The following is a 57,087-nucleotide window of genomic DNA, read 5'->3' as shown; positions in this document are numbered from 1 at the left end:
GATCCACGCCGCCCGCTTGCGGCGGCGCATGGTGATGGCCAGGAAGAGGGTGAAGGCTCCGGAGGCGAAGCCCGCGGTCAGCAGATACGGCGTGAAGTAGTCATCGATGTTGTGGCGCCGCAGATCCTGGCCGAGAGAGACCCAGACGGCGCTCAGGAGGTTGATGAACGTCACGGCGCGCAGATACCAGACGGCGAACGCCGCGCTGCGCCGTGAGCGGTGGGTGCTGCGGCTCGTGCCGGGGCTCGTCTCTACGCTGGACAAACGGACCTCTCCCATGAAACGCGATGATATGGGGCATCACGCGCCAAGATGGGCGAGGCCGCGGTCGCCTGGTTACTGGCGGCCGCGCCGTCGCGTCAGTCCGAATCGCTCTCCACCGGCTCTGTGCGCTCCGGCAGTTCGGCCGCGAGCGCGGCAGCCGCCTGCACGAGGGGGAGCGCGAGCAATGCCCCGGTTCCTTCGCCCACAGTGACGCCCTGATCGAGCAGCGGGTTGAGCGCCATCCGGTCCAGTGCCTTCGCCTGCGCCGGTTCGCCGCTCACCTGGCCCGCGAGCCACCAGTCCGGCGCGCGGAACGCGGCACGCTGCCCGACCAGCGCACACGCCGCCGATACGACTCCGTCGAGGATCACCGGCATCCGGCGTACCGCGCTCTGCAGCAGGAAGCCGGTCGTCGCTGCCAGATCCGCGCCGCCCACCGCCGCCAGCAGCTCCAGCTGATCACCCAGCACCGGCCGGGCGCGGCGCAGCGCGTCGCGGATCGCCGCGCACTTGCGCATCCACGCCAGATCGTCGATGCCCGCGCCGCCGCGGCCGGTCACCACCGAGGCGTCGGTGCCGCACAGCGCGGCGATCAGTGTGGAAGCGGGCGTGGTGCCGCCGACGCTCAGATCGCCGAGTACGACCAGATCCGTGCCGGAGTCGGCCTCCTCGTCGGCGATCGCCATGCCCAGGCGTACGGCCGCCTCGGTCTCCTCGATCGTCATCGCGTCCTCGATGTCGATCCGTCCGCTGCCGCGCCGCACCCGGTGGCGTACGACCTCCTCGGGCAGCAGCTCCGGGTCGCAGTCCAGACCGGCGTCCACGATCCGCACCGGCACACCCGCCCGGCGGGCCAGCACGGCGACCGGGCTCCCGCCCTCCAGCGTGGCGCGCACGAGCCGGTGCGCGGAGCCGGACTCCCGGGCGGAGACGCCCAGTTGGGCCACTCCGTGATCACCGGCGAAGAGCACCACTCGCGGCTGCACGATGGGCCTGACCGGCACCGAGGCCTGCGCGGTGGAGAGCCACTCGCCCAGCTCGTCGAGCCGCCCGAGGGAACCGGGCGTCACGATCAGCCGCTCCCGGCGTTCCTCGGCGTCACGCCGGATGCCGCTGTCGGGGCGCTCGATCAGATCGGAGAAGTCATCGAGATTCAGCCTGCTCATTCGCCGAACAGTACCGGCAGCCATGCCGTGTCCGTGCGGCGCCCGTCAGCTGCGCAGCACGATGGCCTGGCCCGCGACGACCAGCAGGAGGTGCTCGCACTCGTCGGCGAAAGCGGCGTTGAGACGGCCCAGTTCGTCGCGGAAGCGGCGGCCCGACGCGGTGGCGGGCACGACGCCGCTGCCGACCTCGTTGGTCACCGCGACGACGGTGCGGGAGGTGGCCCGTACGGCAGCGACCAGCTCGGCGACCCGCTCGCGCAGCGCGTCCTCGCCGCCCGTGTCCCAGGTCGCGTCGTCCCAGGCGCCCACCTTGTCCATCGCGTCGGTCAGCCACAGCGACAGACAGTCGATCAGCAGCGGCGGCCCGTCCTCGGCGAGCAGGGGTACGAGATCGCAGGTCTCTGCCGTACGCCAGGAGCCGGGACGGCGCTCGCGGTGCAGGGACACCCGGGATGCCCACTCGGTGTCCCCCTCCCGGCCGCCGCCCGTCGCGACGTACAGCACCTCGGGGAAGGTCTCCAGCCTGCGCTCGGCCTCCAGCGACTTGCCCGAGCGGGCGCCGCCGGTGACAAGGGTGCGGCGGGGGAGATCCGGTACGGCGTGGTACTCGCCCACGATCAGCGTCGTCCCGTCGGGCACGGCCCGCGCACCCGCGGCCGCGAGCCGGCGAGCCAGCTCCGGGACGCCGCCGGGAACGTCGTGGTCCAGGTGCACGGCGACGACATCGGTGGTCGGGCCGATCGCCCCGGACGCGCGCAGCCGGGCGATCGCGTCGGGCCGCCCCACGACATCGCCGACGACCATCTCGTACGCGGCCAGGCCCTCCGCGAGACCCGCGGGTGCGCCGCCCGGGGGCAGATACAGCAACCGCTCGCCGTCCGGCGACGTCACCTCGTACCCCGTGCCCGGGTTGTCCATCGACACGGCCCGCACCCGGTGCCCGCTGATCAGCGTCAACTCCCGCCCGTCCGGCACCCGCCCGGCCGCGGGCAGCCCGGCGGGCAGATCGACCGCGGGCCCGTCGTGCGGATGCGTCAGCAGCACCTGCCGTACGCCGACGAGGGAATGCCCCGCCCGCGCGGCGGCCAGGGCGGCGGCGGGCGTGAGATCGAGCAGCAGGGCCCCGTCCACGAGCAGCGCGGTGGCGGCCCGCGCGGACGCCCCGCGCGCGGTGGCGCAGACGGCGCACGGACAGTCGGGCCGGGGGAGTCCGGCGGGCGCGCCGGTGCCGAGCAGTGTGAGTTCCACGCCTCTGATCCTCCCGCGTCACCGCGGGGCGTGCGCGCCCGGCTACGCTGCGGGCAGCAGTGATCAGCTGATGGCCCCTGGGAGTGGGAGGCGGACATGGCATGGACGTGGCGTTTCGAGAAGTCCGACGGAACGGAGGTCCAGCCGGCGGTGCAGCCGGAGGAGTTCACGACGCAGGGTGACGCGGAGTCCTGGATCGGCGAGGTCTGGAAGGACTTGCTGGAGGGCGGGGCGGACCAGGTGGTGCTGTCGGAGGACGGCACGAAGATCTACGGCCCGATGAGCCTGCACGCGGACCAGGGGTAACAGGGCTCAGGTTCGTCAGCCGGAGGGGCTGAGCTTCAGCCCCTCCGGCGCTTGAGGAGCGGGGGTCCGGGGGCAGGGCCCCGGGTTGCGGGAAGGGGCGGGGTGGGGAACAGGCCCGCCGCAGGCGCCCCCCGCCCCGCCCAGATCAGCGCGCCGTCGCCAGGAACTGCGTCGCCGCCAGCTCCCCGTACAGCGGATCCGACGCCACCAGCTCCCCGTGCGTCCCCACCGCTCGCACCTTCCCCGCGTCCATCACCACGATCCGGTCCGCCAGCGTCACCGTCGACAGCCGGTGGGCCACCACCAGCACGGTCACCTCGCGCGACACCTCGGCGACCACATCCCGCAGCGCCATCTCGTTGACCGCGTCCAGCTGCGAGGTCGCCTCGTCCAGAAGCAGCAGCCGCGGCCGCCGCAGCAGCGCCCGCGCGATCGCCACCCGCTGCCGCTCGCCGCCCGAGAGCTTGGAACCGCGGTGCCCGACCACCGTCTCGAGACCGTCCGGCAGCCGGTCAACCAGAGCATCGAGCCTGGCCCGTACGAGAACGTCCCGGATCTGCTCCTCGCTCGCGCCCGGCGCCGCGAAGACCAGGTTCTCGCGCAGCGTTCCCGACAGAACCGGAGCGTCCTGCTCGACATAGCCGATCGAGGCCCGCAGATCGGCCAGCGGCCAGTCCCGTATGTCCTTGCCGTCCACGAGGATCCGGCCGCCGCCCGCCTCGTAGAAGCGCTCGATCAGCCCGAAGACCGTCGTCTTGCCCGCGCCCGACGGGCCGACGAACGCCGTCATCCCCGCGCCGGGCACCTCGAAGGAGACGCCCTGATGGACATAGGGAAGATCGTCCCGGTAGCGGAAGGTGACGTCCTTGAAGACGACCGACGCGGGCCCCGTGCCGGGGACGCCCTGAGGCGGTGTCAGCGTCTCCGTCTCCAGCCGCTCCGCCTCCACGATCCGCGCGATCGCCGCCGAGCCCACCTGGTACTGCGAGGCCGCCTCCACCAGCTTCGACACCGGGTCGATCAGATAGAAGAGAAACAGCAGGAAGGCCACCAGCGTCGAGACGGAGATCGCGCCCGAGGCGACCCGCGCCCCGCCGATCCCCAATACCGCAAGGAACGACACCTGCACCGCCAGGCCCACCGACGACCAGGCCGCCGACTGCCACTTCGCGGACCGTACGCCGTGCCGCCACGCCTCCCGCGCGGCCTTGGCCACGACCTCCGTCTCGCGCTCCTCGGCGCCCGAGGCCTTGACCGTACGGAAGGCTCCGAAGGCTCGCTCCAGCACGGTGGATATCTCGCCGACCGCCTCCTGCGAGCGCTTCGTCGCCTGCGCGATCTTCGGCATCAGCAGGCCGACACAGCCGCCGATCAGCACGATCACGCCGAGCGTCACGCCGAGCAGGACCACGTCCATCAGGCCCATCATCACGATCGTGGCGAGGAAGGCGAGCCCGCCGGTCGCCGCCGAGACGATCGACTGGGTGGTCACCGCGCGCAGCAGCGTGGTGTCGGAGGTGACGCGGGACATCAGATCGCCGGGCTGGGTGCGCTCCACCTCGGGCAGCTTCAGCCGCAGCAGCCGCCCGATCAGCGAGCGGCGTGCGGCCAGGACCACGGACTCGGCGGTGCGCTCCAGGATGTACGTGCCCACCGCCTCGATGGCCGTGCCGAGCACCACCAGGGCGGTGAGCAGCAGCAGGACGCCGGTGATCGACTCGTCCTGGCCGAGCTTGTCGACCAGGGACTTGGCGGCGAGCGGCTGGGCGAGGGCGGTCACCGTGCCCACCAGGGCCAGGGACGCGCCGAGCGCCACGACCCAGCGGTGCGGCCGGAAATGTGTGTACAGCGCCCGCCAGGTTTCCCGGGCCGGGAGTCTGACGGGCGGCTTCTCTGTGGCTTCTGCGGTGGTCACTTGAGTGAGGACGCGAAAAGCCCCAACATGCCTGTGCCGAAGCCGAATTCAGCCACGAATTCGGCCGGATGCGGCCTAGGTCGTGTCCGCAGCCGCGTCCTCAGCCCCGTACTCCGCACAGATGCAGGAGCGCCGCCACCCGGCGGTAGGGCTCCGTGCGCCCCGCCCGGTCCTCCGCGGCCAGCAGCCGTTCCAGCTCCGTCGCGGCGGGCAGCTGGGCGTCGTTCGGCACGTTGTCGGTGAAGACCCGGACGCCGTACCAGGCGTGCAGCGGCGCCGCGATCCCCGCCAGGGTCGCCGTCAGCGCCTCCAGGCGGTCCGCCCGCACCGACAGCCCGAGCCGGTTGGTGTACGTGTCCGAGTCGAAGGCGGTCAGTGCCCCCGGCCAGTCCCCGGCGAGGCCGGGCCGCATGGCGAGCGCGTCGCCGTTGCGTACCAGCAGGGAGAGCAGGCCCCCCGGCGCGAGCATTCTGGCCAGCCCCGCGAGCATCGCGTCCGGCTCCTGGACATACATCAGCACCCCGTGGCAGAGCACCACGTCGAAGCTGCCGGGCAGGAAGTGCACCCCGGTCTCGCGGCCGTCGCCCTCGATCAGCCGGACCCGCTCGCGGATCCCCGCCGGCTCGCCGGCCAGCGACTCATGGGCCGCCTTGAGCATCTCGGCGTCGGACTCCAGGCCCGTCACGGTGTGACCGGCCCGCGCCAGGCGCAGGGCCTGGGTGCCCTGGCCCATGCCGACGTCGAGGATCCGCAGCCGCTGTCCGACCGGATAGCGCGCGGCTATCTGCTCGTCGAGCTGCCGGGCGACGAGCTCCTGGCGGACCATGTTGCGCAGTCCGCCCAGCCCGGCCAGCCATTCGGCCGAAGCGCCCCCGAATCCGGAGACCTCCGGGCTCAGGGCCGCTCTCCGCGCTTGACCTGCGGCTTCGGCAGGCGCAGTCGGCGCATCTGGAGCGTACGCATCAGGCCGTAGGCGACCGCCCCGCGCTTGGGCTCGTTCGGGAAGCGCTCGTTCAGCTGCTTCTTCATACGGAACGCCAGGCCGATGGAGTCGACGATGATCAGCACGATCACGCCGAGCCACAGCAGCAGTGCGATGTTCTGCAGCGAGCCGACCCGGACCATGCTCAGGACCAGGATCACCACCGCGAGCGGCAGGAAGAACTCGGCGATGCAGAAGCGGGAGTCGACGAAGTCCCGCACGAACCGGCGCACCGGTCCCTTGTCACGGGCCGGCAGATACCGTTCGTCGCCGCTGGCGAGGGCCTCGCGCTGCCGGGCCAGGTCGGCGCGGCGGGCCTCCCGCTGGCGCTTCGAGGCCTCCTTGCGGTCGGCCGGCGCGCTGGAGGCACGGCGACGCTGGGTCTGGGCCTCACTGCGCTTGGGCGTGGGGCGGCCCTTCGGGGCCTCGGGGTCGCGGGGCTGCTTGGAGAGGTCTACCTGCACCTTGGCGGTGGGGGACTTCTCTTCCTTGGAACGGCTACCAAACACAAAGCCCAAGGGTACGGGGTGGAAGGCATGGACCCAACGCCGGTGGGGAACGATCCGGCAACACCGAGCGTCAGTACAGAACAGAAGCCGGTCACAAGCCGGACAGAGCGGACGTCACCCGTGGTTTCCCTGACGGTCACCTACTCCTTGGGCCTGATCGGCCCCGTGAGCAGTCGTCCTTGGGGAGGAGCGCATCCGCTCCCGAACAGTGCGGTAATGGATGCAGGGCCCGTACTGTGGGTTCTGTTGGAGTGCTGAAGCTGAGTCCGTCAGAAGGGGGCGCGCGAAGCCCATGAGCGGTGTCATGAAGCGTATGGGGATGATCTTCCGCGCGAAGGCAAACAAGGCCCTTGACCGGGCCGAGGATCCGCGCGAGACCCTCGATTACTCGTACCAGAAGCAGCTGGAACTGCTGCAGAAGGTGCGCCGCGGAGTCGCCGATGTGGCGACCTCCCGCAAGCGGCTGGAATTGCAGCTGAACCAGCTGCAGGGACAGTCGACCAAGCTGGAGGACCAGGGCCGCAAGGCGCTGGCGCTCGGCCGTGAGGACCTGGCGCGTGAGGCGCTGTCCCGCCGTGCCTCGCTCCAGCAGCAGGTCACCGACCTCGAGACGCAGCACCAGACGCTGCAGGGCGAGGAGGAGAAGCTCACCCTCGCGGCCCAGCGGCTGCAGGCCAAGGTCGACGCCTTCCGTACGAAGAAGGAGACCATCAAGGCCACCTACACAGCGGCCCAGGCACAGACCCGGATCGGCGAGGCCTTCTCCGGTATCTCCGAGGAGATGGGCGACGTCGGCCTGGCGATCCAGCGGGCCGAGGACAAGACCGCGCAGCTGCAGGCCAGGGCCGGCGCGATCGACGAGCTGCTGGCCTCCGGCGCCCTGGACGACCAGTCCGGGATGGCGAAGGACGACATCGCCGCCGAGCTGGACCGCATCTCCGGTGGTACTGATGTAGAGCTGGAGCTGCAGCGGATGAAGGCCGAGCTGGCGGGCGGCCCGAGCTCCTCGCAGCAGGCGATCGAAGGCGGCAACGGCACGCAGGACGCCGCTTCGCAGCAGAACCGCCCGAAGTTCGACAAGCAGTAGGGACTCGTCATGATCGTACGGATCATGGGGGAGGGTCAGCTGGAGGTGGCCGAGAGCCATCTCACCGAACTGAACAAGCTCGACGACGAGCTGCTGGCCGAGATGGAGAGCGGCGACAGCCCCGGCTTCCGCCGCACTCTGCACGCGCTCCTGGGGAAGGTCCGGGAGCTCGGCGAGCCGCTGCCGGACGACTCCCTGGAGCCGTCCGAGCTGATCCTTCCCGCTCCGGACGCGACGCTCGAAGACGTACGGGAACTGCTCGGCGACGACGGCCTCATTCCGGGCTGACGATCCCCGGCCGACGGCCCCCGGCCGGCCTCCGCACTCCAACAGACAGCGTGCCCCGCCCCGTTGATCCGGAGCGGGGCATTCTGCTGTTCTCTGCTGTGCTCGCGGGTGTACGCGGCTGCCGCGGCACGCCGTACCGTTGCTCGATGTGACCTCACTCGCCACCGGGTTCGCCCGCACCCAGCACTGGCTCCGCGCGCATCCGCTGGCGCTGGACGGCGCGCTGGCCGCGGTCGTGCTGATCTGCATGGTCGCCGGGTCCTTCGCCGACCCGAACGGGCGGCACGGCCCGGAGTTCGGCAGCCGCACCCCCGAGCTGCGCAGTGTGGTGCTGATGGTCCTGGTGGCCGGGGCGCTCGTCTTCCGCCGCCGCAACCCGATGCCCGTCCTGGTCTTCACCTCGGTGGTGTCCGTCTTCGAGCTGGTCGTGGGGGAGCCGCCGGCCCCGGTCGCGATGAGCGCGGTGATCGCGCTCTATACGGTCGCCTCGCGCACCGACCGGCCCACCACCTGGCGGGTCGGCCTGCTGACCATGACCGTGCTGACCGGCGCGGCGATGTTCTTCGGCTCGACCCCCTGGTACACGCAGGAGAACCTCGGCATCTTCGCCTGGACCGGGATGGCGGCCGCCGCGGGCGATGCCGTGCGCAGCCGCCGCGCCTTCGTCGACGCGATAAGGGAACGGGCCGAGCGCGCCGAGCGCACCCGCGAGGAGGAGGCCCGGCGGCGGGTCGCCGAGGAGCGGCTGCGCATCGCCCGCGATCTGCACGATGTGGTCGCGCACCACATCGCCCTGGTCAATGTGCAGGCCGGAGTCGCGTCGCATGTCATGGACAAACGCCCCGACCAGGCCAAGGAGGCCCTCGCCCATGTGCGGGAGGCCAGCCGCTCCGCGCTCAACGAACTGCGTGCCACGGTCGGACTGCTGCGGCAGTCCGGCGATCCCGAGGCCCCCACCGAACCGGCCCCCGGCCTGGAGGTCCTCGACGAGCTGGTCCTCACCTTCCGGCAGGCCGGACTGCCGGTCGAGGTGGCCCGCGCCGACGACGGCGTGCGGCTTCCGGCCGCCGTCGACCTCGCGGCGTACCGGATCATCCAGGAGGCGCTGACCAATGTGCAGAAGCACGCGGGCTCGGACGCCAAGGCCGAGGTCAGCGTGATCCGGGTCGGCCCGACGCTGGAGGTCACGGTCCTCGACAACGGCGTGGACCCCGACGGGCAGACGGACGGCGGCGGTCACGGTCTGCTCGGGATGCGCGAGCGGGTCACGGCACTCGGCGGGGCGCTGACCGCGGGCCCCCGTTACGGCGGCGGCTTCCGTGTGCAGGCGATACTTCCTCTCAAGACCCGTACGGGGGAGGACAGATGACGATCAGGGTGCTGCTCGCCGACGACCAGACACTGCTGCGCAGCGCGTTCCGGGTCCTGGTGGACTCCGAACCCGACATGGAGGTCGTCGCCGAGGCCGCGGACGGCGCCGAGGCTCTCGCCCTGGCCCGCTCCGCCAAGGCCGATGTGGTCCTGATGGACATCCGGATGCCCGGTACGGACGGGCTCGCCGCGACCCGCATGATCAGCGCGGACCCGGAGCTGGCTCACGTACGCGTCGTCATGCTCACCACCTTCGAGGTCGACGAGTACGTCGTGCAGTCGCTGCGGGCGGGGGCCTCGGGCTTCCTCGGCAAGGGCGCGGAACCGGAGGAACTGCTCAACGCCATCCGGATCGCCGCCGCGGGCGAGGCGCTGCTCTCGCCGGTCGCCACCAAGGGCCTGATCGCCAAGTTCCTCGCGCAGGGCGGCACGTCGGACGACGGGCAGGAGACCCAGGCGTACTCCGAGCGCCTTGCCGGGCTCACCGGCCGCGAGCGCGAGGTCCTGGTCCTGGTCGGCGGGGGCCACTCCAACGACGAGATCGCCGAGCGTCTCGCGGTCAGCCCGCTGACGGTCAAGACCCATGTGAACCGGGCGATGGCGAAACTGGGCGCCCGCGACCGCGCCCAATTGGTGGTTGTCGCTTACGAATCGGGCCTGGTACGTCCAAGGGTGGAGTGAGCCGGCGGTCCGCCTACTCCAGCTGCGGTATGCGCGGCATAAGGAACGGGACCTGGGAGCGACGGTCGGGCCTCTTCGAATGCCTGATCGTATAAGCGGGCAGCTGTGCCCCCCTTCGAGTCCTTCCTGCCGCGCAAGCCACAGAAGAGAGACCCCATGTCCTGGCTGTCCAGATTCAGCCTGTCGCAACGGGCCCTTGTCGGTCTGATGTCGATCGTCGCGATCGTCTTCGGAGCGATCGCCATCCCGCAGCTCAAGCAGCAGCTGCTGCCGTCCATCGAGCTCCCGATGGTGTCGGTGCTCGCCCCCTACCAGGGCGCGTCCCCCGATGTGGTCGAGAAGCAGGTCGTCGAACCGCTCGAATCGACCCTGAAGGCCGTCGACGGCATCAAGGGGATCACCTCCACGGCGAGCGAGGGCAACGCCGTGATCATGGCCAGCTTCGAGTACGGGGACGGCACCAAGCAGCTCGTCGCCGATGTCCAGCAGGCCGTGAACCGGGCCCGCACCCAGCTGCCCGAGGACGTCGACCCGCAGGTCGTCGCCGGTTCGACGGACGACATCCCGACCGTCGTCCTCGCCGTCACCTCGTCCAGGGACCAGCAGGCGCTGGCCGACCAGCTGGACCGCACCGTCGTCCCGGCCATCGAGGACATCGACGGCGTCGGACAGGTCTCGGTCGACGGCGTCCAGGACCTCCAGGTCTCCGTCACCCCCGACGAGAAGAAGCTCGCCGACGCGGGCCTGAACACCCTGGCCCTCGGCGAGGCACTCAAGGCGGGCGGCGCCACCATGCCCGCCGGTTCCTTCTCCGAGGACGGCAAGAGCCGCACCGTCCAGGTCGGCGGAGGCTTCACCACGCTGCAGCAGATCGAGGACCTGCGGGTGACCCCGGTCAAGGGCAGGCCGGTGCGCCTCGGTGACATCGCCACGGTCAAGCAGGAGGAGTCCGAGCGGGTCTCCATCACGCGTACGAACGGCAAGCAGAGCCTCGCCGTTCTCGCCACCATGGACAACGACGGCAGCGCCGTCGCCATCTCGGACGCCGTCAAGGACAAGCTGCCCAAGCTCCGCAAGGATCTGGGCTCCGGCGCCGAGCTGACGGTCGTCTCCGACCAGGGCCCGGCCGTCTCCAAGTCGATCTCCGGTCTGACCACCGAGGGCGCGCTCGGCCTGCTCTTCGCGGTCATTGTGATCCTGGTCTTCCTGGCCTCGCTCCGCTCCACCCTGGTCACCGCGGTCTCCATACCGCTCTCGGTCGTACTCGCGCTGATCGTGCTGTGGACCCGCGACCTGTCGCTCAACATGCTCACGCTGGGCGCGCTGACCATCGCGATCGGCCGGGTCGTCGACGACTCGATCGTGGTCCTGGAGAACATCAAGCGGCACCTCGGCTACGGCGAGGAGCGGCAGAGCGCGATCATCACCGCGGTCAAGGAGGTGGCCGGTGCGGTCACCGCGTCCACGCTGACGACCGTCGCGGTGTTCCTGCCGATCGGCCTGGTGGGCGGCATGGTCGGCGAGCTGTTCGGCTCGTTCTCGCTGACCATCACGGCGGCGCTGCTCGCCTCGCTGCTGGTCTCGCTGACCGTCGTGCCGGTGCTCTCGTACTGGTTCCTGCGCGCGCCGAAGGCCGTACGCGGCATCGACCCGGAGGAGGCCCGGCGCAAGGCGGAGGAGAAGGAGGCGCGCAGCCCGCTCCAGCGGCTGTACGTCCCGGTGCTGCGCTTCGCGACCCGCCGCCGCCTCACGAGCGTCGCCCTGGCGCTGCTCGTCCTCGTCGGCACCTTCGGCATGGCACCCCTGCTCAAGACCAACTTCTTCGACCAGGGCGAGCAGGAGGTCATGTCCGTCAAGCAGGAACTGGCCCCCGGCACCAGCCTGGAGGCGGCCGACGCCTCCGCCAGGAAGGTCGAGAAGGTCCTCGACGGCATCGACGAGGTCAAGGACTACCAGGTCACCGTCGGCTCCTCCGGCTTCATGGCGGCCTTCGGCGGCGGTACGGGCGCCAACCAGGCCTCGTACCAGCTCACGCTGAAGGACGCGGGGTCGTACGAGAAGACCCGCGACCGTATCGACGAGGAGCTCGGCAAGCTCAAGGGCATCGGCGAGACGACGATCGCGGCGGGCGACGGCTTCGGCAACCAGGACCTGAGCGTCGTGGTCAAGGCGTCCGACGCGGACACCCTGAAGAAGGCCTCGGAGGCGGTACGGGCCGAGGTCGCGAAGCTCGACGACGTCACCGACGTACAGAGCGACCTGGCGCAGAGCATCCCGCGGATCTCCGTCCGGGCGAACGCGAAGGCCGCGGACGCGGGCTTCAACGAGACCACGCTGGGTCTGGCCGTCGGCCAGGCGGTGCGCGGCACCCCCTCGGGCAAGGCGATCCTCGACGACACCGAGCGCGATGTCGTCATCACCTCCGCCAAGCCGGCCACGACGCTGGCCGAGCTGCGCGACCTCTCGCTCGGCGCGGTGAAGCTCGGTGAGATCGCCGATGTGAAGCTGGTCCCCGGCCCGGTCTCGATGACCCGGATCGACGGCTCGCGGGCCGCGACGATCACGGCGAAGCCGACCGGCGACAACACGGGCGCGGTCTCCGCCTCGCTCCAGAGCAAGCTGAAGTCCCTGGACCTCCCGGAGGGCGCGACCGCTTCGATCGGCGGCGTCTCCTCCGACCAGGACGACGCCTTCGCCTCGCTGGGCCTGGCGATGCTGGCGGCGATCGCCATCGTCTTCATGCTGCTGGTGGCGACGTTCCGGAGCCTGGTCCAGCCGCTGATCCTGCTGGTGTCCATCCCGTTCGCGGCGACCGGCGCGCTCGGTCTGCTGATCGTGACGGGTACGCCGATGGGCGTCCCGGCGATGATCGGCATGCTGATGCTCATCGGCATCGTGGTCACCAACGCGATCGTGCTGATCGACCTGATCAACCAGTACCGGGCCCAGGGCCTGGGCGTGGTGGAAGCGGTCGTCGAGGGCGGCCGCCACCGGCTCCGCCCGATCCTGATGACGGCACTGGCGACGATCTGCGCGCTGCTCCCGATGGCGCTGGGCGTCACCGGCGAGGGCGGCTTCATCGCCAAGCCGCTGGCGGTGGTGGTGATCGGCGGTCTGATCACCTCGACGCTGCTGACGCTGCTGCTGGTGCCGACGCTGTACGCGATGGTGGAGCTGCGCAAGGAACGCCGCGCGAAGAAGAAGGCGGCGAAGCGGGCAGCCGGGTCGGGCGCGGCGAGTGAGCCGCACTCCGAGAACGCGGAGGAACCGGCTCCGGCAGGCGTGTAACCAGGCGCGAAGCACCGCACCCGGCGGCGATCCCTTGTGGGGGACGCGGCCGGGTGCGGTGCTTTTCGGGTCATTTAGGGGTAAAGAGAGTCGCATGACGAGGTACGTACTGATCCCCGGCGCGGACGGCCGCGCGTGGTACTGGCACCTGGTCGTGCCCGAGCTGCGCGCACGTGGCCATGACGTGGTGACCGTGGACCTGCCCCAGGACGAGTCTGCGGGTCTCGCCGAGTACACCGACGCTGTCGTCCGGGCGATCGGCGCGCCCACGGGCGGCGAACTCGTCCTCGTCGCGCAGTCGCTGGCCGGATTCATCGCCCCGCTCGTCTGCGAGCGCATCCCCGTCGACGGGCTGATCCTGGTCAGCCCCATGGTGCCGGCCCCCGGCGAGAGCGCGGGGGACTGGTGGGCGAACACCGGTCAGGCCAAGGCCCGTGCGGCCTTCGCGGTGCAGGAGGGCCGGGACCCGGACGCGGCCTTCGACATGCTGACCGACTTCTTCCACGACGTTCCGCAGGAGGTGACCCTGGAGGCCATGACCCAGGGCGAGGCCGGACCGACGGTGGCCGTGTTCACCCAGCCCTGGCCTTTGAGCACCTGGCCGGACGTCCCCACCCGCTGCATCCAGGGGCGCGAGGACCGCTTCTTCCCGCTCGACTTCCAGCGCCGCATCGCGCGCGAACGACTGGGCATCACCGTCGAGGAGATGCCCGGCGGACACCTCCTCGCGCTGAGCCGCCCGGCGGAACTGGCCGACCTGATCTGCCGCTAGATCTCCGGTGGCGAAAAGGGGGGCGCCCCGGCCACGATCGGCCGGGGCGCCCCTCGCAGGCACAGCGCAAGCGTTACGGCAGCGCCAGCATCCGCTCCAGCGCGAGCTTCGCGAAGCTTTCCGTCTCCTTGTCGACCTGGATCCGGTTGACCAGGTTGCCCTCGGCCAGCGACTCCAGCGCCCACACCAGGTGCGGCAGGTCGATGCGGTTCATCGTCGAGCAGAAGCAGACCGTCTTGTCGAGGAAGACGATCTCCTTGTCGGGGTGCGCGTTCGCGACCCGGCGGACCAGGTTGAGCTCGGTGCCGATCGCCCACTTGGAACCGGCCGGGGCCGCCTCCAGCGTCTTGATGATGTACTCCGTCGAGCCGACGTAGTCCGCGGCGGCCACGACCTCGTGCTTGCACTCGGGGTGGACGAGCACGTTCACGCCCGGGATCCGCTCGCGCACGTCGTCGACCGAGTCCAGCGAGAAGCGGCCGTGCACCGAGCAGTGCCCGCGCCACAGGATCATCTTGGCGTCCCGCAGCTGCTCGACGCTCAGCCCGCCGTTCGGCTTGTGCGGGTTGTACAGGACACAGTCGTCGAGCGACATGCCCATCTCGCGCACCGCGGTGTTGCGCCCCAGGTGCTGGTCGGGGAGGAAGAGCACCTTCTCGCCCTGCTCGAAGGCCCAGTCCAGCGCACGCTTCGCGTTCGACGACGTACAGATCGTGCCACCGTGCTTGCCGGTGAAGGCCTTGATGTCCGCCGAGGAGTTCATGTACGAGACGGGCACGACCTGCTCGGCTATACCGGCCTCGGACAGCACGTCCCAGCACTCGGCGACCTGCTCGGCCGTCGCCATGTCGGCCATCGAGCAGCCGGCGGCCAGGTCGGGCAGCACGACCTTCTGGTCCTCGGAGGTCAGAATGTCTGCGGACTCGGCCATGAAGTGCACACCGCAGAACACGATGTACTCGGCCTCCGGCCGGGCCGCGGCGTCCTTGGCCAGCTTGAAGGAGTCGCCGGTGACATCGGCGAACTGGATGACCTCGTCGCGCTGGTAGTGGTGGCCGAGGACGAAGACCTTGTCGCCGAGCTTCTCCTTGGCCGCACGGGCGCGCTCCACCAGGTCCGGGTCGGACGGGGACGGCAGGTCGCCGGGGCACTCCACGCCGCGCTCGCTCCTGGGGTCGGCCTCGCGGCCGAGCAGCAGCAGGGCGAGCGGCGTCGGCTGGACGTCGAGCTCAGGGCGGGCTTGGGCGGTGGTCACGTCACGCACCCTTTCTCTTCTGCAGAGGCACTTCTCGTCTATTTGACGCTATCTATCATAACTGCTTCACGTCACTTTGACGATGTCCATAGCGTCGATGTGACGCACCCCCCTGCTCCCTCCCGTACACCCCCGGTACACCCGTCCGTCCACAGGCCGCTGCCCCTCGCTGGGCCGGTGTGCGAGCATGAAGGGGAAAGACCAGGGCTCGCCCGGAATGAATCCCGGGCCCCGCCGGTTGCAACCGTCGGCAAGCAGTCTCCGTACAACCCGGGAGAGAAGCAGATGTCCGTATCGGACGAGACCACCACCGTGAGCGACGGCATCCTCCTGTCCGACGCCGCCGCAGCCAAGGTGAAGGGCCTGCTGGAGCAGGAAGGCCGGGACGACCTGGCCCTGCGCGTGGCCGTTCAGCCCGGCGGCTGCTCGGGCCTGCGCTACCAGCTGTTCTTCGACGAGCGCTCGCTCGACGGCGATGTCGTCAAGGACTTCGGCGGCGTCAAGGTCGTCACCGACCGGATGAGTGCCCCGTACCTGGGTGGCGCGTCCATCGACTTCGTGGACACGATCGAGAAGCAGGGCTTCACGATCGACAACCCGAACGCCAGCGGGTCCTGCGCCTGCGGCGACTCCTTCAGCTAGGGCTTCGCACCTCGCACGTACGAAAGGCGGCGTCCCCGATGCCCGGGGCCGCCGCCTTCGTATGCTCGTTTTCGTGTGCCCGCGTGCTACTTCGCCGGGACGGACGGCCTCACCGGGACGGCCTCACCTGTCGCCGCGTCCACGACCTTCCGGTCACCCAGCGGCTTGTCCAGCGTCACCTTCGCGGTGATCTCCTTGGCGATGGCGATGCAGACCCGGCCGGGGTCGGGATTCGTCTCCACGATCCGGACCGACACCGAGGTGCCGCTCTCGCTCGCCTTGGCCGCGTAGTCGCTGCACACACCGCCCCAGAAGGTCAGGGCCAGAGTCCGCCCGCTCACGGTGTAGGACTCGATGCGCCGGTCGGACGGCGCCGGGGGAGTCTGCGGCGGCTCGGTCGGCCTGATGTCCTGCTGCGGCGGAGTGGTCTCCTTCAGATACTTCGGGTCCACCGCGAGCTGCGTGACCGTGAACGGCTGGGCCCCGCCCTTCGGCTTCACCTCGAACAGCCACGACGGTACGAGCGCCTGCTGCCCGTCCACGTACTGCGCGGCCAGACCGAACACGGCCTTGGTGACCGTCAGTTGCTCCGGACCCTTCACCCTGGTCTTCGGCGTGCACGGGGTCTCGGGCTTCTGCTCGCCCTCCAGAGGCACCGGCGTGGCGCAGCCGCCGATCCCGATCGTGCCGCTTCCCCGGGAGTCCTTGTTCAGCTGCTTCAGCGCCTCCTGGGCCGAGATCACCGGGTACTCGTCGCTCTTCTGGGGCGTCTTCAACTGCCCGCTGCCGCCCACCACATGACCATCCGCGCCTACCTGGATCCCGGTCGTCCAGCCGTATGTCGGCAGCCCGTCGACCAGCGGGTCGGCGTTCACCACGCGCACCGCGCCCATCAGTTGGCGTGCGTCCAGATCGGCGTCGCTCTGACCGAGCGCCTTCAGTACGGGCGACGCGGCCTTTTTCGCGGCCTGCTCACTCACCGGGCTCGCGCCCGTCGGTGAGGTCTCGCCGCGCGCTGGGCACTCCTTGCCCTTCAGACAGTTGTCGCCGCCCGGTGTCGCCACGAACCGGGCGAAGGTCCAGGTGCCCGGCGCCTGCTTGCTGACCTGGAGCAGGGGGCCGGCGCCGTCCTTGTCCGCCCCGATCTTCCAGGCCGGGCCGACCAGCCGGGGTGTGCCCGGAAGTCCGAGCGCCTTCGCCAGCCGGGTCACCTCGGCCGCGGTCACGGCGCCCTTCGTACGGTGGACAGCGGCCTCGGCCGGTCCGGCCGGCAGCTTGCCCTCGGCCTTGTAGACCACGCCGCCGCCCGAGGGGTCGGGCTCACCGGGCGCGATGCCGCCCCGGTCCCCGCCCTCCGTACGGCTGTCGACAGCGAGCGGGGGCGGATTGCCGCCGCGGCCCGGCGCGCCGCTCTTGGCGTCGGCGCTGTCGTGGCCGCCCCCGAAGCCCGCTGTCGCGAAGTACGTACCCCCGCCCGCGACCAGCACCGCCGCCGCCACCGAGGCGACGGCGAACGGGGAACGCCGGCGGCGGGGGCTGTCGTGCGTCTCTTCCGTACTGCTCACCGCATCGCTCCTTGTCTCCGTGACCCCGTCGCACGGGGTCACGGATGGGACGGAGCGGGGGAGCGCACGGTTCCCTTGCGCGCGCTCAGTTGTGCGCCCTGGGTTGTACGCCCTTGACTCAGTCGCCGTATTCGGACATGGCGTCGAGCAACCTGGCCGAAGACGCCGGTACCACGACACCATGAATGTGCGACGGAGGCACGGGAGCGGGAACGGCGGCCGCGGGAACCACCCAGTGGGGTGCCATTCGCGCGCAATCTCCGCGCAGCTGGGCCAGACTGATCTCGGACTCTCGCGGCTCGCGCGGGGCGATGGGCTTCGTCATATCCGCACCGTATGCATCGGGGGTCCATGACAAAAGGCCTACTATCGGGTAGTTTCCGCACTTCAGTGCGGGCGCCCAAACCCGGTAGCGTTAACTGTCAACGCCACCCCGCCACAGGAGCGTCTTCGCCGTGCGAATCGCAGTCACCGGCTCCATCGCCACTGACCACCTCATGACTTTCCCCGGCCGCTTCGCCGACCAGCTGGTCGCGGACCAGCTGCACACGGTCTCCCTCTCCTTCCTGGTCGACAACCTCGATGTCCGCAGGGGCGGTGTCGGCGCCAACATCTGCTTCGGCATGGGCCAGCTGGGCAGCGGGCCCATCCTCGTCGGCGCGGCCGGATCCGACTTCGACGAGTACCGCGCCTGGCTCGACCGCCACGGCGTGGACACCTCGTCCGTCCGGATCTCCGAAGTCCTGCACACGGCGCGCTTCGTGTGCACCACGGACGCCGACCACAACCAGATCGGCTCCTTCTACACCGGGGCCATGAGCGAGGCCCGCCAGATCGAGCTGAAGTCCGTCGCGGACCGGGTCGGCGGCCTCGACCTCGTCCTGATCGGCGCGGACGACCCGGAGGCGATGCTCCGCCACACCGAGGAGTGCCGGACCCGCTCCATCCCGTTCGCCGCGGACTTCTCCCAGCAGATCGCGCGCATGAGCGGCGACGACATCCGCACGCTCCTGGACGGCGCCACCTACCTCTTCTCGAACGAGTACGAGAAGGGGCTCATCGAGTCCAAGACGGGCTGGACCGACACCGAGATCCTGGGCAAGGTCGGCACCCGGGTCACCACCCTCGGCTCGAACGGCGTCCGCATCGAGCAGGAGGGCGAGGAGCCGATCGAGGTCGGCTGCCCCGAGGAGGACGCCAAGGTCGACCCGACCGGCGTCGGCGACGCGTTCCGCGCGGGCTTCCTGTCTGGCCTGTCCTGGGGCGTGGGCCACGAGCGCGCGGCCCAGGTGGGCTGCATGCTGGCGACGCTGGTGATCGAGACGCTGGGCACGCAGGAGTACACGCTGCGTCGGGCGCACTTCATGGACCGCTTCACGAAGGCGTACGGCCACGACGCGGCGTCCGAGGTCCGGACCCACCTGAAGTAGAACCCGGGGGCTCCGCCCCCGGACCCCGCGCCTCAAACGCCGGCGGGGCTGGGTGGCGGAGCCCTCACACCACCCGCCGCACCACATACGCCACGCCCCGCTCCGCCCCCTCCTCCCCCACAAACTCCTGCCCCCGCATCTCGCACCACGCCGGAATGTCCAGCCGCGCCGCCTCGTCGTCCGAGAGCACCGTCACCGTGCCCCCCACCGGCACGTCCCCGATCACCTTCGCCAGTTCGATCACCGGGATCGGGCACCGCTTCCCGAGCGCGTCCACCACCAGGGACGCCGTCCCCGCGGTCGCGGCGGGCGAGACGGGCGCGCCGAGGCGTTCGCGTACCTCCGCGACCACCCCCGGCAGGACCTCCAGGAAGCGGTCGACGTCCGCCTCCGGCGTCCCCAGGGGGAGCGAGACGCGGACATTGCCCTCCGAGAGCACCCCCATCGCCCTCAGCACATGGCTCGGCGTGAGCGTGCTGCTCGTACAGGAGGAGCCCGAGGAGACGGAGAACCCCGCTCGGTCCAGTTCGTGCAGCAGAGTCTCTCCGTCGACATAGAGACAGGAGAACGTGACGAGATGGGGGAGCCGCCGCACCGGATCGCCCACCACCTCCACATCCGGGACCAGCTCCGGCACGCGCGCGCGGATCCGGTCCACCAGGGCCCGCAGCCGTACCGCCTCGTCCGCCGCCTCCGCCCGCACCGCCCGCAGCGAGGCCGCCGCCGCCACGATCCCCGGGATGTTCTCGAAGCCGGCCGACCGCCCCGACTCCCGCTCGTCGGCGGGACCTTGGGGGGCGAACCGGACACCCTTGCGTACGGCGAGCAGCCCCACCCCCGCCGGGCCGCCCCATTTGTGCGCGCTGCCCGTGAGCAGCGACCAGTCCCCGGCCACCGGTCCCCACGCGAGTGACTGCGCCGCGTCCACCAGCAGCGGCACGCCGGCCGCCCGGCAGGCGTCGGCGACCTCGGAGACCGGCTGCTCCGTGCCGACCTCGTGGTTGGCGGACTGCAGACAGGCCAGCGCGGTGTCCTCGCGCAGGGCCGCACCGAAGGCTGCCGCGGACACCGCGCCCGCCCGGTCCACCGGGACCTCGGTCACCGTCCCGCCCTCCGCCCCCTCGTACGCGCCCGCCGAATGCAGCACCGAGGAGTGCTCGACCGCGGAAACGACCAGGTGACGCCCGACACGCCGACGCGCGGCGAGCGCGCCGGAAATTCCCAGGTGAACAGCGCGCGTCCCCGAAGGAGTGAACACGAGCTCGTCCGGGCGGCAGCCCACGGCCTCCGCCGCCGCCTCCCGCGCCGCGTCCAACAGCAGCCTGGCGCGCCGCCCCTCGCGATAGAGCCGGGCCGGGTCGGCCCAGCCCTCGTCGAGGGAAGCCTGCAGGGCCTGCCGGGCGACCGGGTGCAGCGGAGCGGAGGAAGCGACATCGAAGTAAGGCACATTGCCACGCTAACTCCAGTACGCGGAAGGGGCGTCAGAAGCCTGCCGGAGGCCGGGATTCCAGGGGCTTTCCATCCCTTCGGGGTGTCGGACGGCGCGTTGGGCACCCTCCCCGCGCGACCCCAAATAGCGTCCAGTAGGGTTTGGTCCGCATAAACATCCAAACCCCTGCCCGCGTCAGGGCCGGCGACCGACCAGCGAGACGGCCGCGGCATGCCGCGCGGGCCGAGACTCTCGGGAAGGCGCTACGTGAGTCCCAACGGCTCCGACCGCTCGTCGCGGCGCCCGATGCGGCGGAAGCTGCTCCAGGTGCTGACCGCGGGCGTGGTCCTGGCGACCGCCTCCGGTTGCACATACAAGGACTTCCCCCGCCTGGGAATGCCCACCCCGGTAACGGAGGAGGCGCCCCGGATCCTCTCCCTCTGGCAGGGCTCGTGGGCGGCAGCGCTCGTCACGGGCATCCTGGTGTGGGGGCTGATCATCTGGAGTGTCATCTTCCACCGGCGCAGCCGCACCAAGGTGGAGGTACCTCCGCAGACCCGGTACAACATGCCCATCGAGGCCCTGTACACGGTTGTTCCGCTCATCATCGTTTCGGTGCTCTTCTACTTCACCGCGCGTGACGAGACGAAGCTCCTCGCTCTCTCCAAGCCCGCCCACACGGTCAATGTGGTCGGCTACCAGTGGAGCTGGGGCTTCAACTACATCGAGAACGTGGCAGGCTCCACGGGTGACGCCAAGGACGACAAGAACCTGGGCGCCATTCCGGACAAGTACCGCGCGGACTTCCCGGCGAACGCGGGCGGCGTCTACGACGCCGGTGTCCCGGGCACCCGGAACCCGCAGAACGGCAACCCGGGCCCGACCCTGTGGCTGCCCAAGGGCGAGAAGGTCCGGTTCATCCTGAGCTCTCGCGACGTCATCCACTCCTTCTGGGTCCTCCCCTTCCTCTTCAAGCAGGACGTCATCCCGGGGCACACCAACGTCTTCGAGGTGACCCCCACCCGTGAGGGCACATTCAGGGGCAAGTGCGCCGAGCTCTGCGGCGTCGACCACTCCCGGATGCTCTTCAACGTCAAGGTCGTCTCCCCGGAGCGTTACCAGCAGCACCTGAAGGAGCTGGCGGAAGAGGGGAAGACCGGCTACATCCCGTCGGGCATTGAGCAGACGGACCCGGCCAGGAATGCGGAGAAGAACCAACTGTGAGCATCCTCAACGAACCTCAGGGTGCCGCCGCAGCAGCTGACGACTCGTACGAGAACGAGCTGCCGGTACGGCGCAAGCAGCCGGGCAACGTGGTCGTGAAGTGGATGACCACCACTGACCACAAGACCATCGGCACGATGTACCTGGTCACGTCGTTCGCGTTCTTCTGCATCGGCGGACTCATGGCGCTCTTCATGCGCGCCGAGCTGGCCCGTCCCGGCACGCAGATCATGTCGAACGAGCAGTTCAACCAGGCGTTCACGATGCACGGCACGATCATGCTGCTGATGTTCGCGACGCCGCTGTTCGCCGGATTCGCGAACTGGATCATGCCGCTGCAGATCGGCGCGCCCGACGTGGCGTTCCCGCGGCTGAACATGTTCGCGTACTGGCTGTACCTCTTCGGCTCGATCATCGCGGTGGCCGGCTTCCTCACCCCGCAGGGTGCGGCCGACTTCGGCTGGTTCGCCTACTCCCCGCTGTCGGACGCGGTCCGCTCGCCGGGTGTCGGCGCCGACATGTGGATCATGGGTCTGGCCTTCTCCGGCTTCGGCACGATCCTCGGTTCGGTCAACTTCATCACCACGATCATCTGCATGCGTGCTCCCGGCATGACGATGTTCCGGATGCCGATCTTCGTCTGGAACGTGCTGCTGACCGGTGTGCTGGTCCTGCTCGCCTTCCCGGTGCTGGCCGCCGCGCTCTTCGCGCTGGAGGCGGACCGCAAGTTCGGTGCGCACATCTTCGACGCGTCCAACGGCGGCGCGTTGCTGTGGCAACACCTCTTCTGGTTCTTCGGCCATCCAGAGGTGTACATCATCGCCCTGCCCTTCTTCGGCATCGTCTCGGAGATCATCCCGGTCTTCAGCCGCAAGCCGATGTTCGGTTACATCGGCCTGATCGGCGCGACCATCGCGATCGCCGGTCTGTCCGTGACGGTGTGGGCGCACCACATGTACGTCACAGGCGGCGTGCTGTTGCCGTTCTTCTCCTTCATGACCTTCCTGATCGCGGTACCGACCGGTGTGAAGTTCTTCAACTGGATCGGCACCATGTGGAAGGGCTCACTGTCCTTCGAGACACCGATGCTCTGGACGATCGGCTTCCTGGTCACCTTCACCTTCGGTGGACTGACCGGCGTCATCCTGGCCTCGCCCCCGATGGACTTCCACGTCTCCGACTCGTACTTCGTCGTCGCGCACTTCCACTACGTCGTCTTCGGCACCGTGGTCTTCGCGATGTTCGCCGGATTCCACTTCTGGTGGCCGAAGTTCACGGGCAAGATGCTGGACGAGCGGCTCGGCAAGATGACCTTCTGGACGCTGTTCATCGGCTTCCACGGCACGTTCCTGGTGCAGCACTGGCTGGGTGCCGAGGGCATGCCGCGTCGTTACGCGGACTACCTGGCCGCCGACGGATTCACGACGCTGAACACCATCTCCACGATCAGCTCGTTCCTGCTCGGCATGTCGGTCCTGCCGTTCTTCTACAACGTCTGGAAGACCGCCAAGTACGGCAAGAAGGTCGAGGTCGACGACCCGTGGGGCTACGGCCGTTCGCTCGAATGGGCGACGTCCTGCCCGCCGCCGCGGCACAACTTCCTCACCCTGCCGCGGATCCGCAGCGAATCCCCGGCGTTCGACCTGCACCACCCGGAGATCGCGGCGCTCGACCAGCTCGAGAACCACGGCGCCGGCAGCTCGGCCATCACCGGCGGTAAGGAGGCAGGCAAGTGAGGGTCCAGGGCAAGATGTTCCTCTGGCTGAGCTTCTTCATCCTCGTCATGGCGATCGTCTATGGCGTGTGGTCGCAGGAGCCCGCCGGTACCACCGCGCTCTTCCTGGCCTTCGGGCTGAGCATCATGATCGGCTACTACCTGGCCTTCACGGCCCGGCGAGTGGACGCCATGGCGCAGGACAACAAGGACGCCGACGTGGCGGACGAGGCCGGCGAGGTGGGGTTCTTCTCCCCGCACAGCTGGCAGCCGCTCTCGCTGGCCACCGGTGGTGCGCTCGCGTTCCTCGCCGTCGCGATGGGCTGGTGGATCCTGTACTTCTCGGCGCCGCTGATCCTGGTCGGCATCTTCGGCTGGGTGTTCGAGTACTACCGCGGTGAGAACCAGAACCAGTAGTTCCGCATCACCAACGCACGGGACGGGCCCGGGTCCCCCTCACTCCTGAGGGGGACCCGGGCCCCCTCCATTTGCAGTCACTCGGCGCGCCGTTACCGAGTGATCTTCATAACGTGTGCTTATGAACCACACGCCGCACATCCGCACCGTCCTCAGCTGCACTCTGCTGGTCGTCTCGCTCGGGGCGGGCGCGACCGCGTGCGGCGACTCCGACAACCCGCTCGCCGCCAAGCCCTTCGACGCCTCCGAGCAGGTCTCCTTCAACACGCCCACCGGCGACGAGAAGGTCGACCCGGACAAGCCGCTGGAAGTCACCGCCGAGGGTGACGGCGGCCGCATCACCGATGTGACCGTCATAGATGACTCCGGCCACTTCCTCGCGGGCGAACTCGACGCCGACGGCACCCGATGGCGTTCCACCGGCTCCCTGTCGGCCGGCGCCAAGTACACGGTGAGGGTGGCCACGGAGGACGTGAACGGCGCCCCGGGCGTCCGCACGCTGACCTTCGAGACCGCACCCGCCTCCAAGTTCCTGACGGTCAAGTTCGGCCCCAAGGCGGGCACGTACGGGGTCGGCCAGCCCATCACCGCCGAGCTCAGCCTCCCCGTGAAGGACAAGGCGGCCAGAGCCGTCGTCGAACGCGCCCTGAAGGTCCAGTCCAGCCCCGCCGTGGAGGGCGCCTGGCACTGGGTGGACGACAAGAAGCTGCACTTCCGTCCCAAGGAGTACTGGCCCAGCGGCGCGACCGTGAACGCCGTCAGCAACCTCCAGGGCGTCAAGGTCTCCGCCAAGCTCTACGGCGGCGCCTCGAAGGCGCTGAAGATCACCATCGGGGACCGTATCGAGGCCATCACCGACGCCGGATCGCACCAGATGACGGTCAAGCGCAACGGAGAAGTGATCAACACCATTCCGGTGACCACCGGCAAGCCCGGCTTCTCCACGCGCAACGGAATCAAGGTGGTGCTCGGCAAGGAGTACTTCGTACGGATGCGCGGTACCAGCATCGGCATAGCGGAGGGCAGCGCCGACTCGTACGACCTGCCCGTCTACTACGCGACGCGTGTCACCTGGAGCGGCGAGTACGTCCACGCCGCGCCCTGGTCCGTCGGCTCACAGGGGTACGCAAACGTCAGCCACGGCTGCACCGGAATGTCCACCGGCAACGCCGCGTGGTTCTTCGAGACCGTCAAGGAGGGCGACATCGTCAAGGTCGTCAACAGCGCCGGTGACGAGATGGACCCGTTCGGCAACGGCTTCGGCGACTGGAACCTTGACTGGGAGAAGTGGCTCAAGGGCAGTGCCCTGGTGGCCGACACCCCGGACGGCAGCAGCACCGCCGACGCGGCACGGCTGCGTCCCGAGGTCTGACCGGCGCGGGCGCTGCTCACGCCTCCACGGCGAGCCGGCCGCGCAGCAGGGCGGCCAGTGTGTCCGCGAACTCCACCGGATCGACCGGAAGGGTCACCGCGGCCTCCGCGCGGCTCCAGGTGGCCAGCCAGGCGTCCTGCGGGCGGCCGATCAGCAGCAGCACGGGCGGGCAGTTGAAGATCTCGTCCTTGATCTGCCTGCAGACACCCATACCGCCCGCGGGAACCGTCTCCCCGTCCAGGACGCAGACGTCGATACCGCCGTCGTCCAGCCGCTTCAGTACGGCGGGAAGGGTCGCGCACTCGACGAACTCGACCGGGGGAACATCGGCCGCAGGCCTGCGTCCAGCCGCCAGGCGCACTTGCTCGCGCGTGTTGGCGTCGTCGCTGTAGACCAGGACCGTGGCGCTCGACTGCATTGTTCCTCCGAATCGACGGCGGCACTGCATCAGGAACCGATGCGCGGATGCTACTCCGATCAACTGGCTGTCAACAGCTCTTCGGACATGGCTTCGATGGGCCGTTCGGGCTGGACAGAGCCCACTGACACACCGAACGGCACCCCCCGGAGTGAGGGCGGGATAAGCGACCGACATAATGTCGGTCGTGGCGACAGCAACGACAGTAGAAACCGGGCACGCGCACCCGTCGGTCAATCGGCCGAACCTCACCAGCGTCGGAACCATCATCTGGCTGAGTTCCGAGCTGATGTTCTTCGCGGCCCTCTTCGCGATGTACTTCACCCTGCGATCGGTGACGGGCGCAGAGCACTGGAAGGAAATGGCTTCGGCCCTCAACTTCCCGTTCTCGGCGACGAACACCACGATCCTGGTGCTCTCCTCCCTCACCTGCCAGCTCGGCGTATTCGCCGCGGAGCGGGGCGACGTGAAGAAGCTCCGCGCCTGGTTCGCGCTCACCTTCGTGATGGGTGCGATCTTCATCGGCGGTCAGGTCTTCGAGTACACCGAGCTGGTCAAGAAGGACGGCCTCTCGCTGTCCTCGGACCCGTACGGCTCGGTGTTCTACCTGACCACCGGCTTCCACGGCCTGCACGTGACGGGCGGCCTGATCGCCTTCCTGCTGGTCCTCGGCAGGACGTACGCGGCCAGGAGATTCACTCACGAGCAGGCAACCGCCGCCATCGTCGTGTCCTACTACTGGCACTTCGTCGATGTCGTCTGGATCGGCCTCTTCGCCACGATCTACATGATCAAGTAACGGCGCGGGCACTCGCTGCCTGAAGCAGACACAGTCCAGAAGCATCGACGCAGAAGATCCTGACACCGGGGTAATCCGTGAAAAAGCTCTCCTCACGACGACGCCATCCGCTGGCGGCGGTCGTCGTCCTACTCCTCGCGCTGGCGGCAACTGGGGGGCTGTACGCCGCGTTCGCACCCGCGGACAAGGCGCAGGCCGATGAAACCGCCCAGTCCCTCGCCATCAAGGAGGGCAAAAAGCTCTACACCGTCGGCTGCGCCAGCTGCCACGGACCCGGCGGTGAGGGCTCCTCTGACGGCCCGTCCCTCGTCGGCGTGGGCTCCGCCGCGGTCGACTTCCAGGTCGGTACCGGCCGGATGCCGGCCCAGCAGCCCGGCGCGCAGGTGCCGAAGAAGAAGGTCATCTACTCGCAGAGTGAGATCGACCAGCTCGCGGCGTACATCGCCTCCCTCGGCGCCGGTCCGATCACGCCGACCGAGAAGCAGTACAGCCCCGAGGGTGCGGACATCGCCAAGGGTGGCGACCTGTTCCGTACCAACTGCGCCCAGTGCCACAACTTCACGGGTGAGGGCGGTGCCCTGACGAACGGCAAGTACGCCCCCAGCCTTGAGGGCGTGGACCCCAAGCATGTCTACGAGGCCATGCAGACCGGCCCGCAGAACATGCCGTCCTTCCCCGACACTGTGATGCCGGAGAAGCAGAAGCAGGACGTCATCGCGTACATCCAGACCGTGAACGGCGAGGACTCCGAGAGCCCCGGCGGCCTCAAGCTGGGTGGCCTCGGCCCCGTCAGCGAGGGACTGTTCGGCTGGGTCTTCGGACTGGGTGCGCTGATCGCAGTCGCCATCTGGGTCGCGGCCCACACCGCTAAGGCCAAGAAGTCATGAGTAGCCAAGAGATTCCAGAAGAGAACCTGCCCACAGCGCAGGACGACGCCGCGCACGGCGCGGTGGAGGTCGCGGAGGATCCGTTCGCGGACCCCGGCCTGCCGGCACACAAGCCGCGTATCCAGGACGTCGACGAGCGGGCAGCCAAGCGCTCCGAGCGCACGGTCGCCTTCCTGTTCACGCTGTCGATGCTGGCCACGATCGCCTTCATCGCCTCGTACGTGATCTTCCCGGTCACCGAGATCGTCTACATCTGGCCGTTCGGCCATGTGAGCTCTCTCAACTTCTCGCTGGGCATGACGCTCGGCGTCGCGCTCTTCTGCATCGGCGCGGGGGCGGTCCACTGGGCCCGCACCCTGATGTCCGATCAGGAGATCGCCGACGAGCGTCACCCGATCGAGGCCGAGCCCGAGGTCCGGGCCAAGGTCATGGCGGACTTCGCGGCCGGTGCCGCGGAGTCCGGCTTCGGCCGGCGCAAGCTGCTCCGCAACACCATGTTCGGCGCGCTGGCCATGGTGCCGCTCTCCGGTCTGGTGCTGCTGCGCGACCTGGGCCCGCTGCCCGAGAAGAAGCTGCGCTCGACGCTGTGGGCCAAGGGCAAGCAGCTCATCAACATGAACACCAATGAGCCGCTGCGTCCCGAGGATGTCGTCGTCGGTTCGCTGACCTTCGCCATGCCCGAGGGCCTGGAGGAGGACGCACACGACTTCCAGAAGGAAATCGCCAAGGCGGCGCTGATGATCGTCCGGATTCAGCCGGACGACATCAAGGACAAGCGCGAGCTCGAGTGGTCGCACGAGGGCATCGTGGCGTTCTCGAAGATCTGCACGCACGTCGGCTGTCCGATCAGCCTGTACGAGCAGCAGACGCACCACGTGCTCTGCCCGTGCCATCAGTCCACCTTCGACCTTGCCGACGGCGCCCGCGTCATCTTCGGCCCGGCCGGTCACCGCCTTCCGCAGCTGCGGATCGGTGTGAACGCCGAGGGCAACCTCGAGGCGCTCGGCGACTTCGACGAGCCTGTCGGTCCTGCCTTCTGGGAGCGCGGATGAGTACTTCAGCAGAGTCCAAGCGCAAGGCGCCCGCCGGTGAGCGGGTGGCCGACTGGGCGGACGGCCGGCTCGGGATCTACGGCCTGGCCAAGGCCAATATGCGCAAGATCTTCCCGGACCACTGGTCCTTCATGCTCGGTGAGATCTGCCTCTACAGCTTCATCATCATCATCCTCACGGGTGTGTATCTGACGCTGTTCTTCCACCCGTCGATGAACGAGGTGGAGTACCACGGCAGTTACATCCCGATGCAGGGTGTGCGGATGTCGGAGGCGTACGCCTCGACGCTGGACATCAGCTTCGACGTCCGCGGTGGTCTGCTGATCCGGCAGATCCACCACTGGGCGGCCCTGATCTTCGTCGCGGGCATGCTCGTCCACATGATGCGCGTCTTCTTCACCGGCGCGTTCCGCAAGCCGCGCGAGGTCAACTGGCTGTTCGGTTTCCTGCTGCTGGTGCTCGGCATGTTCACCGGCTTCACCGGCTACTCGCTCCCGGACGACCTCTTGTCCGGTACGGGTGTCCGCTTCATGCAGGGCGCGATCCTGTCGGTGCCGATCGTCGGCACGTATCTGTCGATGTTCCTCTTCGGCGGGGAGTTCCCCGGCGGCGACTTCGTGGCCAGGTTCTACTCGATCCACATCCTGCTCCTGCCCGGCATCATGATGGGCCTGCTGGTGGGACACCTGATCCTGGTGTTCTTCCACAAGCACACGCAGTTCGCCGGTCCCGGCCGGACCAACAAGAACGTCGTCGGCATGCCGCTGCTGCCGATCTACATGGCCAAGGCCGGAGGCTTCTTCTTCCTGGTCTTCGGTGTCATCGCGGTCGTCTCGGCGGTCGCCTCGATCAACCCGATCTGGGCACTCGGTCCCTACCGACCGGACCAGGTGTCCACCGGCGCCCAGCCCGACTGGTACATGGGCTTCTCCGAGGGCCTGATCCGGTTCATGCCGGGCTGGGAGATCAACGCCTGGGGTCACACACTCGTCCTGGGTGTGTTCATCCCGCTGGTGATCTTCCCGCTGGTGCTGGTGGCGATCGCGGTCTACCCGTTCATCGAGTCCTGGGTCACCGGCGACAAGCGCGAGCACCACATCCTGGACCGCCCGCGCAACGCCCCGACCCGTACCGCCTTCGGTGTGGCCTGGCTGACCTGGTACTTCGTGCTGCTGATCGGTGGTGGAAACGACATCTGGGCCACCCACTTCCACCTCTCGATCAACGCGATCACCTGGTTCGTCCGGATCGCCTTCTTCGCCGGACCGGTCATCGCCTTCGTCGTCACCAAGCGGATCTGCATGGGTCTGCAGCGTCGCGACCGGGACAAGGTGCTGCACGGACGCGAGTCCGGCATCATCAAGCGCCTGCCGCACGGTGAGTTCGTCGAGGTCCACGAGCCGCTCAGCCAGGGCGCGCTGCACACGCTCACGGTGCACGAGCAGTACGAGCCGGTCGAGATCGGCCCGACGGTCGACGAGAACGGTGTCGTGCGCAAGCCCACCCGCGGCCAGAAGCTGAGGGCCAAGCTGAGCAAGAGCTACTACGGCGAGGGGAACCAGATCCCCAAGCCGACGGCCGACGAGTTCAACGAGATCACGAGCGGCCACGGCCACCACTGATCCCACCGGCCGCGTGCCGCGGTCGCCACAGCGGGAGCCCCGTCCATTCGCCGGACGGGGCTCTTCGCTGTGCCCGGGGCTGGATAGGGTGGGAGCATCCCTGTTCGGCTGTGGACCCAGGAGTGGACCATGAACGTTGTGACCCCGGTTGGCGGCGACAGCGTGGCGGCCCACTCCTGGCCGGGCGTGCTGGAGGCCCTTCTCAGCAACCGCGACCAGAGCGCGGATGCCACCGCATGGGCCATGGACCGCATCCTCAGAGGCGAGGCGACGAACGCCCAGATCGCCGGCTTCGCGGTGGCCCTGCGGGCCAAGGGCGAGACGGTCGAGGAGATCTCCGGTCTCGTACGCACCATGTACGCGCACGCGAACCTGATCCAGGTGCCCGGGCCCAGCGTCGACATCGTCGGCACGGGCGGCGACGGGGCCAAGACCGTGAACATCTCCACGATGTCCGCGATCGTGGTCGCCGGAACCGGCGCGAAGGTCGTCAAGCACGGCAACCGCGCCGCGTCCTCGGCGAGCGGCGCGTCCGACGTACTGGAGAAGCTCGGCGTCAATCTGGAACTGACCCCGCAGCGGGTCGCCCAGGTCGCCGAGGAGGCGGGGATCACCTTCTGCTTCGCGGTGAAGTTCCACCCGGCGCTCCGGCATGTGGCGGCCGCCCGCAAGGAGCTGGGCATCCGCACCACGTTCAACTTCCTCGGCCCGCTCACCAACCCGGCGAAGGTGAAGGCCCAGGCCACGGGTGTGGCGGACGCCCGGATGGCGCCGATCATGGCCGGGGTACTGGCCGAGCGCGGATCCTCGGCGCTGGTCTTCCGCGGCGACGACGGCCTGGACGAGCTGACGACGACCGCCACCTCGCGCCTGTGGGTCGTGCGGGACGGGACGGTGCGCGAGGAGGCCTTCGACCCGCGGGACATCGGCATCGACCTGGTGCCGGTGGAGGCTCTGCGGGGCGCGGACGCCTCGTTCAACGCGGATGTCGCGCGCCGGCTGCTGAGCGGCGAGACGGGGCCCGTACGGGACGCGGTGCTGCTGAACGCGGCCGGGGCTCTGGTGGCGCTGGAGCCGACGGACGGCACGCTCAACGAGCAGCTTGCGGCGGGCATGGCCAGGGCCGCGGAGTCGATCGACTCGGGTGCGGCGAAGGCGGCGCTCAAGCGCTGGGTGGCTGTCAGCAACGCGTAGGCCCTGTCCGGCCGATCGTGCCGGGTTCGCGTGCCCTGGCACGCACTCCCCCGTAGCCCTTCGGGCACGGGAGGTGCCCCCATGCCGCGTTGCGTCAGTCGCCGACGCTCCGCGTCGGCTCCCCCCTGCCTTCGGCGGGGGGACCCCCATCCTCCGGCCTGCGATCGCACGCACCGCAGTGACATCAGCCGCTCCGCGGCGGGCCGCTCACTGATCCGGCCTGATCGACCGGACAGGACCTAGGCGCCCTCGGGGCGCGGGATTATCGGGGCGCCGGGCACTGGGGCGCAGCCCCCGGGTCCCGCGTCCCGGGATGCGGACACGGCTTGCGACGGCGCGAACGACTGGCATACTTCTCGGCAGGTCATGAGTGACAGCGAATAAGCCCCGGCTCGCTGTCCGGCAACCCTCCGTCCGTGGCGGGGTGCCCCGGGTGAAGACCAGGCCGCAGGCAGCGAGGTCTGCGGCAAGCGCGGACCCCTGCACACCCTGGGGTCCTGGTCCTCAAGGGAGCAGTCTCGTGAGCAAGCGAATGCGATAGGGCTTCACAAGCCCCCACTTCAGTACGCCTCCGCGCGGCGATCGCCGCGCAGTCGAGGCAACCCCCGTGCGGCGAGCGGCCGTTGAGCGCCCGCACGGGGTCACCGAAGCCTCCCCCTAACTTCGTCGGGGGGACCCCCAGCCTTGTCCTGCCGGGAGATACCGCCATGTCCGCACGCCCGAACGCCGTTGCCACCGCCGCGTCTTCTGCCACCTCCGATTCCTCCGCCTCCTCCTCCGCCGTCTCCGAATCGTCCGCCTGCTCCGGGTCCGGCGACCCCGCCTGCGCGGCGCCGCTGCCGGTGCTCGGCCGCGATGTGACCGTCCCGCTGGTCACCGGCGGTGAGGTCACCTACGCCGCCCTCGACTACGCGGCCAGCGCCCCGGCCCTGCAGCGGGTGTGGGACGACGTCGCCGCATACGCGCCGTACTACGGCAGCGTCCACCGCGGCGCCGGGTACCTCTCGCAGCTGTCCACCGACCTCTTCGAGAACAGCCGCGTCACGGTCGCCGAGTTCCTCGACTGCCGCCCGGACGACCAGGTCGTCTTCACCCGCTCGACCACGGACTCCCTCAATCTGCTGGCGGCCGTGATCCCCGCCGACTGCGAGGTCTTCGTCTTCGAGACCGAGCACCACGCCTCGCTGCTGCCGTGGCAGGACGCCCGGGTGACCTATCTGAACGCCCCGCGCACCCCGGCCGAGGCGGTCCGCACGCTGGAGCTCGCGCTCGCCGGCCGTGACCCGTACGGCCCCGCGCTGGTCTGCGTGACCGGCGCGTCGAACGTCACCGGTGAACTGTGGCCCGTGAAGGAGCTGGCGGCCGCGGCGCACGCGCACGGCGCGCGGATCGTCCTTGACGCGGCTCAGCTCGCGCCGCACCACCCGGTCTCCGTGCGGGAACTTGACGTCGACTGGGTCGCCTTCTCCGGGCACAAGCTGTACGCACCCTTCGGCTCGGGTGTGCTCGCGGGCCGCGCTGACTGGCTGAAGGAGGCCCAGCCGTATCTCGCGGGCGGCGGCGCCTCACGGAAGGTGGCCCGCCGCGCGGACGGCGGCGTCGACGTCGACTGGCACACCACGGCGGCCCGCCACGAGGCCGGCTCGCCGAACGTCATCGGGGTCTACTCGATCGCCTCCGCCTGCAAGGCGCTCACCGAGGCCGGGTTCGACCGGCTTGTGGCGCGGGAGCAGCAGCTCGTGGCGAGGGTGCGGGCGGGCCTCGCGGAGGTCCCGCAGGTGAAGGTCCTCTCGCTCTTCGGCGACGATGCCCCGCGCGTCGGCGTCATCTCGTTCGTGGTCGAGGGCTGGAACAGCTCGCACTTCGCGGCAGCGCTCTCGGCGGAGTACGGAATCGGCGTCCGTGACGGCCTGTTCTGCGCCCACCCGCTGGTCCGCACACTGCTCGGCACCGACGCGCAGGACCCGGGCGAGTGCGGCGCCCCGGAGGCGGAGCCCGGCGAGCCCTCGCTCAACGCGATCCGGGTCAGCTTCGGGGCGGGTACGCCGGACGAGCACGTGGAGCGCTTCGTACGGGCGGTGAAGGAACTGGTCGCGGACGGCGCGAAGTGGACGTACCGCACGGAGGACGGCCGCTGCGTCCCGGCGGTCTGACCCGGCCCCGGCCCCGGCCCGCGCGGGGCGTGCGCCTCGGGCTGCACGGTGCGGCTGCGCCTGTAGTGCTGTTCCCCCGTACGCGCTGGGCGCGTGTCCTCAATCGCCGGACGGGCTGAAGGTGCGGCCCCGCCGCACATCCAGCCCCGTGGGGGTCCCCCCGGACGGAGTCTGGGGGAGGGCGGGTAGGGGAAAGATCAGCCCGACGCCCCGCCGAGCCGCACTCCCGCACCCCCGCCGGAGGCGCTACGCGTCGAGGCCGATCGCGAACGCCGCCTCCAGGTCGTGCTGGGAGTACGTACGGAACGCGACATGCGTGTCCGTGCCCTCCACCCCCGGGATCTTGCTGATCCGGCCGGGGATGACGTCTGCCAGGTCCTGGTGCTTGGTCACCCGCACCATGGCGATCAGGTCGTACGTGCCGGTGACCGAGAAGACCTCGCTCACGCTGTCGAGCGCGGCGATCGACTCGGCGATCTCGGGGATGCGGTCCACGCTGGTCTTGATGAGCACGATCGCGGTGATCACGGCTGGCGTTCTCCCTCAGTGGCCGCTGCTTGGGCCTTCACTCTAGTACTACGGCGGAAACGTCCCCAGGCGTACAGAAACCCCACCCCGAACCCCACCAGATGCGCCAGATACGCCACCCCGGGACCGCTGCCCGCGCCCTGGGCGGCCAGCCATTGCAGCACGAACCAGAAGATCAGCACGATCCACGCGGGGAAGCGCAGCGGCAGGAAGAAGAGGAACGGGAAGAGACTGGTGACCCGGGCCCTCGGGAAGAGGTAGAGGAACGCGCCCAGCACCCCCGAGATCGCCCCGGACGCCCCCACCAGGGTCTGATCGGATTCGGCGTTGGCCACCGCGTAGGCGAGCAGCGCGAGGTAGCCGCAGCCGGCATAGAAGAGGGCGAACTCCAGCGGCCCGAGGCGTTCCTCGGCCATCGCCCCGAAGACGAAGAGGAAGAGCATGTTGCCTAGCAGATGCAGCCAACTGCCGTGGACGAAGAGGGCGGTGAGCGGGGTGAGGAGGGCGTCGGGGGAGCTGCTGATCAGTTCTGCGGGGATCACGCCCCACCGCTCGAAGTACTCGCTCTGCGCGGTGAGCAGCGCGTCCCCGGTGCCGTACACCGGATTGAGGCCCGAGACCGGACTGATCACGAACACGGCACAGCAGACGGCGATCACGCCGTATGTCACCGAAGGCCCGGTGACCGCGCCCCGGACCGCACCCCGCCAACCGATCATGGACAGAGCATGGCGTAGTGGGACCGAACGGTACAGGGTGCCTCGCCGCGCCCTGGGGTACCTGCGAGGCCGTAGGGTTACGGGCAGTACACCCGCAGTTCGACGGCGCACAGCGGCACCCGCACCCTGCACGACGAAAAAGGACGGCACGATGACGACGGTTCCCTCGCCGACCGCCACGACCCGCTGGCGCTGCACGCTCTGTGGCAACCTCACGCGCTTCGACGTCACCCGCTCCTCGAAGGTCGTCGAGTACGTCCATCTGGACCTGGCCGGAGAGCCGACGGTCGAGGAGCGCGAGGTGGTCAGTGAGACCATCGAGTCGGTGCGCTGCCGTTGGTGCAATGCGGTGGACCAGATCGAGCTGGTGGACAGGCCGGGCGCCGGCTCCTGAGGGAGCGGCCCGAACGGTAGTGGGGTGACGGATCGTGGAGCAGCCTGAGAACGGCGCCGAGCCGGCCGGTGCGGCCGGTGACGCGGCCGAGGCGCTCGACCGCCCGCTGCCGGAAGGCGTACGGCGCCGAGTCGTGGCGCTGGTCTCGGACGCGTTCGGCGGCCTGACCGTCGCCGAACTTCCCACCCAGCTGCGGCAGTACGCCCGATTCACCCCGACTCGTCGCGCCAAATTCGCGGGCAACGCGATGGCCGCCGCCCTGGAGAACGACCCCGTATTCCGCCAGCGCATCGGCGAGCGGCTCAGCCAGGCGCAGCCGGAGCTGTCCGCCGCGCTGGAGTCCGGATCGCCTCCCGCGGCCGCCGATCCGGTCGATGTGGCGGCCGCCGCATATGTCCTTCGCCCCACCGGATGGGTGAAACTTGTCGCCGCCGCGGGCGAGGAGGCGCAGCGCGCCGACGCCGAGCGCGCGGACGAGGCCGGGCGGCGCGAGCTGGAGCGGCTGCGTGAGGAACTCGCCCATGCCCGCGGACTGATCAAGAGCGAGACCGAGCACCTGCGTACGGAGCTGGAGGCGGCACGCAAGGAAGCCGAATCGCTTCGCCGCAGGCTGCGCAGCGTCGAGAACGACATGAAGCGCGCGGAGGCCGCTCTGCGCCGCAGGGACGCCGACACCGAGTCGATCAGGTCGGAGGCGGCCGCCCATGTCTCGGCGGCCGAGAGCGAGAGCCGGCGGCTCAAGGCGCGCCTCGGGGAGGCGGAGGCGGCTGTCGAGGCGGGCCGCCGGGCCGCCCGCGAGGGGCGCTCGATCGAGGACATGCGGCTGCGGCTGCTGCTGGACACCGTGCTCGACGCGGCCCAGGGGCTGCGCCGCGAACTGGCCCTGCCGCCGGCCGCCCTGCACCCGGCCGACACCGTCGACGCGGTCGAGCCGGGCCGGATGTCACCCAAGGACATCGCGGCCCGCGCGCTCTCCGAGACCGATCCCGCGCTGCTCGACCAGCTGCTGGCGCTGCCCCAGGCGCATCTGGTGGTGGACGGCTACAACGTCACCAAGACCGGCTATCCGACGATGCCGCTGGAGAAGCAGCGGCTGCGGCTGCTCGGCGGGCTCTCGGTCCTCGCGGCGCAGACGGGCGCCGAGATCACCTGTGTCTTCGACGGGGCCGAGCTGGCGGCCCCGGTGCTGCTCGCGCCGCCGCGCGGGGTGCGGGTGCTGTTCTCCAAGCCGGGCGTGACCGCCGACGAGCTGATCCGTCAGCTCGTCCGCGCGGAGCCGCCGGGCCGGCCCGTGGTGGTGGTCTCCACCGACCGGGAGGTCGCCGACGGAGTGGCGAAGGCGGGCGCCAGGCCCGTCACGTCCGCCTTGTTGCTGAAGCGGCTTTCGAGGGTCTAAGTAACTCCCGTGGCTAATGCCCGAATTCGCACCCATCTCGCCTGAACGTAGTGTCAAGTGGCCACTACTACGCGTGTGATGTGAGTAAAGAAACGCTCCGTGACGGAGATTTTTTGCGACAGGATTTGAACTGATCACAAGAAGGTCACTAGGGTCGGGCCTCGAACCTTCGCGCGGTTGATCGCCCATCCGGGGCGAACAGCGAAGGTACCGCCGAGTCTGTGCAGTTCAGCCTGTTTTGCGGGGGTGCTGAATGCGCGGAGCCGGGGATTCAACCCCCCACAGCCCGGTAGGCGGCTCGAGGAAGAAGGAGCTCGCCTTCGTGGCGTCCCACCGTCGACCCAAGCAGCCGAGCCGCACCCGCGTGACCGTGCTCACCGCGACCGCCGCCGCGGCCGTAGCCCTGACCTCCCAGGCCGCACAGGCCGAGCCGACGCCGAGCAAGAGCGAAGTCAAGGAGAAGGTCGACAAGCTCTACGAAGAGGCGGAGAAGGCCACCGAGAAGTACAACGGGGCCAAGGAGCAGCAGGAGAAGCTCGAGAAGGAAGTCGACGCGCTTCAGGACAAGGTCGCCCGCGGTCAGGACGAGCTCAACACCCTGCGCGACGGCCTCGGTTCGGTGGCGAGCGCCCAGTACCGCTCCGGCGGCATCGACCCCGCGGTTCAGCTCTTCCTCTCCTCCGACCCGGACACCTACCTGGAGAAGGCCTCCGCGCTGGACCAGCTGGGCGCCAAGCAGACCGAGGCGCTGGCCGACATCCAGGCCAAGCAGCGGACCCTCGCGCAGCAGCGCAAGGAGGCCCAGGACAAGCTGGGCGACCTCGCCGACACGCGCAAGCAGCTGGGCGTCAAGAAGAAGGAAGTCCAGAGCAAGCTCGCCGCCGCGCAGAAGCTTCTCAACTCGCTGACCGCGGCGGAGCGCGCCGCGCTCTCCGCCGACGAGTCCCGCGCCAACCGCGACAACTCGCGTGCGGACCTCGGCAACTCGGTCCCCGCCTCGCAGCGTGCGGGCGCGGCCTTCGCCGCCGCGCAGAGCAAGATCGGTTCGCCGTACGTCTACGGTGCCTCGGGCCCCAGCTCCTTCGACTGCTCCGGACTGACCTCCTGGGCGTACTCGCAGGCCGGTGTCTCCATACCGCGCACCTCCCAGTCGCAGGCCAACGCCGGTACGCGTATCTACTCGCAGGGCGGGCTCCAGCAGGGCGACCTGGTCATCTTCTACGGCGACATGCACCACGTCGGCCTCTACGCGGGCAACGGCCAGGTGCTGCACGCCCCGAAGCCAGGCGCCAGCGTGCGCTACGAGTCGATCAACAACATGCCGTTCCAGTTCGGCGTGCGTATCTGACACGCGCCTCGCGCCCGCCCAAACGGGCGAATTACGTCACTTCCAACTGACGTCGCGCCCCGCCGGTGACCTGTGGTCTCCGGCGGGGCGTCACTTTGTGTGCCCATAACGGTCTTTGGACGCTGTGTGCTCTCACGGCTACTGTCTGCCGCGCAACATCCCTCGTACATGTCGTACAGCGGAAGGGAGCGCGGCCCGTGGCGTCCCACAGACGGCCCTCACAGCCCGGTCTCACTCACACTGCCCGGGGCACCGTCCTGTCCGCGGCGGCGGCGACCGCCGCCGCGGCTCTCGGCGCCGCCCCGGCGAGCGCCGAACCGCAGGACACGACGGAGGCCACCCGCACCCGGGTCGACCGGCTCTACGAGGAGGCCGAGCAGGCCACCGAGCAGTTCAACAAGGCCGGTGAACGGGTGGAGCGGCTGCGCGACCAGGTGGCGCAGGCGCAGGACAGCGTGGCCCGCGGCCAGGAGCGCATCAACCGGATGCGGGGAGCGCTCGGTTCGGTGGCGGGCGCCCAGTACCGCTCGGGCGGCATGGACCCCGCGCTCGCCCTGCTGCTCTCCGAGGACCCGGACAGCTACCTCGACAAGGCCGAGACCCTGGACCGCATCGGCGCGCTCCAGACGACCGCCCTGCACGATCTCCAGCGGGCGCAGCGACGGCTCGGCCAGGAGCGCGCGGAGGCCTCCCGCGACCTTGCCGAGCTGGAGCGCAGCCGGGTGGCCGTCGCCCGCCACAAACGCACCGTCGAGCGCAAGCTCACCGAGGCGCAGCGGCTGCTGAACTCCCTGCCCTCCGCGGACCGCGCCGGCTACGGCCGGGCCTCGCGCTCCGGCCGTGACGCGATGCCCGAGCTCTCCGGCCTTGCGCCCGCGTCCGCGCGGGCGGCCGCCGCGGTGATGGCGGCCCGCAGCGCGGTGGGCCGCCCGTATGTGTGGGGCGCCAACGGACCCTCGGGTTTTGACTGTTCGGGCCTGACCCAGTGGTCGTACGCCCAGGCGGGAGTCGCCCTGCCGCGCACATCGCAGGCGCAGCGGTACGCGGGCCGGCAGGTCCCGCTGTCCGAGGCCCGGCCCGGCGACCTTGTCGCATACCGCAGTGACGCGAGCCATATCGGGATGTACATGGGCAACGGCCAGGTCGTCCACGCGCCCTATCCCGGGGCGCCGGTGCGCTACGACCCGGTCGGCATGATGCCCGTCTCGTCGGTCACCCGCGTCTGAGGCCCCGTTCCGTTCGGCGCCGCGTTCCGTACGATCGGCACTGTGGCAGGTCAGGGGCGCGCACGGCGCCGGGCGATACGGCACGCGGCGGGTCTTGTACTCGCCGCGGCCCTGCTGGCGTCCGGCTGCGTGGCCCCCGAGGCGCCGGACACCACCGTGCGCGACATCCAGCGCACGCTCGAAGAGCGCGCCGCCGCCGTCGTCGGCCATGACGAGAGCGCCTATCTGGAGGCCGTGGACCCCGCTGCGGGGTCGCTGCGGACGGTGGAGCGACGGGAGTTCCGCAATCTCGCGGATGTGCCGCTGAGCTCCTGGGAGTACCGGCTGGGCGATGTGAAGCGGCAGGGCACACGAGCGGTCGCGCAGGCCGAACTGCGCTACCGCATAGCCGGTTACGACACGGCTCCGGTGACCGCGTCCCGCACGCTGGAGCTCACCCGGCACGACGGCCGCTGGTACGTGACGGCCGACCGCGCCGGCAAGGGCGGCGGCCGCCAGCTCTGGGAGCAGGGCGAGGTCAAGGTGGCTCGCGGCAGGCGGAGCCTGGTCCTCGCCGTCGGCCAGGACGCCGAGCGGCTGCGCGCGGTCGCCGCGACCGCGGACCGGGCCGTACCGGCCGTCTCGGCAGCCTGGCCCGCCCCCTGGGCCGGGCGCGTCGTCGTCCTGGTCCCCGCCTCGCTGGACGCCATGGGAGAGCTGCTGGGCGCGCCCGCGGCCGGATACCGGGGGATAGCGGCGGTCACCACGGGCGAGACCGGGCCGGCGGGGACGGCGCCCGCGGACCGGGTGATCGTCAACCCCGAGGCGTACTCGGTGCTCGGCGACTACGGCCAGGGCGTCGTGCTCACCCATGAGACCACCCATGTGGCCACCCGCGCGTACACCTCGGCGGCCACCCCGATGTGGCTCTCGGAAGGCTTCGCGGACTGGGTCGCGTACCGCGGCACGGGCAGCAGCACCGGCCAGATCGCCCCCGAACTCCAGCGCGCGGTCCGGCGCGGCGACCTGCCGCCCGTGCTGCCCGCCGACGCGGACTTCGCCTTCGGCGGCGACGGGGACACGCTGGCGCGGGCGTACGAGGGCGGCTGGCTGGCGTGCGAACTGATCGCGGAGCGCTGGGGCGAGCGGAAACTGACCGCCTTCTACCGGGCGGTCGGCGCTGGCAAGCACCGGGCGAGCGCGGTCGAGAAGTCCATGGCGGATGTCCTGGGGACGTCGCCCGCGGACTTCACGGTGCGCTGGCGGGAGTATCTGCGGGAACGGCTGGACGGCTGAGCCGGGCTCCGGTTGTCGTCCGGATGGGAAATCAGGAGGCCATCAGCGCGTTGTCGCGGGTCGACTGAGCGGGCAGCAGCTTGCGGCGGCGCGGCTCGGTGACCGTCTGGCGCCACAGCCGCAGGCAGGCCGTCAGCGTCGCCGCGACCAGCAGCCCGTTGCGTACGGCCAGCAGCGCCACGCCCAGCGGGTCGCTCGCCACCACATGCGCGAACCAGACGGGGAACTCCAGCAGCGTGACACCCGCCGCCGCCAGCACCAGCCAGGCGGGCAGCCCCATCCGGCCGCGCCGGAAGACCAGCGCGGCGGCGGCCAGGCCGACCAGCCAGATCAGGTACTGGGGGCTGATCACCCGGCTCGTCGTGGTGAACAGCAGTACGGCGGTGAAGGCCGCGTCGCACGGGGTGCTCGGCGCGAACTTCTTCGCGCGCAGCCGCCACAGCAGCAGCCAGGCGAACGCGACGGCGGTGAGCGCGAGCGCGAGTGCGGAGACCAGCGGGACGTGGGGGCCGATGAACTCCACCGAGCCGTAGTTCAGCTGCACCTGGCCGTCCCAGCCGTGGTGCCGGGCCACATGGAAGGCCAGTGCGCCCAGCGACTCGATCTCCGTGCCGCGCTCGCGCTGGAAGGTGAGGAAGGCCAGCGCGCCCGGCATCGCCGAGACGAACAGCAGCATCAGGGCGGCCGCCGTGCCCGCCGCGGTGGCCCAGGAGCGGCTCGTCGCCCGGCCGCGCGGGGTGCCCGCGAGCACCAGCAACGGCCAGACCTTCAGCAGCGCACCGAAGGCCGCCAGCGCGCCCAGGCCGCGTGGATGGCGCGCCCCGGCGAGGAGGGCGACCACGGCGACGGCCGTGACCATCAGGTCGTAGCGGGCGTACGCGGTGGGGCCGAGCAGCGCCACACCGGCCACCCAGACCCAGCTGCCGCGCTGGGACTTGCCCGGCCGCCCACCCGCGTACAGCAGCAGGGAGAGGACCAGCGCGTCGCAGAGCAGGGCGAGGACGAAGAAGGCGGTGGCATAGCCGAGGAATGGCAGCACGGCGGGGGAGAGGATCGCGAGCGCGGCGGCGGGCGGGTACTGCCAGGTGACGTCGTCCATGGGGAAGATGCCGGTCCTCAGGACCTCGTACCAGCCCTGGTAGATCCCCGAGACATCGGTGGTGACATCGGGGCCCGGCAAGGCTACGACCTTGAGGACGCAGAGCATCAGCGCGGTCCTGGTGAGGATCCACACCGCGAGGGGAAGGCGCCTGCCGCCACCGCTCGCGCTGTCGCTCCCGCTGGCGACGCCGGCCATGAGCACCCCATCCCATTCGTACCGGTTTATGGGTGCCCATGATGCCGGGCGAGGCGGCTCGGGAGCGGTGAGGCAGGGCCGTTCGGTACTGTCGGCGGCGATGCACAAGACCTTGATCGTGACCAACGACTTCCCGCCCAGGCCCGGCGGCATCCAGGCGTTCCTGCACAACATGGCGCTGCGTCTGGACCCGGAACAGCTCGTCGTCTACGCCTCCACCTGGAAGCGCGGGCACGAGGGCCACGAGGCGACCGCGGCCTTCGACGCCGAGCAGCCCTTCACGGTCGTACGCGACCGTACGACGATGCTGCTCCCGACTCCGCGGGTCACCCGAAGGGCGACCCGGCTGCTGCGCGAGCACGGCTGTCAGTCGGTGTGGTTCGGGGCGGCCGCCCCGCTCGGGCTGATGGCTCCGGCTCTGCGCAAGGCGGGCGCGCGGCGGCTGGTGGCCACCACGCACGGCCACGAGGCGGGCTGGGCCCAACTGCCCGCGTCCCGGCAACTGCTGCGCCGCATCGGCGAGGGCACGGACACGATCACCTATCTGGGTGAGTACACCCGCTCACGCATCGCCGCGGCGCTGACGCCCGAGGCGGCCGGACGCATGGTCCAACTCCCGCCCGGCGTCGACGAGAAGACCTTCCACCCCGGCTCCGGCGGCGACGTGGTCCGCGCCCGCCTCGGGCTGAGCAGCCGTCCGGTCGTGGTGTGCGTCTCGCGGCTGGTGCCGCGCAAGGGGCAGGACACCCTGATCCGCGCGATGCCCGCCATCCTGGCGAAGGTGCCGGACGCCGTGCTGCTGATCGTGGGCGGTGGCCCGTACGAGAACGAGCTGAGGGGTCTCGCGGCCGAGACCGGGGTCGAGGGTTCCGTGCGCTTCACCGGCGCCGTCCCCTGGGCGGAACTGCCGGCGCACTTCGGCGCGGGCGACGTGTTCGCCATGCCCTGCCGCACCCGCCGGGGCGGCCTCGATGTCGAGGGCCTCGGAATCGTGTATCTGGAGGCGTCGGCGACCGGTCTTCCGGTGGTCGCGGGTGACTCGGGCGGCGCCCCCGACGCCGTACTCGACGGAGAGACTGGCTGGGTCGTCCGCGGCGGCTCGGCCGAGGAGTCGGCCGAGCGGATCGTGGCGCTGCTCGAAGATCCCGAACTGCGGCGGCGGATGGGGGAGCGCGGCCGTGCGTGGGTCGAGGAGAAGTGGCGCTGGGACCTGCTGGCGGAAAAGCTGCGGACGCTGCTGTGAGGCAGGAAGCGGGCCAACGGCGCGGGTCCCCGGCCCGACCGGATGCAATCCGTTCGTCGCCGAGGACCCGAGAGACCGAGCGGACCCGAGAGACCGGTCAGGCGCGGTAGATCGCCTCGATCTCGTCGGCGAAGTCCTTCGCCACCACATTGCGCTTCAGCTTCAGCGACGGCGTGATGTGGCCCGCCTCCTCGGTGAACTGGGAGGGGAGAATGCGGAATTTCCGCACCGATTCCGCCTTGGACACGGCCGCGTTGCCGTCGTCCACCGCCCGCTGGACCTCCGCCAGCAGATCGGCGTCCTGGAGCAGCGACGCCGCCGTCGAATCGGCGGGCTTGCCGTGGTCCGAGGCCCAACGTCCCAGGAAATCCTCGTCGATGGTGACCAGCGCGCCCACGAAGGGCCGCCCGTCGCCCACGACCATGCACTCCGCGACCAGTGCGTGCGCGCGGATGCGGTCCTCGATCACGGCGGGAGCGACGTTCTTGCCGCCCGCGGTGACCAGGATCTCCTTCTTGCGGCCGGTGATCGCGAGGTAGCCGTCCTCGTCCAGGGTGCCGATGTCGCCGCTGTGGAACCAGCCGTCGGTCAGCGCCTCGGCGGTCGCCGCCTCGTTGTTCCAGTAGCCCTTGAAGATGTGCTCGCCGTGCAGCAGGATCTCGCCGTCGTCCGCGATCCGCACCACCGAGCCCGGCAGCGGCTGCCCCACCGTGCCGATCTTCTGCCGGTCCCACGGGCTGAACGCGGTCGCCGCACACGACTCGGTCAGGCCGTAGCCCTCCAGGACCGTGAAGCCGATGCCGCGGTAGAAATGGCCGAGGCGCTCGCCCAGCGGCGCCCCGCCGGAGATCGCGTACTCGCAGCGTCCGCCGAGGACCGCGCGCAGCTTGCTGTAGACGAGCCGGTCGAAGACCTTGTGCTTGAACTTGAGACCGATCGAGGGGCCCTCGGGAGTGGCCAGGGCACGGCTGTAGGTGATGGCCGTGTCCGCGGCCTTGTCGAAGATCTTGCCCTTGCCGTCCGCCCGGGCCTTGGCCCGCGCCGAGTTGTAGACCTTCTCGAAGACGCGTGGCACGCCGAGGAGCAACGTCGGCCGGAAGGAGGCCAGTTCGTCGGTGAGGTTCTTGATGTCCGACACACAGCCGAGCTTGATGGGCGCCATCACGGCAGCGACTTCGACCATGCGGCCGAAGACGTGCGCGGCCGGGAGGAAGAGCAGCACCGAGCTCTCGCCCGTACGGAACAGGGGCCTCAGGCGCTCGACCAGGTTGCCGCACTCCGCGAAGAAGCTGCGGTGGGTGAGCACACAGCCCTTGGGGCGGCCGGTGGTGCCCGAGGTGTAGACGATCGTCGCCGGGTCGTCCGCCTTGGCGCTCGCGCTGCGCTCGTCGACCGTCTCGTCGCCGACCTCGGCGCCCGCGGCGGTCAGTTCCTCGATCGCGCCCTTCTCGATCTGCCAGATGTGCCGCAGGCCGGGCAGCCGGTCGCGTACGGACTCGACGGCGGCGGCGTGCGCGTCGCTCTCGACGACCACCGCGACCGCACCCGAGTCACCGAGGATCCACTGGACCTGCTCGGCCGAGCTGGTCTCGTACACCGGGACGGTGACGGCGCCCGCGCTCCAGATCGCGAAGTCCAGCTGCACCCACTCGTAGCGGGTGGGGGACATCAGGGCGACCCGGTCACCGGGCCGAACGCCGGCGGCGATCAGCCCCTTGGCGGCGGCCCGTACCTCGGCGAGGAACTGGGTGGCGGTGACGTCCGTCCAGACGCCTGCCACCTTTCTCCCCATCACCGCGACATCGGGGTGCATTGCGGCATTGCGGCGGATGAGATCCGTCAGATTGCCGTCTGAGGGGACCTCGTACAGGGCCGGAAGGCTGAACTCGCGCAAGACTGCTGCTCCTCATCGGGCTCCGGCGCCACGGCTCTGTGTGATGCACCGGCTGCGGTCCAAGATCGGGCAGGTGCTCATTGGGGGTGAGCACGACTGGACTGCCCGGACGTTACCCACCAGTACTCGGTTCCGGATAGGGGGTTCCGGCCAGATGTTCCCTGCGTCACACGCGTATGGCATCGCTTATGGCATCGCTCCGCGAGCGTAGTCCACACCCGTCGTGACTCGGAAGAACGGCCTGCCCGCCCCCACTACCCAGCCGTCACAGGGCCGTCCTAGGGTGATCGTCATGCGAGGCATGCGAGTCAATGTGGTGAGTGACGTGCACGGCAACGCCAAGGATCTCGCCCGGGCGGGGGACGGCGCGGATGCCCTCATCTGCCTCGGTGATCTCGTGCTCTTCCTCGATTACGCCGACCACTCGCGCGGCATCTTCCCCGACCTCTTCGGCGTCGAGAACGCCGATCTGATCGTGGAACTGCGCACCGCCCGCCGCTTCGACGAGGCCCGCGACCTGGGCCGCAGGCTCTGGGGCGAACTGCGGCAGGACCGGGACAGCGCCATCGAGTCGGCCGTACGACGCCAGTACGCCGAGTTGTTCGCGGCCTTCCCCACCCCGACGTACGCCACCTACGGCAATGTCGACATTCCCGCCCTCTGGCCGGAGTACGCGCGCCCGGGCACCACCGTCCTCGACGGAGGGCGCGTCGAGATCGGCGGCCGGACCTTCGGCTTCGTGGGCGGCGGACTGCGCACCCCGATGCGCACCCCCTACGAGATCTCCGACGAGGAGTACGCGGCCAAGATCGAGGCGATCGGCGAGGTCGACGTGCTCTGCTCGCACATCCCGCCGGAGGTACCCGAACTGACCTACGACACGGTCGCGCGCCGCTTCGAACGCGGCAGCCACGCGCTGCTCGACGCGATCCGCCGCACCCGCCCCCGGTACGCGCTTTTCGGCCACATCCACCAGCCGCTTGTCGACCGGATGCGCATCGGCGCCACAGAATGCGTCAACGTCGGGCATTTCGCCTCCACCGGCCGGCCGTGGGCACTGGAGTGGTGAGACCGGGCCCCGCGCCGGTGACCAGTCCGGTCGCGGTAGCCTGCACACCACACCACCCCCGGTCGTACCGCACTGTGAGGAGCCGCAGCGATGGCGGAACACACCAGCTCGAGCATCACGATCGAGGCGGCGCCGGCCGACGTGATGGGCGTGATCTCCGACTTCGCCCGCTACCCGGAGTGGACGGGTGAGGTGAAGGAGGCCGAGGTGCTCGCCACCGACGCCAAGGGCCGCGCCGAGCAGGTCCGTCTCGTGCTGGACGCCGGAGCGATCAAGGACGACCACACCCTCGCGTACACCTGGAACGGCGACCACGAGGTCAGCTGGACGCTGGTCAAGTCCCAGATGCTGCGCGCCATCGACGGCTCGTACACCCTGGCCGCGGTCGGCGGCGGTGACCGTACCGAGGTCACCTACCAGCTGACCGTCGACGTCAAGATCCCCATGCTCGGCATGATCAAGCGCAAGGCCGAGAAGGTCATCATCGACCGCGCCCTGGCCGGACTGAAGAAGCGCGTCGAGAGCGGTCCCACCGCCTGATGCGCACGGTCCTCGTCACCGGCCTCGGCGGCGCGGGCCGTACCACCGTCGCCGCCGCCACCGCGCTCTGTGCCGCCCGGAGCGGCAAGCGCACGCTGTTCCTCTCCGCCGAGCCGGGCGACATCCTCGGAACGCCCGTCACCGGCAGCCTCGTCGAACCGGCCGAGGTCACCGGCGGGCTGTGGGCCGCCCGTATCGAGGCCGGCGCCGCATTCCGCGCGGAGTTCATGGCCCTTCAGGAGCGAAGCTCCGGCGCGCTCGACCTGCTGGGCGCGAGGCCGCTGGAGGACGAAGAGCTGACCGAACTCCCCGGCAGTGAGCAGTTCGCGCTGCTGCGCGCGCTGACCGTCGCCTCGCGCGGCGACTGGGACGTGCTCGTCGTCGACATGCCGCCGCTGCGCGAGACCGTCGCCGCGCTCGCCCTGCCCGAGCAGCTGCGCCGCTATCTGCGCCGGCTGCTGCCGGTGGAGCGGCAGGCCGCCCGGGCGCTGCGCCCGATGCTCGCCCAGCTCGCGGGCGTACCGATGCCCGCGCAGTGGCTGTACGCGACCGCCGATCGCTGGGACACCGAACTGGCCGGTGTGCAGACGGTGATCGAGGCCCGCGGTACGACCCTGCGCGTGGTCGCCGAGCCCTCACCCGCGGCCGCGGACGTCCTGCGCACGGCCCGCTCCGGGCTCGCGCTCCACGGACTGGACGTCGACACCCTCGTAGCGAACCGGATCGTGCCGAGGCAGTCCCCGGACACCTGGCTCGCCACACTGTGCGCGCAGCAGGAGAAGCACCTGCGCGAGTGGTACGCCCAGTGGGCCCCCGGAATCCCGCTCAGCGAGGTGCGCCACCTCGGCCGGGACCCGCGCGGCCTCGACGACCTCGGCGCTCTCCTCGAAGACGGCGGGCTCGCCGTCGAGCCGGCCCCGGACCCGGGGGAGCGCAGGGACGACCCCTGGCGGGTCGAGTTCCCGGGCACGGGCGACGACGGCGAGGGCCCGATCTACGTCTGGCACCTTCCGCTGCCCGGCGCCGTGAAGGAGGACGTCTCGCTGGTACGCCGCGGGGATGAACTCCTGGTCACCGTGGGGCCCTTCCGCAGGATCGTTCCGCTGCACTCCGTGCTGCGCCGCTGCACGGTGTCCGGCGCCGGACTCACGGACGGCGCGCTGCGGGTCCGCTTCACGCCGGACCCCGAGCTGTGGCCCCGCGCCCGCTGAAGGCCCTGCCCCCATTCGGGTACCGTCGAGCGTACGAACCCTCCGTTCCGCACGTCCTTCCGCAGGAGTACGCCATGAGCGATGCCACCGAGCGTCCCGCCGTCGACGACGACGCCTGGGCCACGGCCTGCGCCGAGGATCTCGAGGCCGAGAAGGCCCGCCGCCGCACCCAGTACGGCACACCGCCGGGCTCCGCCGCAGAGGAGCTGCGCAAACTCCTCGACGTCGTCGCCGAGAAGGTCTCCACCTTCCAGACGTCGCTGCCCGGCATCGCCGCGCAGAGCGCCGTACAGCAGCTGGTCAGCCAGGCGAAGTCCGCGGTCGAGCCGGTCATCGAGCGCAACCCGGAGATCTTCGACCACCTCGCGGCGGCCGGCAGCGAACTGCTCGCCGCCTATCGATCCGCAGTCGAGGGCCATGAGCGACGCTGGACCCAGGAGCGGACCCCGGATCCGGACAGCTCCGGGGACGCCACGGACCCCCGCGACGAGGGCCCCGGGGCGAGCGAGCACATCGACCTGGACTGAGCCGGGCGGTGCCCGCCCTCGGGTACGGTTGGCCGTAGCGGGGCTCGACCGAAAACTGAGGGACACATGGGACTCACCATCGGCGTCGACATCGGCGGCACCAAGATCGCGGCCGGCGTGGTCGACGAAGAGGGCACCATTCTTGAGACGTACACGGTGCCCACCCCGTCGACCCCCGAGGGCATTGTCGACGCGATCTGCTCCGCCGTGGCCGGGGCCGGCGAGGGGCACGACATCGAGGCCGTGGGCATCGGAGCCGCGGGATACGTCGACGACAAGCGCGCCACCGTCCTGTTCGCGCCGAACATCCAATGGCGCCACGAGCCGCTGAAGGACAAGGTCGAACAGCGCGTCGGCCTCCCCGTGGTCGTCGAGAACGACGCGAACGCGGCCGCCTGGGGCGAGTACCGCTTCGGCGCCGGCCAGGGCCACGAGGACGTCATCTGCATCACCCTCGGCACCGGGCTCGGCGGCGGCATCATCATCGGCAACAAGCTGCGCCGCGGACGCTTCGGCGTGGCGGCGGAGTTCGGCCACATCCGGGTGGTCCCGGACGGGCTGCTGTGCGGCTGCGGAAGCCAGGGCTGCTGGGAGCAGTACGCCTCCGGGCGTGCCCTCGTGCGGTACGCCAAGCAGCGCGCCAACGCCACCCCCGAGAACGCGACGGTGCTTCTCGGCCTCGGCGACGGCACGGTCGCGGGCATCGACGGCAAGCACATCAGCGCGGCCGCCCGCCAGGGCGACCCGGTCGCGATCGACTCGTTCCGCGAGCTGGCCCGCTGGGCAGGCGCCGGTCTGGCCGATCTCGCCTCGCTCTTCGACCCGTCCGCGTTCATCGTGGGCGGCGGGGTCTCGGACGAGGGCGAGCTGGTCCTCGACCCGATCCGCAACTCATTCCGCCGCTGGCTGATCGGCGGCCAGTGGCGTCCGCACGCCCAGGTGCTCGCTGCCCAACTGGGCGGCAAGGCGGGCCTGGTGGGCGCGGCGGACCTGGCACGCCAGGGCTAGCCGGCCCCCGACACGAGTGGCCGTGCCCGTCGCGCCCCATGGGGGAGCGGCGGGCGCTGTCGTATCTTGATCGCCATGGCGACGACGAGCCCGCTGCCCAACTCCCGCACCGAGCCGGACGGTTCGGCAGTGATCCGGGTGCTCAGCTACAACATCCGCTCCCTGCGTGACGACGAGGACGCGCTGGCCCGGGTGATCCGCGCCTGCCGGCCCGACCTGGTCTTCGTCCAGGAGGCCCCGCGCTTCTTCCGCTGGCGCAAACACGCCGCCCGGCTCGCTGCCAAGAGCGAGCTCGTGGTCCTGACGGGCGGTGCGACCGCCACCGGGCCGCTCCTGCTCTGCTCGCTGCGCGCGACGGTGGAGCGTACGCAGGACGTGCTGCTGCCGCTCACCCCCGGACTGCACCGGCGCGGCTTCGCCACCGCCGTCGTACGGATCGGGGGCGCCCGGATCGGACTGCTCAGCTGTCATCTGAGCCTGCGGAGCGACGAGCGCTACGCACAGGCCGGGATGCTGCTCGACCGGCTCGACGCGATGGACGTGCCGTACGCGATCGCGGCGGGCGATATCAACGAGCGGCCCACAGGCCGCAGCTTCCGCAGGCTCGCCGAGTCGCTGCAGGACTGCTGGGCGGTCGCGCCCTGGGGCGGTGAGTACACCTCGACGCCGGACAACCCGCACCAGCGGATCGACGCGATCTTCGCCGCACAGGGCGTCGAGGTGCTGGGATGCGGTGTGCCGCTGGGCCTCCCGGGGATCACCGAGGCCGACCTGCGCGCGGCGACGGACCACCTTCCGGTGCTGGCCGCGCTGCGGGTCCCCGGGACCTGAAAGGCCTGAACGGCTACGGCTACACCACCGCGCCGCGGCCCGGGTCGTCGTCGTCCTCGTCGTCGCCGTGCGACATCCGGGCAACCAGAGTGGCGAAGCCGCCCAGGAATCCGCCCACGCACAGCGTGGTCAGCCACCACGTCATGTCCCACTGCAGCAGCACCGCGATCAGCATCAGCACCGGGCCGCCGACGACCGCGAGCCAGGCGAACCTGGCCGTGACATCCGCCTCCGGCAGCGGCGGCGGCTCCGGCGGTACGAAGTGGCCCTCGTCGCCGTCGTCGAGGTCCTCGTCCTGGGGCTCGGCCACCTGGTAGTCGCGCGGGCCGCCGACGCCCGGCGCGAAGGTGATGGAGCTCCCCAGCGCCGGCCGGTCCGCGTCCCCGTCCCCGGCGTCGTCCGCGTCGGGCTCCGACTCCGGCCCGGCCGGGCGCTCCTTCGGGGCGCGCTTCGGGGTCTCGTTCAGATCGCCCTCCAGCAGGGCGAGGTCGTCCACCGACTTGAACGGCTTGGCACCCGGCGGGTCGGCCGGCTCCTCGCCGTACCCCGCGACGATGGCCGCCCAGGCGGCCTCCTCGTCGATCGGCTGCGGCTCGCGGTCCGCGTCGTGCTGCTCAGCCACCGGTGGTGCTCCCCTTCTTCCCGACACTCGGAGCGAGGCGGCCGATGAACGCGTAACTCTCGTCGAAAATCCGCTCCGCATCGTGGTCCAACGTCGCCACGTGGTAGCTCTGTTCCAGCAGGATCTCCGTGACGTCGGTCGAGGAGACCCGGCTGAGGATGCGGGCCGAGTCGACCGGCGGGACCACATGGTCCTGCGGGCTGTGCAGCAGCAGCATCGGCTGGGTGACCTGCGGCAGCTCGCCGTCGACCAGCCGGAAGAAGTTCCGCAGGGAGTGCGCGGCGTGCAGTGGCACCCGGTCGTATCCGACCTCCACCGAGCCCTCCTTGGCGATGTCGCTCGTCAGTCCCTTGGTCGTGGGCACCAGGTGCCGCATGACCGGCAGGGCGTGTGCCGACAGGCCGTGGACCTTGTTCGCGGGGTTGACCACGACGATGCCGCTGACCGAGTCGCCGTGCTTCGCGGCCAGACGCAGTGTCAGCGCGCCGCCCATGGAGAGCCCGAAGACGAAGACCTGGCTGCACCGCTCCAGCAGCAACCGCAGCTCGCGGTCCACCTCGGCGTACCAGTCCTGCCAGCCCGTGACCTGCATGTCCTGCCAGCGCGTGCCGTGCCCGGGCAGCAGCGGCAGGGACACGGTCAGTCCGCGCTCCGCCAGATACTCGGCCCAGGGGCGCAGCGACTGCGGGGAACCGGTGAATCCGTGACAGAGGAGGACGCCGACCTCGCCGCCCTCATGACGGAAGGGCTCAGCTCCAGGAAGGACCGGCACCGGGGTCTCCTTTCGGGGTTCGGGGCCCGCGGCATGGCCGCTGATATGGCAGGCCCCGGTCAGGCACAGCGTCAGTGTCGTGAAGGTGTACTTCACCGTACGCGACCGGACTGACACCGACCAGGTCCGTAGGCCCCCCAGCACAGGGATCCCTGGCCCGCCTCGGGTTAAGGTCTGTTCGACAGCACACAGGAGGCACCAGAGTTGATCTACGGCGCAATGAAGTTCTCCATCGGAGGCTCGCTGAAGCTTGCCTTCAGGCCCTGGGTGGAGGGACTGGAGAACATTCCCGCCGACGGACCGGCGATCCTCGCAAGCAATCATCTGTCCTTCTCGGACTCCTTCTTCCTCCCCGCGGTGCTCGACCGCAAGGTCACCTTCATCGCCAAGGCGGAGTACTTCACCTCGCCCGGGGTGAAGGGCAGGCTCACCGCCGCCTTCTTCAAGGGCGTCGGCCAGCTCCCGGTGGACCGCTCGGGCGCCCGCGGCGCGGGCGAGGCGGCGATAAAGGCCGGTATCGACGTCATCGAGGGCGGCGGGCTGTTCGGCATCTACCCGGAGGGCACCCGCTCCCCGGACGGCCGTCTCTACCGCGGCAAGCCCGGCGGCCTCGCGCGCGTGGCGCTCGCGACGGGCGCTCCGGTCATCCCGGTCGCGATGATCGACACCGAGAAGATCCAGCCGCCCGGCAAGGTGGTCCCCAAGCTGATGCGCCCGGGGATCCGGATCGGCAAGCCGCTCGACTTCAGCCGCTACCAGGGCATGGAGCACGACCGCTTCATCCTGCGCTCGGTGACCGACGAGGTCATGTACGAGATCATGAAGCTCTCGGGCCAGGAGTACGTCGACATCTACGCGACCGCCGCGAAGCGTCAGATCGCGGAGGCGGAGAAGGCAGAGAAGGCCGCCGCGAAGGCGGCGGAGAAGGCAGAGAAGGCAGCCGAGGCGGATAAGCCGGACACGGAAGAGTCGACGGGCAGGCCGGCCGCGTAGCCGCGCAGTCCGTCCTGGGGTGGGGGAAATGGCCAAGCGCGAGCGTGTCGTGCGGATGTCGGTCGAGCTGCCGCTGTGGCGTGCGCTCGCCGGATACCGCGTACTGACCATGATCTACGCGGTGCTGCTGTTCGCCTTCATCCCCGACAAGTTCGAGCGCCCCTGGGTGGCGATCGCCTTCCTCGCGGTGATGAGCGTATGGACGCTGGTCACGCTGCCCAAGGTGGCCAACGCGACCCGCTGCACCAAGCGGTTCCTGATCGCCGATCTCACCATCGCGCTCACCGGCATACTGCTCACCCCGCTCGCCGACTTCCAGGCGCAGCAGGTCGACGGGCCCACCCTGCCGACGATTTGGACCGCGGGTTCCGTCCTCGCATTCGCCCTCAAGGGCGGCTGGCGCTGGGCGGGCTTCGCCTCGTCGTTCGTCGCCGTGGCCAACATCATCGAGCGCGGCGAGCCCAGCCGGGACACCTTCCACAACGTACTGCTGGTCTGGGTCGCCTCCATCGCCATCGGCTACGTCGTCGAGGTCGCCCGCGCCTCCGAACGCACCCTCGCCCGCGCCCTGGAGATCGAGGCCGCGACCCGCGAGCGGGAGCGCCTCGCCCGCGACATCCACGACAGCGTGCTCCAGGTGCTGGCGATGGTGCAGCGACGCGGTACGGCTCTCGGCGGCGAGGCCGCGGAGCTCGGCCGGATGGCGGGGGAGCAGGAGGTCGCGCTGCGCACCCTGGTCTCCAGCGGTCTGGTGCCCACGATGCGCGCGTCACAGGACGCCTCGCAGGGCGCGGTGGTCCGCACGGTCGACGTGGACGACGAGCCGTCCGGCGGGCCCGAACTCCAGGATCTGCGGTCGCTGCTGGCCCGCCACGCCGGGTCGAAGGTGACACTCTCCGAGCCGGGCGCCCCGGTCCTGCTGCCGGCCGCCGCGGCCGTGGAGCTGGCCGCCGCTGTCAGTGCCGCCCTGGACAATGTCACCAGACATGCGGGTCAGGACGCCCAGGCCTGGATCCTGGTCGAGGACTGGCCGGACGAGGTGATCGTGACGGTACGGGACGACGGCCCGGGCATCCCGGAAGGCAGACTGGCGCAGGCGGAGGGCGAGGGCAGGCTCGGAGTCGCCCTGTCGATCCGCGGGCGGCTGCGGGAGTTGGGCGGTTCGGCGGAGCTGATCTCCGTCCCGGGCCAGGGCACAGAAGTCGAGTTGAAGGTTCCACGGGGGAAGGCAGAGAAATGACGGAGCAGCAGACGATCAGGGTGATGGTCGTCGACGACCACCCGATGTGGCGGGACGCCGTCGCCCGGGATCTGGGTGCGGCCGGGTTCGACGTGGTCGCGACCGCCGGTGACGGCCCGCAGGCCGTGCGCCGCGCCCGCGCCGTCACACCCGACGTACTCGTCCTCGACCTCAACCTCCCCGGGATGCCCGGCGTCCAGGTGTGCAAGGAGCTCGTCGGCTCCCACCCAGGCCTGCGGGTCCTGGTGCTCTCCGCGAGCGGTGAGCACGCGGACGTCCTGGAGGCGGTGAAGTCCGGGGCGACGGGCTATCTGCTCAAGTCGGCCAGTACGGAGGAGCTGACGGACGCCGTGCGGCGCACCGCTGTCGGCGATCCGGTCTTCACGCCGGGCCTCGCGGGCCTGGTGCTCGGTGAGTACCGCCGGCTGGCCTCCGAGCCCGCGCCGTCGTCCGGCGGGGACGAGCCGAAGGCCCCGCAGCTGACCGAGCGCGAGACCGAGGTGCTGCGGCTCGTCGCCAAGGGGCTCTCGTACAAGCAGATCGCCGAGCGTCTGGTCATCTCCCACCGCACCGTCCAGAACCACGTCCAGAACACCCTCGGCAAACTCCAGTTGCACAACCGCGTGGAGCTCGTGCGGTACGCGATCGAGCGCGGCCTGGACGACGCGTGACCTTCCCGCCCTTCGGTCGCTACTCGTACGGGTGAAAGACGGGCGTCAACCGCCGCATGACGAAGAGGAATTGACCCTTCGCCCCATCCCTTAGTGACCTGGATCACCATTAGCGTGGCGGTCCTACGGCTCACCAGGCGAAGGGAAGTTTCCATGCGCGTCGGAGTACTGACCGGGGGCGGCGACTGCCCCGGGCTCAATGCGGTCATCCGTGGCGTCGTCCGCAAGGGCGTGCAGGAGTACGGATACGAGTTCGTCGGCTATCGCGACGGCTGGCGCGGCCCCCTCGAAGGCGACACGGTTGCGCTCGACATCCCGGCCGTACGCGGCATTCTGCCCCGCGGCGGCACCATCCTCGGCTCTTCGCGCACCAACCCCCTCAAGGCGGAGAACGGCATCCGCCGCATCAAGGACAACCTCGCCAAGAACGAGGTCGACGCCCTGATCGCGATCGGCGGCGAGGACACCCTCGGTGTGGCCGCGCGGCTCTACGACGAGTACGGCATCAAATGCGTCGGTGTGCCCAAGACCATCGACAACGACCTGTCCGCCACCGACTACACCTTCGGCTTCAACACGGCGGTCGGCATCGCGACCGAGGCGATCGACCGGCTCCACACCACCGCCGAATCCCATATGCGTGTCCTCGTGGTGGAGGTGATGGGGCGGCACGCGGGCTGGATCGCCCTGCACTCCGGTCTCGCCGGCGGCGCCAATGTCATCCTCATTCCCGAGCAGCGCTTCGACGTCGACCAGGTCTGCGCCTGGGTGACCTCGCGTTTCAAGGCCAGCTACGCACCGATCGTGGTGGTCGCCGAGGGCGCCATGCCCAAGGACGGCGAGGCGGTCCTCAAGGACGGCTCGCTCGACTCCTTCGGACATGTCCGGCTCTCCGGAGTCGGTGAGTGGCTGGCCAAGGAGATCGAGCGGCGAACGGGCAAGGAGGCCCGCACCACGGTCCTCGGCCATGTCCAGCGCGGCGGCACCCCCAGCGCGTTCGACCGCTGGCTGGCGACGCGCTTCGGGCTGCACGCGATCGACGCGGTGCGGGACGGGGACTTCGGGAAGATGGTGGCGCTGCAGGGCACGGACATTGTGCGGGTGCCGATTGCCGAGGCCACGGCGAAGCTGAAGACGGTCGACCCGAAGCTGTACGAGGAGGTCGGGGTCTTCTTCGGCTGAGGCTGGGGCTCCGCCCCGGACCCCGCACGCGACCTTCGGCCGCGAGCGGGGTCCGGGGCGGAGCCCCGGTCAAGGAAAATCAGGCCCGCCCCGCCGCCCCCGTCATCGACGCGACCAGCCCCCGCACCACCTCCGGCCCCCGCAGCGTCAGCACCGACTCCGGGTGGAACTGGATCCCCGCAAAGCCCGCGCCCCGCACCGCGTGCACCTCCGCCGACGCCGCGTCGCGCGCGACCTCGACCCCGCGCGCCCCCAGCCCCACCGCCGCCGCGTCATCGCACCGCGCCGTAAAGCTGTTGTAGAACCCCACCGTCTCCTCGCGCCCGAAGAAGTCGATACGCTCCTGCGTCCCCTGGTACGGCGTGTCCTTCCGTACGATCTCCAGGCCCAGCTCCGCGGCCATCAGCTCATGCCCGAGGCAGACACCGAGCAGCCCGCGGCGGTGATCGCGCATCAGCTCCGCGGCGAGCGCGCGCAGGAAGTGCATCTTCGGGTCGGCGGCGTCGCCGGGATCGCCCGGCCCCGGACCCAGTACCACCGGCCCCGGGTGCGCGAGCACCCTCTCGCGCAGGCCCGGCTCGTCGTACCGGCGTACGGTCACCTCCAGGCCGGTGGAGCGCAGCAGATGCGCCAGCATCGCGGTGAAGGTGTCCTCGCCGTCGACGACCAGGGCGTGGCCCGACAACTGCGCGGACCGCTCCTGCATCCGCAGCCAGAAGGGCGCGAGGTCGGCGCGGCGGGCGTCGAGCGCGGCCCGCACCCTTGAGTCGTCGGCGAGCCCCGGCCGCCCGGCGTCCTCGCGGGGCCGCCCCGGGCGAACTCCCAGCGCGGCCAGCACCCCCGCCGCCTTGGCGTGTGTCTCGGCGACCTCGCCCGCCGGGTCGGAGTGCCGCACCAGCGTGGCCCCGACCGGCACCCGCAGGGACCCGCCGGCGTCGATGTCGGCGGTACGGATCAGAATCGGGGAGTCGAGGGTCTGTGCCCCGCCCGCGTCCCTGCCGATCAGCGCGAGCGCACCCGCGTAGTAGCCGCGCCCGCCCACCTCGTGGCGCTCGATGACGCGGCAGGCGTTTTGCACGGGCGAGCCGGTGACGGTCGCCGCGAACATCGTCTCCCGCAGCACGTCCCGTACATCGAGGGAACTCCTGCCCCGCAACTCGTACTCCGTGTGCGCGAGATGAGCCATCTCCTTGAGCCGGGGCCCGACGACGACGCCGCCCATGTCGCCGACGGTGCACATCATCTTCAGCTCCTCGTCGACGACCATGGAGAGCTCGTCGCGCTCCTTGCGGTCCTCCAGGAAGCGGAGCAGTGCCTCGGGGGTGGGGCCCTCGGGCGGATAGCGGAAGGTGCCGCTGATGGGGTTCATCACGACGGTGCCTCCGCTCATCCGGACATGGACCTCGGGGCTGGCCCCGACGAGGGTGCGCTCGCCGGTGTGCACGACGAAGGTCCAGTACGCACCGCGCTCGCCGTCGAGCAGCCGCCGGAAAAGGGCAAGCGCGTCGGCCCGGCCGAAGCCGGGGATGCGGCCGGTGTAGGTGCGGCGGATGACGAAGTTCGCGCCCTCGCCGCGGCCGATCTCGTCCTCGATGACGCGCCGGACGATGCCCGCGTACTCCTCGTCGCCGACGTCGAAGGCCCCGCCCTCGACCCGTACGTCATGGGCGGGAAGCTGCGACAGGGCGTCGGCGAGGGGGAGTTCGTACGATTCGTCGGCCACGAGCACGGACAGCGGCGTCCCGTCGTCGCCTACGTCGAAGCCGCGCTCCCTGATCTGGCGGAACGGGACCAGGGCGAGCGAGGGACGGTCGGTGGCGGGGATGTCGGCGAGCCGCTCCGCCTCGTGCACCGCGCCGATCAGGACCTCGACGGTGTCGTGGTCGCGGCCGGGAGTGCGCCTGCGCAGCAGGGCGAAGGGAGGGCAGTCGTCGTCGAGCAGTCGGCTGATGGGCATCCGGGGTGTTCCTTCCGGGTGGGAGGAACGGCCGCTGTCCCCGGACCCGGGAAACACTGAAGGCCGCCCCTCGGGCGGCCTTCGCGATCCTGTT

53 protein-coding genes and 1 riboswitch (1 of these 54 running past the window's edge) are annotated in these 57,087 nt (G+C 70.3%); of the genes, 35 read left to right on the top strand and 18 right to left on the bottom strand.

Annotated features, from left to right (window positions below; translation table 11 throughout):
• From OG741_RS11345 to OG741_RS11335, 3 genes are all read right to left on the bottom strand, one after another.
• Positions 1-279 carry the beginning of a phosphatidylglycerol lysyltransferase domain-containing protein gene (locus OG741_RS11345; protein ID WP_405596693.1) on the bottom strand. The gene continues 1,497 nt to the left of window position 1, outside the view, so 279 of the gene's 1,776 nt are visible here — the first part of the coding sequence; the start codon lies at positions 277-279; the stop codon falls past the left edge of the window.
• A gap of 80 nt (positions 280-359) precedes the next feature.
• Positions 360-1,430, bottom strand: a complete 1,071-nt coding sequence (gene cobT / locus OG741_RS11340; protein ID WP_405596691.1) for a nicotinate-nucleotide--dimethylbenzimidazole phosphoribosyltransferase — start codon at positions 1,428-1,430, stop codon at positions 360-362.
• 45 nt (positions 1,431-1,475) lie between these two features.
• Entirely contained in the window at positions 1,476-2,678 is a 1,203-nt protein-coding gene (locus OG741_RS11335; protein WP_405596690.1) for a bifunctional adenosylcobinamide kinase/adenosylcobinamide-phosphate guanylyltransferase, read from the bottom strand.
• Between the two features lie 96 nt (positions 2,679-2,774).
• Between OG741_RS11335 and OG741_RS11330 the strand changes: the two genes are divergently transcribed.
• Positions 2,775-2,984 (top strand): hypothetical protein, encoded by a 210-nt coding sequence (locus OG741_RS11330; RefSeq protein WP_324972549.1) that lies wholly within the window; start codon positions 2,775-2,777, stop codon positions 2,982-2,984.
• Between the two features lie 145 nt (positions 2,985-3,129).
• Here OG741_RS11330 and OG741_RS11325 read toward each other — a convergent pair whose 3' ends face one another.
• The 3 genes from OG741_RS11325 to OG741_RS11315 form a co-directional block, all read right to left on the bottom strand.
• Entirely contained in the window at positions 3,130-4,899 is a 1,770-nt protein-coding gene (locus tag OG741_RS11325; protein ID WP_405596689.1) for an ABC transporter ATP-binding protein, read from the bottom strand.
• A 100-nt stretch (positions 4,900-4,999) separates the two neighbouring features.
• A complete protein-coding gene (locus OG741_RS11320) occupies positions 5,000-5,725 on the bottom strand; it encodes a bifunctional 2-polyprenyl-6-hydroxyphenol methylase/3-demethylubiquinol 3-O-methyltransferase UbiG (RefSeq protein ID WP_266477243.1) in 726 nt (241 codons plus the stop codon).
• A 68-nt stretch (positions 5,726-5,793) separates the two neighbouring features.
• A complete protein-coding gene (locus OG741_RS11315) occupies positions 5,794-6,390 on the bottom strand; it encodes a DUF3043 domain-containing protein (protein ID WP_405596688.1) in 597 nt (198 codons plus the stop codon).
• A gap of 292 nt (positions 6,391-6,682) precedes the next feature.
• Here OG741_RS11315 and OG741_RS11310 point away from each other — a divergent pair, with 292 nt between their 5' ends.
• The 6 genes from OG741_RS11310 (at position 6,683) to OG741_RS11285 (ending at position 13,877) form a co-directional block, all read left to right on the top strand.
• Positions 6,683-7,477, top strand: a complete 795-nt coding sequence (locus OG741_RS11310) for a PspA/IM30 family protein (protein ID WP_266477245.1) — start codon at positions 6,683-6,685, stop codon at positions 7,475-7,477.
• Between the two features lie 9 nt (positions 7,478-7,486).
• Positions 7,487-7,765, top strand: coding sequence for a hypothetical protein (locus tag OG741_RS11305; protein ID WP_405596686.1), 279 nt, complete (start codon positions 7,487-7,489; stop codon positions 7,763-7,765).
• A 148-nt stretch (positions 7,766-7,913) separates the two neighbouring features.
• A complete protein-coding gene (locus OG741_RS11300) occupies positions 7,914-9,134 on the top strand; it encodes a sensor histidine kinase (RefSeq protein WP_405596685.1) in 1,221 nt (406 codons plus the stop codon).
• Positions 9,131-9,817, top strand: coding sequence for a response regulator transcription factor (locus OG741_RS11295; protein ID WP_266477251.1), 687 nt, complete (start codon positions 9,131-9,133; stop codon positions 9,815-9,817). Before OG741_RS11300 ends, OG741_RS11295 begins: the two co-directional genes overlap by 4 nt.
• A gap of 156 nt (positions 9,818-9,973) precedes the next feature.
• The gene (locus tag OG741_RS11290; RefSeq protein WP_405596684.1) at positions 9,974-13,105 is read left to right on the top strand and encodes an efflux RND transporter permease subunit; all 3,132 of its coding nucleotides are present in this window, start codon (positions 9,974-9,976) and stop codon (positions 13,103-13,105) included.
• Between the two features lie 94 nt (positions 13,106-13,199).
• Positions 13,200-13,877, top strand: a complete 678-nt coding sequence (locus OG741_RS11285; RefSeq protein WP_405596683.1) for an alpha/beta fold hydrolase — start codon at positions 13,200-13,202, stop codon at positions 13,875-13,877.
• A gap of 73 nt (positions 13,878-13,950) precedes the next feature.
• Here OG741_RS11285 and nadA read toward each other — a convergent pair whose 3' ends face one another.
• A complete protein-coding gene (nadA, locus tag OG741_RS11280; RefSeq protein WP_405596681.1) occupies positions 13,951-15,141 on the bottom strand; it encodes a quinolinate synthase NadA in 1,191 nt (396 codons plus the stop codon).
• A gap of 276 nt (positions 15,142-15,417) precedes the next feature.
• Here nadA and OG741_RS11275 point away from each other — a divergent pair, with 276 nt between their 5' ends.
• On the top strand, positions 15,418-15,774 hold the full coding sequence (locus OG741_RS11275; RefSeq protein WP_108148255.1) for an iron-sulfur cluster assembly accessory protein: 357 nt from the start codon (positions 15,418-15,420) through the stop codon (positions 15,772-15,774).
• Positions 15,775-15,860: 86 nt separating this feature from the next.
• Here the strand turns inward: OG741_RS11275 and OG741_RS11270 are convergent, their stop codons facing one another.
• Both OG741_RS11270 and OG741_RS11265 read right to left on the bottom strand, forming a co-directional pair.
• Entirely contained in the window at positions 15,861-17,339 is a 1,479-nt protein-coding gene (locus tag OG741_RS11270; RefSeq protein WP_405596679.1) for a hypothetical protein, read from the bottom strand.
• A gap of 118 nt (positions 17,340-17,457) precedes the next feature.
• On the bottom strand, positions 17,458-17,664 hold the full coding sequence (locus OG741_RS11265) for a hypothetical protein (RefSeq protein ID WP_405596678.1): 207 nt from the start codon (positions 17,662-17,664) through the stop codon (positions 17,458-17,460).
• A gap of 130 nt (positions 17,665-17,794) precedes the next feature.
• Here OG741_RS11265 and OG741_RS11260 point away from each other — a divergent pair, with 130 nt between their 5' ends.
• Positions 17,795-18,769 (top strand): carbohydrate kinase family protein, encoded by a 975-nt coding sequence (locus OG741_RS11260; RefSeq protein WP_405596677.1) that lies wholly within the window; start codon positions 17,795-17,797, stop codon positions 18,767-18,769.
• A 64-nt stretch (positions 18,770-18,833) separates the two neighbouring features.
• On the opposite strand, the gene OG741_RS11255 is transcribed toward OG741_RS11260, so the two are convergent.
• Positions 18,834-20,216 (bottom strand): cysteine desulfurase/sulfurtransferase TusA family protein, encoded by a 1,383-nt coding sequence (locus tag OG741_RS11255; RefSeq protein WP_405596675.1) that lies wholly within the window; start codon positions 20,214-20,216, stop codon positions 18,834-18,836.
• 249 nt (positions 20,217-20,465) lie between these two features.
• On the opposite strand from OG741_RS11255, the gene coxB reads away from it, so the two are divergent.
• From coxB to OG741_RS11235, 4 genes are all read left to right on the top strand, one after another.
• Positions 20,466-21,422, top strand: coding sequence for a cytochrome c oxidase subunit II (gene coxB / locus OG741_RS11250; RefSeq protein WP_405596673.1), 957 nt, complete (start codon positions 20,466-20,468; stop codon positions 21,420-21,422).
• Positions 21,419-23,158 (top strand): cytochrome c oxidase subunit I, encoded by a 1,740-nt coding sequence (ctaD, locus tag OG741_RS11245; RefSeq protein WP_361908412.1) that lies wholly within the window; start codon positions 21,419-21,421, stop codon positions 23,156-23,158. The genes coxB and ctaD overlap by 4 nt, the downstream gene beginning before the upstream one ends.
• Positions 23,155-23,553, top strand: coding sequence for a cytochrome c oxidase subunit 4 (locus OG741_RS11240; RefSeq protein WP_405596671.1), 399 nt, complete (start codon positions 23,155-23,157; stop codon positions 23,551-23,553). Before ctaD ends, OG741_RS11240 begins: the two co-directional genes overlap by 4 nt.
• A gap of 121 nt (positions 23,554-23,674) precedes the next feature.
• A complete protein-coding gene (locus OG741_RS11235; RefSeq protein ID WP_405596670.1) occupies positions 23,675-24,925 on the top strand; it encodes an Ig-like domain-containing protein in 1,251 nt (416 codons plus the stop codon).
• A 16-nt stretch (positions 24,926-24,941) separates the two neighbouring features.
• On the opposite strand, the gene OG741_RS11230 is transcribed toward OG741_RS11235, so the two are convergent.
• Positions 24,942-25,343 (bottom strand): hypothetical protein, encoded by a 402-nt coding sequence (locus OG741_RS11230; protein WP_266477276.1) that lies wholly within the window; start codon positions 25,341-25,343, stop codon positions 24,942-24,944.
• A 178-nt stretch (positions 25,344-25,521) separates the two neighbouring features.
• Here OG741_RS11230 and OG741_RS11225 point away from each other — a divergent pair, with 178 nt between their 5' ends.
• From OG741_RS11225 to OG741_RS11200, 6 genes are all read left to right on the top strand, one after another.
• Positions 25,522-26,142, top strand: coding sequence for a heme-copper oxidase subunit III (locus OG741_RS11225; RefSeq protein WP_266477278.1), 621 nt, complete (start codon positions 25,522-25,524; stop codon positions 26,140-26,142).
• A gap of 77 nt (positions 26,143-26,219) precedes the next feature.
• Positions 26,220-27,029 (top strand): c-type cytochrome, encoded by an 810-nt coding sequence (locus OG741_RS11220; protein ID WP_405596668.1) that lies wholly within the window; start codon positions 26,220-26,222, stop codon positions 27,027-27,029.
• Entirely contained in the window at positions 27,026-28,081 is a 1,056-nt protein-coding gene (locus OG741_RS11215) for a Rieske 2Fe-2S domain-containing protein (RefSeq protein ID WP_405596667.1), read from the top strand. Before OG741_RS11220 ends, OG741_RS11215 begins: the two co-directional genes overlap by 4 nt.
• Positions 28,078-29,703, top strand: a complete 1,626-nt coding sequence (locus OG741_RS11210) for a cytochrome bc complex cytochrome b subunit (RefSeq protein ID WP_405596666.1) — start codon at positions 28,078-28,080, stop codon at positions 29,701-29,703. Before OG741_RS11215 ends, OG741_RS11210 begins: the two co-directional genes overlap by 4 nt.
• A gap of 129 nt (positions 29,704-29,832) precedes the next feature.
• Positions 29,833-30,897 (top strand): anthranilate phosphoribosyltransferase, encoded by a 1,065-nt coding sequence (trpD, locus tag OG741_RS11205; protein WP_405596665.1) that lies wholly within the window; start codon positions 29,833-29,835, stop codon positions 30,895-30,897.
• 362 nt (positions 30,898-31,259) lie between these two features.
• A riboswitch (SAM riboswitch) is annotated at positions 31,260-31,376 on the top strand.
• A gap of 228 nt (positions 31,377-31,604) precedes the next feature.
• Positions 31,605-33,050: an aminotransferase class V-fold PLP-dependent enzyme gene (locus OG741_RS11200; protein ID WP_405596664.1), complete on the top strand. Its 1,446-nt coding sequence runs from the start codon at positions 31,605-31,607 to the stop codon at positions 33,048-33,050.
• A gap of 246 nt (positions 33,051-33,296) precedes the next feature.
• Here OG741_RS11200 and OG741_RS11195 read toward each other — a convergent pair whose 3' ends face one another.
• On the bottom strand, positions 33,297-33,578 hold the full coding sequence (locus OG741_RS11195) for an Lrp/AsnC family transcriptional regulator (protein ID WP_405596663.1): 282 nt from the start codon (positions 33,576-33,578) through the stop codon (positions 33,297-33,299).
• Positions 33,575-34,297: a rhomboid family intramembrane serine protease gene (locus OG741_RS11190; protein WP_405596662.1), complete on the bottom strand. Its 723-nt coding sequence runs from the start codon at positions 34,295-34,297 to the stop codon at positions 33,575-33,577. Before OG741_RS11190 ends, OG741_RS11195 begins: the two co-directional genes overlap by 4 nt.
• Positions 34,298-34,448: 151 nt before the next feature.
• Here OG741_RS11190 and OG741_RS11185 point away from each other — a divergent pair, with 151 nt between their 5' ends.
• The 5 genes from OG741_RS11185 (at position 34,449) to OG741_RS11165 (ending at position 39,936) form a co-directional block, all read left to right on the top strand.
• Positions 34,449-34,691 carry a hypothetical protein gene (locus OG741_RS11185; RefSeq protein WP_266477291.1) on the top strand — a complete coding sequence of 81 codons (243 nt, stop codon included), beginning with the start codon at positions 34,449-34,451 and terminating at the stop codon, positions 34,689-34,691.
• A gap of 34 nt (positions 34,692-34,725) precedes the next feature.
• Positions 34,726-36,087: an NYN domain-containing protein gene (locus tag OG741_RS11180; RefSeq protein ID WP_405596661.1), complete on the top strand. Its 1,362-nt coding sequence runs from the start codon at positions 34,726-34,728 to the stop codon at positions 36,085-36,087.
• A gap of 322 nt (positions 36,088-36,409) precedes the next feature.
• Positions 36,410-37,435 (top strand): NlpC/P60 family protein, encoded by a 1,026-nt coding sequence (locus OG741_RS11175; protein ID WP_405596660.1) that lies wholly within the window; start codon positions 36,410-36,412, stop codon positions 37,433-37,435.
• A gap of 197 nt (positions 37,436-37,632) precedes the next feature.
• Positions 37,633-38,661 (top strand): NlpC/P60 family protein, encoded by a 1,029-nt coding sequence (locus OG741_RS11170; RefSeq protein WP_405596659.1) that lies wholly within the window; start codon positions 37,633-37,635, stop codon positions 38,659-38,661.
• A gap of 42 nt (positions 38,662-38,703) precedes the next feature.
• Complete coding sequence (locus OG741_RS11165) at positions 38,704-39,936, top strand: hypothetical protein (RefSeq protein ID WP_405596658.1); 1,233 nt, start codon at positions 38,704-38,706, stop codon at positions 39,934-39,936.
• Positions 39,937-39,967: 31 nt separating this feature from the next.
• Here the strand turns inward: OG741_RS11165 and OG741_RS11160 are convergent, their stop codons facing one another.
• Entirely contained in the window at positions 39,968-41,233 is a 1,266-nt protein-coding gene (locus tag OG741_RS11160) for a glycosyltransferase 87 family protein (protein ID WP_405596657.1), read from the bottom strand.
• A gap of 100 nt (positions 41,234-41,333) precedes the next feature.
• Here OG741_RS11160 and OG741_RS11155 point away from each other — a divergent pair, with 100 nt between their 5' ends.
• On the top strand, positions 41,334-42,476 hold the full coding sequence (locus OG741_RS11155; RefSeq protein ID WP_405596656.1) for a glycosyltransferase family 4 protein: 1,143 nt from the start codon (positions 41,334-41,336) through the stop codon (positions 42,474-42,476).
• A gap of 97 nt (positions 42,477-42,573) precedes the next feature.
• Here OG741_RS11155 and OG741_RS11150 read toward each other — a convergent pair whose 3' ends face one another.
• Positions 42,574-44,370 (bottom strand): AMP-dependent synthetase/ligase, encoded by a 1,797-nt coding sequence (locus OG741_RS11150; RefSeq protein ID WP_405596654.1) that lies wholly within the window; start codon positions 44,368-44,370, stop codon positions 42,574-42,576.
• Positions 44,371-44,671: 301 nt separating this feature from the next.
• Between OG741_RS11150 and OG741_RS11145 the strand changes: the two genes are divergently transcribed.
• The 6 genes from OG741_RS11145 (at position 44,672) to OG741_RS11120 (ending at position 49,556) form a co-directional block, all read left to right on the top strand.
• Complete coding sequence (locus OG741_RS11145) at positions 44,672-45,439, top strand: metallophosphoesterase (protein WP_405605512.1); 768 nt, start codon at positions 44,672-44,674, stop codon at positions 45,437-45,439.
• A gap of 90 nt (positions 45,440-45,529) precedes the next feature.
• Complete coding sequence (locus OG741_RS11140; protein ID WP_266477307.1) at positions 45,530-45,979, top strand: SRPBCC family protein; 450 nt, start codon at positions 45,530-45,532, stop codon at positions 45,977-45,979.
• Positions 45,979-47,190: an ArsA family ATPase gene (locus OG741_RS11135; protein WP_405596653.1), complete on the top strand. Its 1,212-nt coding sequence runs from the start codon at positions 45,979-45,981 to the stop codon at positions 47,188-47,190. The genes OG741_RS11140 and OG741_RS11135 overlap by 1 nt, the downstream gene beginning before the upstream one ends.
• A 74-nt stretch (positions 47,191-47,264) precedes the next feature.
• Positions 47,265-47,717, top strand: coding sequence for a DUF5304 domain-containing protein (locus OG741_RS11130; RefSeq protein ID WP_405596652.1), 453 nt, complete (start codon positions 47,265-47,267; stop codon positions 47,715-47,717).
• 66 nt (positions 47,718-47,783) lie between these two features.
• Positions 47,784-48,725, top strand: a complete 942-nt coding sequence (locus OG741_RS11125) for an ROK family glucokinase (RefSeq protein WP_324973909.1) — start codon at positions 47,784-47,786, stop codon at positions 48,723-48,725.
• Between the two features lie 75 nt (positions 48,726-48,800).
• On the top strand, positions 48,801-49,556 hold the full coding sequence (locus OG741_RS11120; RefSeq protein WP_405596651.1) for an endonuclease/exonuclease/phosphatase family protein: 756 nt from the start codon (positions 48,801-48,803) through the stop codon (positions 49,554-49,556).
• Between the two features lie 19 nt (positions 49,557-49,575).
• Here OG741_RS11120 and OG741_RS11115 read toward each other — a convergent pair whose 3' ends face one another.
• A complete protein-coding gene (locus OG741_RS11115) occupies positions 49,576-50,178 on the bottom strand; it encodes a hypothetical protein (protein ID WP_405596650.1) in 603 nt (200 codons plus the stop codon).
• The gene (locus OG741_RS11110) at positions 50,171-50,950 is read right to left on the bottom strand and encodes an alpha/beta hydrolase (RefSeq protein WP_405605510.1); all 780 of its coding nucleotides are present in this window, start codon (positions 50,948-50,950) and stop codon (positions 50,171-50,173) included. The genes OG741_RS11115 and OG741_RS11110 overlap by 8 nt, the downstream gene beginning before the upstream one ends.
• A 219-nt stretch (positions 50,951-51,169) precedes the next feature.
• Between OG741_RS11110 and OG741_RS11105 the strand changes: the two genes are divergently transcribed.
• The 4 genes from OG741_RS11105 (at position 51,170) to OG741_RS11090 (ending at position 55,036) form a co-directional block, all read left to right on the top strand.
• A complete protein-coding gene (locus tag OG741_RS11105) occupies positions 51,170-51,943 on the top strand; it encodes a lysophospholipid acyltransferase family protein (RefSeq protein WP_405605508.1) in 774 nt (257 codons plus the stop codon).
• A 28-nt stretch (positions 51,944-51,971) separates the two neighbouring features.
• Entirely contained in the window at positions 51,972-53,183 is a 1,212-nt protein-coding gene (macS, locus tag OG741_RS11100) for a MacS family sensor histidine kinase (RefSeq protein WP_405596649.1), read from the top strand.
• Positions 53,180-53,854, top strand: coding sequence for a response regulator transcription factor (locus OG741_RS11095; RefSeq protein ID WP_266477318.1), 675 nt, complete (start codon positions 53,180-53,182; stop codon positions 53,852-53,854). The genes macS and OG741_RS11095 overlap by 4 nt, the downstream gene beginning before the upstream one ends.
• Positions 53,855-54,007: 153 nt before the next feature.
• Positions 54,008-55,036: a 6-phosphofructokinase gene (locus tag OG741_RS11090; RefSeq protein WP_405596648.1), complete on the top strand. Its 1,029-nt coding sequence runs from the start codon at positions 54,008-54,010 to the stop codon at positions 55,034-55,036.
• A gap of 79 nt (positions 55,037-55,115) precedes the next feature.
• Here the strand turns inward: OG741_RS11090 and OG741_RS11085 are convergent, their stop codons facing one another.
• On the bottom strand, positions 55,116-56,993 hold the full coding sequence (locus tag OG741_RS11085; RefSeq protein ID WP_405596647.1) for an anthranilate synthase family protein: 1,878 nt from the start codon (positions 56,991-56,993) through the stop codon (positions 55,116-55,118).
• Positions 56,994-57,087 lie beyond the last annotated feature (94 nt).

Source organism: Streptomyces sp. NBC_01410, assembly GCF_045040195.1.
Classification (GTDB): Bacteria; Actinomycetota; Actinomycetes; order Streptomycetales; family Streptomycetaceae; genus Streptomyces.
The sequence above is the reverse complement of the archived record's forward strand: the minus strand, read 5'-3'. Positions and strand labels throughout refer to the sequence as shown.

Coding starts and splice junctions, on each gene's coding strand:
- OG741_RS11130 (WP_405596652.1), top strand. CDS start 47,265: ATGAGCGATGCCACCGAGCGTCCCGCCGTCGACGACGACGCCTGGGCC.
- OG741_RS11095 (WP_266477318.1), top strand. CDS start 53,180: ATGACGGAGCAGCAGACGATCAGGGTGATGGTCGTCGACGACCACCCG.
- OG741_RS11265 (WP_405596678.1), bottom strand. CDS start 17,664: ATGACGAAGCCCATCGCCCCGCGCGAGCCGCGAGAGTCCGAGATCAGT.
- OG741_RS11145 (WP_405605512.1), top strand. CDS start 44,672: ATGCGAGTCAATGTGGTGAGTGACGTGCACGGCAACGCCAAGGATCTC.
- OG741_RS11120 (WP_405596651.1), top strand. CDS start 48,801: ATGGCGACGACGAGCCCGCTGCCCAACTCCCGCACCGAGCCGGACGGT.
- macS (WP_405596649.1), top strand. CDS start 51,972: ATGGCCAAGCGCGAGCGTGTCGTGCGGATGTCGGTCGAGCTGCCGCTG.
- OG741_RS11135 (WP_405596653.1), top strand. CDS start 45,979: ATGCGCACGGTCCTCGTCACCGGCCTCGGCGGCGCGGGCCGTACCACC.
- OG741_RS11125 (WP_324973909.1), top strand. CDS start 47,784: ATGGGACTCACCATCGGCGTCGACATCGGCGGCACCAAGATCGCGGCC.
- OG741_RS11090 (WP_405596648.1), top strand. CDS start 54,008: ATGCGCGTCGGAGTACTGACCGGGGGCGGCGACTGCCCCGGGCTCAAT.
- OG741_RS11295 (WP_266477251.1), top strand. CDS start 9,131: ATGACGATCAGGGTGCTGCTCGCCGACGACCAGACACTGCTGCGCAGC.
- OG741_RS11105 (WP_405605508.1), top strand. CDS start 51,170: ATGAAGTTCTCCATCGGAGGCTCGCTGAAGCTTGCCTTCAGGCCCTGG.
- OG741_RS11160 (WP_405596657.1), bottom strand. CDS start 41,233: ATGGCCGGCGTCGCCAGCGGGAGCGACAGCGCGAGCGGTGGCGGCAGG.
- OG741_RS11215 (WP_405596667.1), top strand. CDS start 27,026: ATGAGTAGCCAAGAGATTCCAGAAGAGAACCTGCCCACAGCGCAGGAC.
- OG741_RS11235 (WP_405596670.1), top strand. CDS start 23,675: ATGAACCACACGCCGCACATCCGCACCGTCCTCAGCTGCACTCTGCTG.
- OG741_RS11190 (WP_405596662.1), bottom strand. CDS start 34,297: ATGATCGGTTGGCGGGGTGCGGTCCGGGGCGCGGTCACCGGGCCTTCG.
- OG741_RS11210 (WP_405596666.1), top strand. CDS start 28,078: ATGAGTACTTCAGCAGAGTCCAAGCGCAAGGCGCCCGCCGGTGAGCGG.
- OG741_RS11155 (WP_405596656.1), top strand. CDS start 41,334: ATGCACAAGACCTTGATCGTGACCAACGACTTCCCGCCCAGGCCCGGC.
- OG741_RS11200 (WP_405596664.1), top strand. CDS start 31,605: ATGTCCGCACGCCCGAACGCCGTTGCCACCGCCGCGTCTTCTGCCACC.
- OG741_RS11330 (WP_324972549.1), top strand. CDS start 2,775: ATGGCATGGACGTGGCGTTTCGAGAAGTCCGACGGAACGGAGGTCCAG.
- OG741_RS11225 (WP_266477278.1), top strand. CDS start 25,522: ATGTCGGTCGTGGCGACAGCAACGACAGTAGAAACCGGGCACGCGCAC.
- OG741_RS11275 (WP_108148255.1), top strand. CDS start 15,418: ATGTCCGTATCGGACGAGACCACCACCGTGAGCGACGGCATCCTCCTG.
- OG741_RS11310 (WP_266477245.1), top strand. CDS start 6,683: ATGAGCGGTGTCATGAAGCGTATGGGGATGATCTTCCGCGCGAAGGCA.
- OG741_RS11305 (WP_405596686.1), top strand. CDS start 7,487: ATGATCGTACGGATCATGGGGGAGGGTCAGCTGGAGGTGGCCGAGAGC.
- OG741_RS11230 (WP_266477276.1), bottom strand. CDS start 25,343: ATGCAGTCGAGCGCCACGGTCCTGGTCTACAGCGACGACGCCAACACG.
- OG741_RS11285 (WP_405596683.1), top strand. CDS start 13,200: ATGACGAGGTACGTACTGATCCCCGGCGCGGACGGCCGCGCGTGGTAC.
- OG741_RS11140 (WP_266477307.1), top strand. CDS start 45,530: ATGGCGGAACACACCAGCTCGAGCATCACGATCGAGGCGGCGCCGGCC.
- OG741_RS11320 (WP_266477243.1), bottom strand. CDS start 5,725: ATGGTCCGCCAGGAGCTCGTCGCCCGGCAGCTCGACGAGCAGATAGCC.
- cobT (WP_405596691.1), bottom strand. CDS start 1,430: ATGAGCAGGCTGAATCTCGATGACTTCTCCGATCTGATCGAGCGCCCC.
- OG741_RS11185 (WP_266477291.1), top strand. CDS start 34,449: ATGACGACGGTTCCCTCGCCGACCGCCACGACCCGCTGGCGCTGCACG.
- trpD (WP_405596665.1), top strand. CDS start 29,833: ATGAACGTTGTGACCCCGGTTGGCGGCGACAGCGTGGCGGCCCACTCC.
- OG741_RS11290 (WP_405596684.1), top strand. CDS start 9,974: ATGTCCTGGCTGTCCAGATTCAGCCTGTCGCAACGGGCCCTTGTCGGT.
- OG741_RS11085 (WP_405596647.1), bottom strand. CDS start 56,993: ATGCCCATCAGCCGACTGCTCGACGACGACTGCCCTCCCTTCGCCCTG.